Origin of the sequence: Pandoraea oxalativorans (assembly GCF_000972785.3) — a bacterium.
Taxonomy (GTDB): Bacteria; Pseudomonadota; Gammaproteobacteria; order Burkholderiales; family Burkholderiaceae; genus Pandoraea; species Pandoraea oxalativorans.
The window spans coordinates 1,259,887-1,317,557 of sequence record NZ_CP011253.3 but is presented as its reverse complement, the minus strand read 5'-3'; the positions used below and the strand labels follow the sequence as shown (position 1 = coordinate 1,317,557).

Here is a 57,671-nt window from a genome sequence, read left to right as displayed (position 1 = left end):
GGCCTGAAGAACCCGGTGATCACCGGCCCGGCGCGCGTGTTCGACGACGAGCAGAGCGCCATGGAGGCGATCCTGAGCGACAAGATTCAGGCGGGCGACATTCTGGTGCTGCGCTATCTCGGACCGAAAGGCGGGCCGGGCATGCCGGAGATGCTGGCACCGACCTCGGCGATCATCGGCAAGGGGCTCGGCGAGTCGGTCGGCTTCATCACCGACGGCCGGTTCTCGGGCGGCACCTGGGGCATGGTGGTCGGCCACGTGGCACCGGAGGCGTTCGTGGGCGGCACCATTGCGCTCGTGCACGAAGGCGATTCGATCACCATCGATGCGCACAAACTGCTACTCCAGCTGAACGTGGCCGAAGATGAACTCGCCAGACGCCGCGCCGCTTGGAAAGCCCCTGCGCCACGCTACACACGTGGCGTGCTTGCCAAGTACGCTGCGCTGGCGCAACCGGCAAACAAGGGCGGCGCGACGGGCTGATCCGCGCACATCGCGCGCTTCCGCTGAACGGGAAGCGGCGGGGCGAATTGGCGCCGGAATGCATCGTCCCAAAGAAACGGCACGTCTCGCGACACGGCGGGCGTGCCGTTTTTCACGCGTCGTTGCGCCGCGCGGAATGGCGCGATTGCCACCGTATAATGACGCGTCGATGCATCTGCCCAAAGTCGTCGCCTACAGACGTCGCCGTCATGCAGCCTCGCATCGGATTCCGTCAACACGGTCGGGGAGTATCGAATGAAGGGATTTGCCGGTGTACGCGCCGGGACGATGATGAGCCTGTGGCTGATGGCCGCCGCCACCGCCTATGCGCAGTCGGGTGCGAGCGTCACGCTGCAGGCCGATGCGCCCGATCACCGCGCGATGGAGAAGCTGGCCCGGGCACGCAACTGTATGACGTGCCACGCCACCGACCGCACGCTGCTCGCGCCTTCCTATCGCGACATCGCAAAACGTTACGCCGGGCAACCGGGTGCCACGGACGAACTAACGCGCTCCATCTCGGACGGAAGTCAGGGGAAGTGGGGCAAGATTCCAATGCCCGCAGGCTTGCAACTGGCACCGGGCGAGGCAAACGACCTCGCACGCTGGATTCTCGGGATGATGCCGGGGTCTCGCCCGTGATCGAAACGCGGACCGACCGAGCCAACTGCCTTGTCGATCCCCCTGCGATCACCCCTGCGATCACCCCTGCGAGCGCACCTGCTTCGCCACCTCTTCGATGACGGCCTGCCGGATACGATCCGGCAGTTGCGCCTGCAAGGCGTCCGCCACCTGCTTGCCGATCAGTTGCACCAGCCACGACGTCTGATCGATCAACGCGTCGTGACAGCGCCTCTCCACCATCGTCGTAATCTCGTCGGCCAGTTGCAGCGTGAGCCGCGCGCTCACACGCTCGGCAAACACCGCGACATCGGCCGGGACACCGAGCTCCGCCACCGCGGCGCCAGCCTGCGCACTACCCGCCGTCCCTTCAGGGACAGCTTCGCCCTCAGCAAGCACTTCGGTCAGCGTGGGAATGCCGGGGTCGTTGCGCTCGGGCTCGTTCGTCACGGTCAACCTCGCTGGTCGTAGTTGTTCAGGGTGTAGCCACGATCACGGTAGAAGCGATAACGTTCGCGCGCACCGGACAGGTCCTCGGGCGTGTCGCCAATGATTTCCACCACCCGCTCGAAGCGCGCGAAGTGCGTGGGCACGCGGTTCGCCAGATTGAGCATAACCTGATGGTGCTGCGCTTGCTCATCGGGTCCGGCCAGCACGACCGGCGTCTGGGCCGCGACCGGGTCGGCGGTGAAGCAATGCGGGACGAACTCCAGCGGCGAGAACGTCCACAAGGTCTGATCGAACGCGCGCAGCACGTCGGGCTCACCGACGACCACGAGCGTCTGCCCGGCCCCGTAGACCTTGCGCGCGAACCGGCACGCATATTCCAGCCGGTCCGCCACATGCGTGTGAAAGTCGACGCGGGTCACCGGGCTTCGCGATCAAGCAGGAACTGCGTGAGCAACGGCACCGGACGCCCCGTCGCCCCCTTCGCCGCGCCGCTCTTCCAGGCCGTACCGGCGATGTCCAGGTGCGCCCATTCGTACTTCTCGGTGAATCGAGCCAGGAAGCAAGCTGCCGTCACGCTACCGGCCGGACGCCCGCCGATGTTCGCCATGTCGGCGAAGTTCGACTTGAGCTGCTCCTGATACTCGTCTTCGACCGGCAGACGCCAGGCCGTGTCGCCCGTCGTGCGGCCGGCGGCCAGCAGTTCGTCGGCGAGCGCGTCGCTCTTCGAGAAGAGACCCGAATTCACATGACCCAGTGCAATAATGCAAGCGCCGGTGAGCGTGGCGACGTCGATCACCGCCCCCGGGTTGAAGCGCTCCGCGTAGGTGAGCGCATCGCACAGAATCAGACGGCCTTCGGCGTCGGTATTGAGCACTTCGATGGTCTGACCTGACATGCTGGTGACCACGTCGCCCGGCTTCGTCGCCTGACCGCTCGGCATATTCTCCGTGGCGGGCACGATAGCGATCACGTTGAGCTTGAGGCCCATCTCGGCGACTGCGCGGATCGTACCGAGCACGGAACCCGCGCCACACATGTCGTACTTCATCTCGTCCATGCCTTCGCCCGGCTTGAGCGAGATGCCGCCCGTGTCGAACGTCACGCCCTTGCCGACCAGTACGATCGGGGCCTGCTTGGCGCTGCCGCCCTCATACTTGAGAACGATGAACTGCGGCGGCTCGACCGAGCCACGGGCGACCGACAGGAACGACCCCATCTTGAGCGCCTCGATCTGCTTCGGTCCGAGGATTTCCGACTTGAGCTTGAACTCGCGTGCGAGCTTGCGTGCGGTATCGGCCAGATAGGTCGGCGTGCACACGTTGCCCGGCAGGTTGCCGAGGTCCTTGGTAAGCGCCATGCCGTTGGCAATGGCCTCGCCCTGCCTGGCGGCCAGCTTGGCGGGCTTCAGATCGTCCGGGGCGACCGAGAACACGACCTTGCGCAGCGCCGTGTTGGCGGGTTCGACCTTGCTCTTCATGCGCGTGAAGCGATAGGTCGCCTCGCGCAGGGCGAGCACCGAGGCGCGCACGGCCCAGGCGGTATCCTGACCCACGACCTTGGCTTGCGGCAGCGTCCAGAGGGCGTCCGTGGCGCGCGAGGCGAGCACGGCGCGCACGGCAGCACGCGTGGCTTCGTTGAAGCCCTTCTGCGAGAGCTGGTCTTCGCGACCCAGACCGACGAACAGCACACGTGCCGGGCTCCATCCGGCGACTTCGTGCAGCATCAGCGTGCTGCCGAGCTTGCCGTCGATTTCGCCACGCTTGACCATGCGGGCGAGCAAACCCTTGCTCGCGGCGTCGAGCGCCTTGGCCAGCCCTGTGAGCGGCTGCTGCTCGAACACGCCAACCACCAGACATTCGGTCTTTGCATTGGCGAGACCGGCTTGGCCCGCCTTGGTCGAATCGAAGGCTTTTGTGCTAAAGTCCATCGCGCTTTCCTCGGGTAAAATTCGTACGAGCCGCAATTATCCGCTTTTTTCCGCGCTCGCCCAACCGCGAGAGCACCCAACCGTCATCACATGATTTTTCAGCGTTCCCTGCAGCGCGAGCTGAACTACACCGCCGGGGCCGTCTTCATGGTGCTGATCACCGTCATGCTAACGACGATGATGATCCGCATCCTGGGCTTCGCCGCGTCCGGGAAAGCCGATCCGCGCGACGTTCTCGTGCTCATCGGTCTGGCCGTCATCGGCTACCTCGCCGTCATTCTGATCGTGACGCTCTTCGTCTCGATCCTGTTCGTCCTGACCCGGTGGTACCGCGACTCCGAAATGGTCGTGTGGTTTGCCTCCGGACTGTCCATCACCGACTTTATCAAGCCGGTGCTGCGCTTTGCCGCGCCCTATCTGGCCGTCATCACCTTTTGTGCGCTGGTCGCATGGCCCTGGGCCAACCAGCAGATTTCCCTGCTCGAAGCCCGCTTCGCCCAGCGCGACGACGTCTCCATGATCTCGCCGGGCCAGTTCCGCGAGAGCGCTGCGAGCCATCGCGTGTTCTTCGTCGAGACGGTCTCGCCGGACGCCACCAAAGTTCACAACGTCTTCGTTTCAGGCACGGAAAACGGCAAGGTAAACGTCGTGGTGTCGAAAGACGGTCACATCGAGACGGCCAAGGACGGCAACCGCTATATCGTGCTGGAAAAGGGCCGCCGCTACGACGGCATGCCGGGTCAGCCCGACTACCGCGTGATGGAGTTCGAGCGCTACGGCGTGAAGATCGACAACCCGACGAGCACGAGCGCCGACAACACGCCGACCAAGGGCGTGCCCACTGCGCGGCTGTTCCGTGAAATCCAGAATCCGATCTTCCGCGGCGAAATCGTCTGGCGCGTGGGCTTGCCGATGCTCGCGCTGGCGCTCGTGCTGCTCGCCGTGCCGCTGGCCTATCAGAACCCGCGTCATGGGCGCACCGTCAACCTCGTCATGGCCGTGCTGATCTATCTGGGCTACACGAACCTGTTGAGCCTGTCGCAGGCATGGGTCGCGCAGGAACGTCTGCCGCTGGCCATCGGCGTGTGGCTGCTGCATGCGCTTGCGTTGGCCGTCATCGTGCTGCTTTACGTGCGACGCGTGCGTTTTCGCGGGCTGTTTGGTCGGCGCCGCAACAACGGTGCCGGCGCGGTGCGTGCATCGGGAGGGGCTCGCTGATGCGCGTCTATGAGAAATACTTCGCGCGTCAGATTTATCTGGCGTTCCTGTTCGTCTTGCTGGCGTTCGTTGGCCTGTTCGTCTTCTTCGACCTGGTGAGCGAACTGGGCGACGTGGGCCGGGGCGGCTACCGCTTCCAGCACGCGCTGGCCTATGTGCTGCTGTTCGCGCCGCAGCGCATGTACGAAATCATTCCGGTCGCGTCCCTGATCGCGGCCATTTACGTGTGCGCCCAACTGGCCGGGAATTCGGAGTTCACGATCTTCCGCGTCTCGGGTCTGTCCACCGGACAAGCACTGCGCTCGCTGCTGAAGATCGGTTTTCCGATTGTGCTGATCACGTTCGTCATCGGGGAGTACATCGCCCCGAGCGCCGAACAGCTCGCGCAGAAGATCCGCCTCGAAGCCCTCGGCAGTTCGGTCTCGGCAGGCTTTCGGTCCGGCGTGTGGGTAAAGGACACCGTCGATCAGGACGGCACCCGCATCACCCGCTTCATCAACGTCGGCACGCTCAACCCGGATAACACCATTGCCGACGTTCGCATCTACGAGTTCGACGCGAAGCTGCACCTCGACAGCGTGCGGCTGGCCAAGCTGGGGGAGTTTGCCGCGCCCAACTTCTGGAAACTCACGAACGTGTCGGAAACGGTCTTCAGCGCCGTGAACGACAACCCGGCCGATAACGATCCGCTGCGTGCACTGGTGCAGAGCAAGCAGGTGCACATCGATTCGGTGCAGATGCGCTCGGAACTGACCCCGCAAATTCTGTCCGTGCTGATGGTCTCGCCCGACAACATGGCGATCGGCAGCCTGTACAAGTACATCGGCCACCTGAAGGAGAACCAGCAGAACACCGATCGCTACAACCTCGCGCTCTGGCAAAAGCTGCTGTATCCGTTCGCCGTCTTCGTCATGATGGCGCTGGCCCTGCCGTTCGCCTACTTGCATGCTCGCGCCGGGGCCATCGGTCTGAAAGTGTTCGGCGGCATCATGCTCGGCATGAGCTTCCAGTTGCTCAACAATCTGTTCTCGCATCTGGGCCTGCTCAATACGTGGCCCGCGTGGTTCACCGCGGCCTTACCGTCGTTGCTCTATCTGGTGCTCGCCATCGGGGCGTTGCGCTGGGTGGACAAGCACTGAGACCCGGTCGATGAACAGCAAACCGGGCGTCGTTCTCTTTGCTCACGGCTCGCGCGACCCGCGCTGGGCCGAACCGTTCGAGCGTCTGCGCGACAAGCTGATCGCGCAGCGCCCGAACGCCGACGTCCGGCTCGCGTTTCTCGAACTGATGACGCCGAATCTGGCCGACGCCGTCGCCGATCTCGTGTCGCAAGGCTGTCGGGACGTTACCGTCGTTCCGGTGTTTCTGGGCCAGGGCGGTCACGTGCGGCGCGATCTCCCCGTGCTCGCCGACGCCTGTCGCAGCGCTCACCCCGGCGTCACCTTACGTCTGAGCGCCGCCGTTGGCGAAGACGATACGGTCCTTCAGGCGCTTGCCGTTTACTGCGCCAACGAACTACCGCACGCCTGAGCGTCAGGCCTGCCCTTTCTCCCTTTCCCGCCTTTCCGCCTCGCCTCCCCCGCAGGCCATTTCCGTCCGCTTCCGACTTCGGGCCTTTGAACGCAATCTGCAAGTCGTTGCAGGTGCCGCGCCGCCACACTGATGTCTCGCGACCGGTGGACCTTGTCGATCTCCCCCAAGCCCTCACGCTTGGCGCCGGTTCCATGTCACTGCACGGTAGTCCCTTTTCGACGGGAGTCCTGGCATGTTTTCAAGAGCCGCCGACACATCGGGCGCATCGGTTGTCCTTCCATCCCGGGACCACACGATGGTCGACGCCGCGCATGCCAACGTCTTAAGGAGCGTCACCCGCTTCGACGGGCTGGCGACAGGTGCCCGGGCAATTCTGGACGAATCCCCGGAGGCACAACCGGCGCTCGGCTTCATGCTTCGGCTTGCAGAGGAAGGCGTCTGCCGGGCCGATCTGGCGGCGTTGACCGACGGACTCCTCGAGCGCTTTGCGCGCTCGTTCGACACGCGTCCCTGGCTGACGACCTATCTTCTGGAAACCTTGCCGGGTCGACTTGCGCGCCGCGCCCCGTGGGAAAGTGTCGAAGACGTTTGCCATTCGCTCCTCGGCTCGTCCGCCTTGCGCGATCTCGAACGGTCCGTCGCGCGCTCGGAGGGTTCACTGCCGGAAACATGCCGTTACGGCAGTGCATGGCGCCGGCACTTCTGCCAGTGGCGTCAGTGGATTGTCGACGCATGGCAGGACTTCCTGTTACTCGGCAGCGGTGTACGTGCGTCACACGACAGCGTTCAGATGACAATGACGCGCACCTCGTCGCCGCCCACCAACGCGCCGCTATTGGATTTTGGCCGCGCCGGGGCAACCGGATACGCGCTCGGGATGCTCTACGCCTCGTCGGTCTGCCATGCCGTGCGTCCCGACTTGCCGCACTCGCTGCCCCGATATCGCTCGCCGACGCGCGAACTCGACGTTGCACGTCCCACAGGACCGACATGCACGCTTGAACCCGACGTTTGTGCCACGCAACCGCCTCAACCGCATCATCCCATCCTCGGTCGTTTGGAACACATCGTCGGCCACGTCGAACACTTCGTCAAGGAGATGGCCGTCCCTGTCATCAGGCATCTTCCCTATGCGCTGGATCGGCTCCTGTTCCCCCCGCCGCTCATGCTCCCGACGACCGCCGCAGACTTGCCTCCAACGTCTGCGCAGGAACCCGTGAGAAGCGAACCCCTTGCGCTGCCATCGGCGCTCCCCGACATGTCCGTGTCCCCCGAACTGCAACGGCTGATCAATACAGCGCATTTCTGGCGACATCGCGCAGCGACACACAAGGCGCTTTATGGTGCATTTTCTCCATTGCTGACGTTTTCGCCCCCACCGAGCGAGGCCGAATTGCTCCACAGGCAATTTGCCAATGCCACTGAGTTCGTCGGCTTCGAATTGACCGATCTCAGGCTCAGACGCCACGCACCGACAGCGCAATCTCGCGTCAAGCAGGTGACACACTGGTCCCTCCAGGACGGTGCCCAGCGCATTCGAGATGGCCGACTGAACATCCGGCATGCGATGCGGGGGGAGAGTTTCGACATCAGTCCGGAGACCCGCCGCGGCGCGGTGTACGAAACTTCTGCCGTCATGACGGCAGACCGGTTCGACAGCATCGTCGCGCAATGGGACGCCGCATGCCGCGAGCGAGTCACCCGGACATGGCAGCCACCTCCCGAATTCGAGACCATCGCGACGTCCCACCTCTCGGACATCACTGTCACCACGCTGGCTCTCAGCGATCTGGCGCTGACATACATCAACGGGCAGCTCTCGAATGAGGCGTTTTATCTCGCGCACGCCGCACTCACCAACACAACGCGCTCGAAGGATCCATCGGAGCCCTCGTTTCTGGCGCACCGGCTCGAATTAACGACGCACAAGGACGGCCAGGATCATGTCGCCGCCCCCGCCGGGACGTGCGTTATCGGCGAGCCGTCCGGAGACGGCATCACATTGTTGTACCTCCAGGGCGACGCACCGGCATGGCGCGCTTACGCGTCGTACGAGGCCTTGTTCGACGCTATCGATGACGACACGCTGGCCCTGCGCACCACGCTCAGTAGAAGACTGCCGATCCCGATGCGCGACGAAGCCGCGAAAAGCGTAGCCCTAGTGACGTTGCGCGAAACAAGCGTTGATCTGCCGCTCCGAATCGCGTCCCGGGCGACCCTCGACGTCATCGAGGCAGACGGCCCACTCCAGGCAATACGGCCCGACACTGCGCCGCGCATCGCGCAATACGGCCGATGGTTAACGGGTGCAAGCACGCAGGCGATGGAACAGGGACTGCAGACCTTTCGGTACGACTGTGCCCGCGCGGGCATTGCGCTGCCCGGGCGTCCGATCGATATCTCGCTGGACGATGTCAGGAGAATTGCTCGTCTGGAAACGCTGCGATTCGACCTGTCGATGGCCGTCCCGCAGATCAGGCAGATCACGCGGCGATATCTCATGGAGCGACTCGGACTGGCAGGCTTTCACCCGCACGATCCCGATCAGATCTACGTCAAACTGGCCCATCGCGACGCCCTGACGCTCACCGACGCCGTATTGCGCTCGACATCGTTCGAGGCGCCCTGGTGGACGTTGCCGTTGCTTGTACGAGATGCCGGTGGCCAGTACAGAACGATGGTCCCTTTGGGCTCGTCTCGGGCGTTGCCGACAATGGCCAGCGACGTCATCGACAAGACCTGGGCAGCGGAGCTGCACCGCACGGTGCACGACGCCACCACTCAGTTCTGGGAAACGTCGCGTGCCAATGTGCGCAAGGTACTCAAGTCGGAGTTCATCGCGCAGGTGTGGCTATCGCGCTCGCAGCGCAAAATGCCCATCGATCAGGTGCATATTGCGGCGCGAGTCGCGGGGCCGATTGAGCTCGCTCGCTTCGATGGCGATGAACTGGCACGTGAGATCGGCGAGCCGAACGTCGAGCGGGAATGGCTGAGCATCGGGGGCATAACGACGAGCCTGATGCGAGTCTCCATCGCCGGGCGCGCTCCATGCCTGCTAATCGCGCCCTATGACGAAGGTTTGCGTGTCTATGGCTTCGAGGATCGCGACCGAATGGCATCCTGGTTTCGCGAACAACTGCGCGACGAGACCTCACGCGAGCGCATCGCCAGCACGTTCGTCGGGCGACGCCCTGCCTCGGCCTCATGGCGTGAGACGGTCAGGCTCGAGGCGCTGCGCGTGAGCGATGCGCGATCCGTGGACACGTTCACCGCCGTGGCGTCCGCGTACGAGGCACGCCAACAACGACCGGACGCCCCCCCCGACGCCCCCCCGATGGAACGCCCCTTGTTAGCCGTCATGGACATGTTCTCGAAAGTCGATATCGCTTTCGGTTTGGGCACGTGGTTTCTCCCATTTGCTCGCCCGGTAAGCAACCTCTACTCCATGATGGACGCCGGCTTCGGCCTGCTCGGCATCGGTGTCGGCGCAGCAACCCAAGACGAGGACCTGTTCCGGCAGGGGTGGCAATCCATTTTTTCCGCCATCGGCGCGCAGGGTCTGGCCGCTTCGAATTTCAGGGCCAAGCTTCTCATCACCGGAGACCCACGCTACAAGTACTTCATCTCGGAGGCACCGGACGCCGCCGAAGCGTCGATTACCGGGCTGCATCGGGTGGGTACACGATTCTATGCCGCTATCGACGCCGAGACCCGGGCCTATGTCACATTCGATGAGTCGACAGGCTTCTTCCGTATGACGCGGGACGCATCGTGGGACGTCGACGATACCGAGGCTCCACTCATGCGCATGTCGCCTTCGGGAAACTGGCATGTCGTCTCGCAATCCGACGCCGCCATTCCCGTCCTCGACGATCCCCATACCGCCTGGCGCATCGATCAGGGATTTCGCTCGCGCTACGCCACACTGCGCGACGCCCGCACTCCAGGCTTCGACATCGCCCGTCGCTCGGTGACGGCCGTAGACGCGTCGGCAACCACCATGCCGTTGTCGTGGCAATTGCGCTTGCTCAAGCTCGACTTCCTGAACCCTGCGCAATCCGACCCCGAAGCGCTGGGCAAGCTCGCCGGACGCATCGCCTGCCTGCAAAACGCCGTGGATGCCGCAGAGACGGTCGCGCTGAGCCCAATGGCCGACGAGGCGCGTCGTCTGGGCGCCACCTATCTCGGCGTCACACAAAGTCCGCGCATGTATGTGGGGAATATTCGCATGGGTCTGCTACGCGCCTGTGCGCTCACGCCCTACCGATATTCGGTGGAATCGATGGTGATGCTCTTCAATCAGCAGGCGCGGCTGGTTCCGGAGTTGTCCGCCTGGCTGGTGACGGACCTGAGCCAATTGGGGCGAATCGACATCCGATACCTGGATCCGTCGCCGCCCCATTCGGGCGTCAGGACGCTCGACACCCTCTTTGCAGGACAGCAGGATACCTCCCGCGCTTTCGAAGTGACGGCGGGCACGCGAACGCTATTGCTGGGCCGCCATATTGGCCGTGAAGGCGCCGCCGCCCACTACTTTTTCGATCCGGCAAATGCCATCGTCGTCCACCCCGATTCAGCCGTGGTGCTGGGCCTGATGCGCGACCACCTTGGCGCCATCTTCGAGGGCGTCACGCCGACCGTCACTGCGCGGGAAATCGATCTGGAATGGCTGAGTGATATTCGTGTCGTCCGCCCTTTCGCCGAGCCGGTCCCGATCCGCATCGCACTTCACATCTGAGGAGTGCATTTCAGAGGAGTCTGTTGCATGTTACCCACAGCGTTGACTGTCCCTCCGTCCGCCAATATGTGCAGTCCCATCGATGCGCCGCCACCGCATCCATCATGTCCTATGCGCACGGAAATCTCGCAGGATTTCACGGCGCTTCAACAGGTCGCGAGCGGCGCGCTGCAACCCCGGGAGTGGATCCACCCGTGCGAATGGTTCACTAACCGGATGGAGCAAATGCAGAAGAATATCGCCGCGTTCAACGCCGCACTCGGGGCACTAACGTACAGAGAGGACGCCAAGGCACTCAGAGTGCCTGATGTACAGAACCTCGTTCTGTCGCATCTCATCTCAATGTCGTCCGAGGCCGAGGTTGAGAGCGCACTTCGCGGACTCGTTCACAACATCAATCACCGCCCTTACGGCGAGTCGGTCGAGGACGTTTGCGAACGCCATTTCGGTCGTACGCTGTTACGCGACATTCAGAAGTGGTTCGCTCGGAACGAGCAGGTCTGTCAGGACCGTCTTAAGCACGAAACGCGGAAGCAATTTCTGGCGGGCCTGGTGGCGGTGGGCGTCCTTGGGCGTGAACGAGTCACCGCAGCGATCCAGGCCACCGTTCATGCACTTCAGGCACTCAGGTGGGCCGGAACCGGCCGCGAGCCGGGAAACGAGATTGGTCGGGACAACCGAGGCGCACCACTTCCGGGCGGCGGCGATTGAGTTGCTAGCGCAGTCGACACACGTAATCGCGCGGTCGCCGGAACCGATGACTGCGCCCTCGTCACCACCTTCGCCCACAGGCGTCACACGCGGGAGTACCAGACATATGTATTCGATCTCTGCGGGTCCGTCCTCCGTTGCGAGTACGACTGCGCATCCCGAGTCACCTGCCACGTCCAACCTCCCGCCGGACGCCGTCGCGCGCCACTCGGAGTTTCAGCAAATCGCCAACGTCACGCTCAACTGGCTTGACGAATCGCCGGAATCGGCGCCGGCGCTCGGACTGATCTTTTCGCTCGTGAACCAGCGTGTTTCGTTCGACGATCTCACGGCGCTCGACGACGACCTCGTCAACCGGATCGCCCGCCTCTTTGACGATCAGCCTCTGCTGGGGAGCTACGTGCTGGCCTGCCTGCCCGCGCAAATCCGACACCGGTCCCCTTGGGAGTCCGTCGAAGCCGTCGCCGAGCAAGCGCTAAGCGAATCGTCACTGCGCAGTCTGTCCCGGTCGCTGAAACGCGCCGACGCCACCGTTCCGGAAAGTGCAAAACACGGTAGCGCGTGGAGCAAGTACTTCACGCGATGGCGCGACCAGGTCATCGGCTGGGCACACGCGTTCCGGTGGGCGGGCTCGGGTCATACCTGCGCAGCACCGGGTGCGCGACCGGATGTGCGGGCGATGCAAGCGCGCGCAACGGCCCCCGCCCCCCGAACGCCCAACATGGACTTTCGACGAAGCGGCTGGACCGGCTACGCAATCGCTATGCTTTATGGCTCGGCCATTGGCCACTCGCTCAGTCGCATCCCGCACATCGGGCCATCGCCCACCCGCGACATTCCGAGCACGCCCGTCGTTCCGACAGAACGCTTCGACGCATGCGCCGGACTGGCTCCGGACGCGCCATCGACATGCGGCAATGCCGACGCACCTATCTCCAATGTCTTCGATGTCAGCGGCCTGAGCCGCGCCATTCACGAGGCATGGCAATGGCTGTCGCACACGACGACGGACCTCGCCGAGCGTTCGATCGAAGCGTTCGACGCCCGGCTGCCTCCCGATCCGCTCCGCTTGACCGGTGCCCTCGCAGAACCACTCGATCCGTCCGATGCTTCATTTTCGACAGATCCTTCGGCTCCGGCCGATCGCTTCGCTGAGTTCACCATTGCGACATGGCGCGCACCGGAGCCCGCCGCCTCGACCAACCATCGCGATTTCTTTTCCATGTCGCCGGGACTCGACCAGCTCACCATCGCGGCCAAGAGCTGGCACAACCGCAACGCCCAACATCGGGCGTTACACGTCAACGTCGAACGATTGATGAACTTCTCCCCGTCGCCGACCGAGGCGGAACTGTTTAACGCCACGATTTCGGCCGAAGCGGATTTCCCAAGCCTCGACCAGCCCGATATCGTGTTCAGGCGCCACAAGCCGGTGCCGGGAAGTACGCGTCTGATGGACGTAACCTACTGGAAGCTTTTCGACGCCGCACGCATCATACGTGCCGGGTCTCTTGACATCGATAACCCGCCCGAGGGCGTCTATTTCGATGTGTGTAAGCGCACCCCGCACGGCGCGACACAAGGAAATCCCACGCTCGTGAGCGCGGAACGCTTTCGGACCGTCGTGACTCACTGGATCGAAAAGTGCGAAACACAGGCAAAGCAGACGTGGTCGATTCCCGAAGCATTACCGCGTCAGCTCAACTCCACAGTGACCATCGAGTCGCAAATCGCGCTGGCATTGAGCGATCTGACCCTGGGGTATCGACAAGGACTGATCCCGCATCGCGCGCTAACTGTAGTGCGAGACGCCCTTTCCCAATCGAGCCAGTTCCACCTGCTCGGATCGCGTCCGACGTTGCGCCGAGTTATCGTCAAACTCACCCAGGGCAGCCGTAAACAGACATTCGTCCCCGCCGGGACTTTCGTTGTTCTCGAGCGTGCGCACGGCGGATTGACGCTGCTCTATCTCATGGGCGACGCCCAGGCGTGGCGTGCTTTTTCATCCCCGGAGAAGATGGCGGAAGCCATCGAAAAAAATGTCGGCGGTCTAAAAGACGTGCTTCTCGAACGGTTGCCACAATCCGTCATTGGTACAGGACTCGCCAATGCCCCGCCTGTCGCATTAAGCCCCGTCGCGCACGCCGATCCCATGCGGATGGCAAACCACGCCACGCTTGACGTCATGCGCGCCGAAGCCCCGCTCAAAGCCATGGCTGTCGCAACCGGCCATAGGATCAGGCAATACACAAACTGGTTGAGTGGCTCCGCCACGTCAGTCGTGGAAGACGCACTCGAAACGGCGCGACGCGAGCGAGTCGACGCGGGCCTTCCGGCATCGCGGCACAGTGCCGTGATCTCACTGGCGCAGATCGGCAGCATCAGCCGCATCCAGACGCGTCGCGCGCAATTGTCGACAGCGATGCCGGACATCCATCGTATGGCACAGGACTTTGCAAAAAACGTGCTGGATCGCGCCGGTCTGAGCAACACCGACCCGCACACGTTGTACGTGCGCATAGAGGGCTCCGCCGCCCCGATTTCCGTCACGGCGGCCACACTCTACAAACTACGGGTGCCCGACGCCGTCGCGACAGGCCCGCTGCTCAGACGCTCTCCTGAGGGAACGCTGCGCCCCGAGACGCAGGACTGGGCATCCGACAGCCCATTTCCCGATGCTGCCGCCATCGTCGGCAAACTGGCCGAGGGCCCACCGGAAAAGCGCATTTACGACGCGCTCGACCACTTTTGGTCGACATCGCGTAACACGGTTCGTCAGGTGCTCAAGAGCGAGTTCATTGCGCAGGTCTGGCTTCAACGCGCGAGCGGCGAACTTTCGGTCGAAGCGCGGCATCTGGCGGCGCGCATCGCGGGCCCGATCGACCTGAATCGCTTCTACGAGACGCAGCTGTCTCACGAAATGATCTCACCGAAAGTAAAACGCGAATGGCTGCGCGTGAAGGGGCGCAATTCCACACTGATGGCTGTCTGGGCTGAAGATCGGCCATCGGTGCTTCTGATTGCCGCATATCCTGACGGGCCGGAAGTTCACGGTTTTGAAAGCCGGGCGAAACTTGAAGACTGGTTTCAACAGCAAACCGCGGACGACGACGCTCGCCGTCAGCTTGCGAGCGGCTTTAGTCCACCATCGCTCGACGACGAATGGCTTGTCGATGCAAAGCTCGATGCGATGGGACAACCCGTGCCGAGCGAGCCCGACACCTTCACACTGCTCACTTCGGCATACGAAGCGCAATCGCCGCACGGTTCGTGGGCAAAAGAGCAGATCCCGCGTCGCCGGGCGTTTCTCAAGGCCATGGACTATCTGTCGAAACTGGATCTGGCGGTTGGCTTTGCATCGTGGGCGTTTCCCGCCGCCCAACCTGTCGGCACCGCCATTTCCATGGTCGACTTCAGCGTCGGTTTCGTAGGCGAAGGCGTGGCACTTCTGACCGGAGATAAGAAGCTGCACCGGCAGGCGTGGCAATCCTTGGCCTCGGCGGTCCTGGCGCAGGTTGCCGTGGCTTCGCGATTTCCCGCACTCGCCTTCATCACCGGCTCCCCCCGATTCAATTACTTCGTGTCGCAACCGCCCGTCATCGGTGAGGAACTCATTCTGGGTTTGCATCGCACCGACGGACGCCTGTACGCCGCGATCGATTCGTCGACGCGCGCTTATGTCGAGTTCGACAACACGGTCGGGCACTTTCGTCTGGTTCCCCCCGGCGGTACGGCTGCCACCGCTTCGGACGCCCCGTTCATGCGACTGGGATCCGACGGACGGTGGCACGTGGCGACGTCGGCCGATTTGCTCCAGCCGGTGCTGGAGGAGCCAACCGTCGCGTGGCGCATCGATCAGAATTTTTTGGAACGTTACGATGCCTGGCGCAATAGACACGACCCGGTGTTCGAGAACGCGATACGTGCGTATTCCGATACCGCATCGCTGCGCACAAGCCCCGTTGATGCTACCGTTTCCGAGCTCCGTCTGCTCAAGCTGCAATTCGTCGACCGTACGATACGAACCCCGGAAGCGTTGGGCACACTCGCCGGTCGGATCAACGAACTGCAGAACGCCGTCGATGCCGCGGCGACGATCTCCGTGGCCCGACTGCCCGCACAGGCAAGGGAGGTCGGCGCCCTCTATATGCCGATCACACAGCGCTTTCGCCACTATCTCAGCCATCTGCGCACCGGCTTGCTACGCGCATCCGCCGTCGCGGCGTATTACGGCCGTGCCGAATCCGTCGCAAATCAATTCAATGCGTATGCGCAACTGTCTCCGTCGGCCTCCGAAGTCTTTGCTCAGGATCTCGCCGTACTGGGCATCGGCGACATTCCCTACCTTCCCCGACCGCCCGATCTCGTCGCCGGGTCCCGCATCGAGACGCTGCTCGATGGGGCGCAGGACACGACGCGTCTGTTCGAGATTACGGCGGGAAGCCGCACGCTTTTGCTTGGTCGACGACTGTCGTCCACCGGCAATTCCGAATACGTATTTATGGACCCGGCCGTGGGAATCGTGACCCACTCAGACCGTGAGGAATTGACGAATCTGGTGAACACCCATCTGCAGGATGTGGTGTCGGAATACGGGATCCGGCTCAATGAGGCGGGCGACTATTCGATAGACGTTGCGGAGATCGACGCCCGGACGTTGGGCGACATGCCGTTATTCCGCGACATCGATAACTATGTCCCGGTGCGCGAGGCGTTCAGGATCTAGCGACAACAGCCGGTCGGTGCTCGCGCGGACTCAGGCGGCTTCGCGTGAAGCAGCCGCCGACGGTGACCGACGAACCACTTCGTAGAGAGATTCTGCGTTAGCGTCGGCAAACACCTCGCCGACGAGCAGCACACTAGGTTGGGAAGCGTCAAACCACGCCGCAGCGAGGCCCTGCGCCAATTCGTCGAGACGGAGTAACACCCGGCGCTCGCGCACCGTGGTTGCGGCTTCGACGATGGCCACCGGCGTGGTGGCCGCTTTACCTGCCGCGATCAGCTCTGCGGCAATGCGTTGAGCGGCGTCGCGGCCCATGTAATACACGAGCGAATCGGCCGATGCCTGTGTCGCGATCTCCGCCGAATCGGGCGCACGGCTTTGCGTGACGAATGCTACGCTGCGCGAGACGCCGCGCAACGTGAGCGAGCGGCCGAGCGTCGCGGCACTCGCCAGCGCCGCCGTGATACCCGGTACCACTTCCACTTCGATACCCGCCGCTTCGAGCGCGCGCAGTTCTTCGTCCGCGCGACCGAACAGCATCGGGTCGCCGCCCTTCAGGCGAACAACCACCCCATGCGTACGTGCGTGATCGATCAACTGCTTGTTGATGAATTGCTGGGCGCTGGAGAGTTTGCCGCAGCGCTTGCCCACCGCGACAAGCTTCGCCTGCGGGCACAGGGCGAGCATGTCAGGCTCGACCAGCGCGTCGTGAAGTACCACGTCGGCCTGTGCCAGCAGACGCGCGCCGCGCACGGTGATCAGGTCCGCAGCGCCGGGACCGGCACCCACCAGATACACCTTGCCTGGGTGCGGGGCGGATTGGGATTGCGTCGTCGTCATGATGCTGCCGTCGTTCAGTGGGCCTGCACCGGCGCGGTCTGCGCGCGCCATGTGCCTGCAATGCGAGAAAGAGTGTGTCGTCGAGGCGCTGCGCGTCAGGCTGTCAGGCCGCCAGTGCGCGAATCATGCCTGCCGCCACAGTGTGATGCGTCGCTTCGTCGATCAGCACGAACGCGCCCGTGGCCGGGTTGGTGTCGTACGTGTCGGCGGCGACCGGCTTTTGCAAGCTGAGTTGAACGCGGCCGATGTCGTTCATGGCAAGCGTCGTCTTGTCCGTGCCGTGCAAGAGCGTACTCACGTCGAGCACCGTGTCCACGCTGCCGACCTTCACATATACCGTGCTGGTCGCCTGCTTGAGCAAATATTTGCGCTGCGGGGCGAGTGCGTCTTCGTCGAACCAGCAGACGTCGGCCGCCAGCTTGCGCGACGGTTCCAGCACCGAATCGGCGCTCACGAAGGTATCGCCGCGCGACACGTCCACATCTTCCGTCAGACGAATGGTGACGCACTGACCGGCAAACGCTTCTTCGAGCAGCCCGCGCGGGCCGACGATCTCGGCGACCGTCGCGCTACGGCCTGCGGGCAATACGCGCAGCGTCTGCCCCAGACGCACCGAGCCCGATTCCACACGGCCCATATAGCCACGGAAGTCGTCCGCATGCGAACCATCCTGACGCGCTACCAGTTGCACCGGGAAGCGCAGTTCGCCCCCCGTTTGCGCGACCGGCAGCGATTCGAGCACGTCGAGCAGCGGCTCGTCCTGATACCACGGCATACGATCGCTCGCGTAGACGATGTTGTCGCCCTTGAGCGCGGAGACCGGCACGAAGCGTACGTCCTGCAATCCCAGACGCTGTGCGAGTTCCAGATAAGCCGCACGAATTGCGTTGAACGCCGTCTCGCTGTAGTCGATCAGGTCCATCTTGTTGATGGCGACGATCACGTGCTGCAAGCCCAGCAGCTTCACGATGGCGCTGTGACGCTTGGTTTGCGCGAGCAATTCGGTCTTGCCCTCGACTTCGCTCACACGCGTGGCGTCGACCAGAATGATGGCGGCGTGCGCGGTCGATGCACCCGTGACCATATTGCGGGTGTACTGCTCGTGGCCCGGCGTGTCGGCGATGATGAACTTGCGGCGCGCGGTCGTGAAATAGCGATAGGCGACATCGATGGTGATGCCCTGCTCACGTTCGGCTTCGAGGCCGTCGGTCAGCAGCGAAAAATCGATGTCTTCGCCGGCGGTGCGCTTGTGCTTGGCGCGTGCGAGCGCGGACAGCTGGTCGGTCAGCACCGATTTGCTGTCGTAGAGCAGGCGGCCGATCAGCGTGCTCTTGCCGTCGTCGACGCTGCCAGCGGTGATGAAACGCAGCACGCCGAGGTCTTCCTGATGCGGGGTGAGGCTCATGATCTCTTCAACTCGATTGCGTGGCCCCTGAGCGACAGCGTAGGTCGTGGGTCGCTCGGGCGGGCCGGTGTTCTTTCGATAAGGTCTGATAAGGTCTGTCGCGAAAACGAATGCGCGCGCCTTAGAAATAACCCTGCTTCTTGCGCTGCTCCATGGCCGCTTCCGACGCCTGATCGTCCATGCGCGTGGCGCCACGCTCGGTAATGTCGGTCACGGCCGTCTCGGCGATGATCTCCACCGGGCTCGACGCGACGCTCGCCACCGGGCACGTGCAGCTGATGTCGCCAACCGTACGGAAACGCACCGACGCCAGTTCGCTCGACTCGCCATCCTGCTTCGGCGTGAGCGGCGTGACCGGGACGAGCAGGCCGTTGCGGCGCACGATCTCGCGCTCGTGCGCGTAGTAGATCGACGGCAGATCGAGGTTTTCGCGGGCGATGTATTGCCACACGTCCAGTTCCGTCCAGTTCGAGATCGGGAACACGCGCAGATGCTCGCCCTTGTGCAGACGGGCATTGAACAGATGCCACAGTTCCGGGCGCTGGGCCTTCGGGTCCCACTGACCGAACTCGTCGCGGAACGAGAAGATGCGCTCCTTCGCACGGGCCTTCTCTTCGTCGCGGCGTGCGCCGCCGATCATGGCGTCGTAACCGTACTCGTCGATGGTCTCGAGCAGCGTGACCGCCTGTGCGGCGTTGCGCGAATCCGTTTCGCGACGCAGACGCACCGTGCCACGCGCAATCGAATCTTCCACATGCCCGACGACCAGCTCAGCGCCGAGCGCCTTGGCGTGGCGATCACGGAATTCGATCACTTCCGGATAGTTATGACCGGTATCGATGTGCACGAGCGGGAACGGCAGTTGCGTCTTGCGCCCCGGGCCGAGGCCGAAGGCCTTGAGAGCGAGGTGCAGCACCACGACCGAATCCTTGCCGCCCGAGAACAGCAGCGCGGGCTTGCGGCACTCCGCCACGACCTCACGCAGGATGTACATCGATTCGGCTTCGAGCCAGTCCAGATGATCCATTCGCGAGCCATTGGCCTGCGCGACTTCGTGCATCGCACCCATAGTGTTCCCTTCCTTGACGATTCCGAGTTTTCCGAGATTCGGTCTGTTCCGGTGTGCCGCGGCGCCCGTAGGCGTTTTGACCTGAGCGCGTCACACCGTCTTAAATCTTGTTGCCCGATGGCCCTGTCGATCAGTTCGACTGCACCGACACCGGGATCTTGCTCAGGTTGCCCGCGTGCAGCCCGCATTCCTTGCTGTCGCGCGACTCCCACCACCAGCGCCCTGCCCGGCTGTCTTCACCCGGGCGGATGGCGCGCGTACACGGCTCGCAACCGATGCTCGGGTAGCCGCGTGCGTGCAGCGGGTTGACCGGCACGTCGCGCGCGGTGAGGTAGGCCCACACCTGCGCTTCCGTCCAGTCGAACAGCGGGTTGTACTTGGCGATGCCGCGCGCGTCGTCCTGTTCAGCGAAAGCCAGTTCGCCACGCGTCACCGACTGCTCGCGACGCTGACCGGTGAGCCATGCGTCGGCGTCGGCGAGCGCACGGCCCAGCGGTTCGACCTTGCGGATCTGGCAGCAGGCTTTGCGCAGGTCCACGCTTTCGTAGAAGGCGTTCGCACCGTGATCGGCGACGTACTTTTCGACCGCGTCGGCTTGCGGCGCGTACTGCGCAACGTCATAGCCGTAACGCGCCTTGATCTTGTCGAGCATGCCGACGGTCTCGTCGTGCAGACGTCCGGTATTGAGCGTGAAAACGGTGATCGGCAGTTGCTGGCGCAGAATCACGTGCGTGATGAGCATGTCTTCGGCCGCAAGGCTGCTCGCGAATTTCACGTTGCGATGCGCGCTTGCGATGCGGGCGAGGCGCTCGGCCAGCACGGCTTCCATTTCGTCGAGCAGCGCCGTGTCCTGATACCCGGCATCGGCCACGGTCGACGCCGTGCTCGACGATGCTGCAGCCGGGGCGGGTTCCCAGCGGGATTCGTTTCGCATATCGCGAACTCCTTGTTTTGTGTGGGGTGTCAGCCGACCAGCTTCACTGCCGCGAGCGTGAGCGTCGCCGCCAGCGCCCCGCGCACGATGCGCTCGGGCAGATGACGGGTCAGCTTCGCGCCGAGCCAGATCCCGGGCAGGGAGCCGATCAACAGACTGCCGAGCAGTGCCCAGTGCACCGTCTCGAGCCAGATATGGCCCAGCGCCGCGATGGCCGTGAGCGGCACCGCGTAGGCGATATCCGTGCCGGCGACTTCGGCCGGTTTCAACTGCGGGTACAGCATCAGGATCAGCGTCGCGCCCACCGCGCCGGCGCCAATCGAGGAAATCGTCACGAGCGCGCCGATGAGCGCGCCCACCACGACAGTGGCAATCGCTTGCGCACGGCCCGTCAGTTGCCAATTGGGATGCGCGCGCAACGCGGCCAGCAATCTGGCGCGGAACAGCAGCGAGAGCACCGTCAGCAGTACGGAGGCAGCAATCGTCAGTTTGATGACGTGCAGCGTCGACTCATCGATACCGCCAAGGCGCTTGAGGAACAGGATGGTGACCAGCGCCGCCGGTAGCGCGCCCAGCGTGAGCCTGCGCACGATGTGCCACTGCACATGCCCGTGCGACCGATGCGCCACCGTCCCGAAACTCTTGGTGATGGCGGCAAACGCGAGGTCCGTGCCCACGGCGACGGGGGCCGCGTAACCCAGGAGCAACGTCAGCAACGGCGTCATCAGCGAACCGCCGCCTACACCGGTCAGGCCGACCAGCAGGCCGACGCCAAATCCGGAAAGGGGTTCGAGCCACAGCGACATGAATGACGTTCCTGGTGGGTCCTAAATGCCTGTAAGGAATAACGTTATCGAAACAGTGGCACCCACTGTAATGAAAAGGCTATATACTTCAAACGAATTAAAAATTGTTTGTATATTTTCTAAAGTTATACAAATGAACCTGCACCAGTTCCGTTTCGTGCGCGAAGCCGTCCGCCAGAATTTCAACCTGACGGAAGCCGCCAAAGCGCTATTTACCTCCCAGCCGGGCGTCTCCAAAGCCATCATCGAGCTTGAAGAAGAGCTTGGCGTGGACATCTTTGCCCGTCATGGGAAGCGTATCCGCAACCTGAGCGAGCCCGGTCGGATCATCTTCGAGTCCGTCGAACGGATCCTGATGGAGGTGGAAAGCCTCAAGCGGATCGGCAAGGACTACGCCGCCCAGGATCAGGGCAGCCTGACCATTGCCACCACCCACACGCAGGCGCGCTACTCGCTGCCCCACGCCGTGGCCGAGTTCAAGAAGCGCTATCCGAAGGTGCGTCTGTCGATTCTGCAAGGCAGCCCGACGCAGATCGCCGAGATGGTGCTGCACGATCAGGCCGATCTGGCGATCGCGACGGAAGCCATCGCAGGCTATAAGGATCTGGTGTCGCTGCCGTGCTATCAATGGCAGCACGTGGCCGTCGTGCCGCCCGATCACCCGCTGTTGCAACTGCCGTCGGTGGGCATCGAGGATCTGGCGAAGTACTCGCTGATTACTTATGACCCCCAATTTGCCGGACGCGCCAAGATCGACCAGGCGTTTGCGCTGCGGCACATGCAGCCCGACATCGTGCTCGAAGCCATCGACGCCGACGTCATCAAGACGTACGTCGAACTGGGACTCGGCGTGGGGATTCTGGCGGGTGTGGCGTTCGACCCGGAGCGCGACCGCAATCTCCGGGCGATTCAGGTGGGGCACCTGTTCGGGACGAACGTGACGCGCGTCGCCCTCAAGCAAGGCGCTTATCTGCGCGGATATGTTTTCACGATGGTTGAGCTACTTTCACCGATCCTGACCCGCAAGCTGGTCGAGCAAGCCCTGCGCGGCGAGCACGAAAGCTACGAGCTTTGAGGGATCAGAAGGCTTCGTTGATCTGAAAGTAGACGCCGCGCGTCTGGCGGCCGAAGCCCACGTCGAAGCGCACGTTCACGCGCGGCTTGAATTCGAAGCGATAGCCGACCCCGCCATTGGGCAGCCAGTGCGCCGAGGCCAGATCGCCCGGCCGCTCGGCAATCGCCCCCGCCCCGACCCACGCGACCACGCCGTGCCGCCCGACAAGATGCATCCGGTACTCGACCTGTGCCGTGAGCATGTTCCTGTCGCGGTACTGCCCCAGAAAGTAGCCGCGCATGTGCTTGCCGTCGCCAAACGTCGGCATCATGCTCCACGGCACATCGCCCCAACTGAACTTCCCATAGACATCGAACGCCAGCACATCGCGCTGGCGAAACTTCGTGTAGTGGTCATAGGCCCATTCGAGCGATTCGAACGATGTGCTGCTCCCGAAGGCGCGCCGGTAGACTGTGGTCGTGAGCGATAGCGCCTGCCCCTTGTAAGGGTTGGGGATGAAGTCGCGCGTGTCGTAGGAAAAGTTGGCGCTCAGACCGATGCTGCGCACGTACGGCCCGACGGGGTCCGTGACGAAAGCACTCGCGTCGCCCTTGTCGCGATTCACAGCGGAATCGAAGTGGGCATCGACACCGAAACCGCCGTAGGCACTCGGCCACAGCCGCCACAGAAATGTCGGACGCACGAAGGCGCTGCGTTTCGTGTACTTCTCGCGGTTGTCGTCGTTACTCGCGCGGTCGTAGCCGATGCCCCAATACTGCGTGGGCATGTTCACCACCGCGCCCGTGATGACGAAGCGAAAGCTGTCGTCGGTGAAGAACGTCGTGTTGTCGACGCCGATGCCGAACGCACCGGTCGTGGTGCCGAAGCCGTGGAGTGTCAGCGTGGAGAGTTGAGTGGTCGGCAACGCGTCGCGCGTCTTATATAGACCGACCGCCGCTGCGCCGATGCCGAAACCCATCTCCGGGTTGTAGAACGGCCCCGGCATGACACCCCAGTCCATCCCGTGACTGACATCCACCTTATCTGCCGCCCCGAGCTTCGCGAGCAGGCGATCTAGCCAGCCTTGTTCGGCAGGCGACGTTTCTGCGGTCGTCGGCGTCGTCGTCGTCGGCGTCGTCGTCGGCGGCGTCTGGGCGAACGCGATGCTACTGTGCGCGGCCGTGACCAGCACACACCCTATCAGGACGGCGCTCAGCGCCGGTCGTCGTCTCACGCTCACTGTCGGGGCGCGCATCAGAATCTCAGGAAGGCCGTGAGGATGACGTCGTTACGGTTGTAGCCGTAGCCGAACTCCGCGAGCAGACCGAAGCGCTTGCTCGCGGCCCAGCTCAGCCCTGCCACCCCGCTCCAGCTGCCCGTGACCGACTGATCGATCTGATAGTCGAGTCGCTGCGTCTGACCGCCGGCGGCTTCGATCGGCACGTCGAAATGACCGGTGATCACGGCGCGCGTGCGAAACCATGTTGCGCCGACGTAGGGGGTGAGAATGCCTGCCGATCCGAGATGGAGGTTCCAGCCGATGCGCGGCGAGATATTCCATGAATGGATGAGCGAGTCGGACATGGAGATGTCCGAGACCGTGTACGTCACTGGCAGCGAGAAAAACAGATCGCCATAGGTGCCGACCAGCGTGAATCCGCCGCCGTACGTGTGGCCGCTGTAGTCGGCGTGCGCCGTCGGCAGCTTGATCGGGTTCGCGCAGTTCGGTGGCGGACGCCGTCCCGCACATCCGATGTTCAGTCCGAAAAACTGTTCAAGCGCGGTAAGCGACGAGAAGCCGATATTGATGTCGCCACCGCCACGCACATTGCCGACGATGCCGTACACGTTCATGAACGGGAACAACCACGCGCCGAGTTGAAACTGATTCGACTCGCTGCGAATGCGCGATTGATCGAACTGCACGAAGTCGGCCGAGCGCAGGCCGTTGCCATTCGCGCCGACCATCAGGTTGCTGAGCTGATACCGCTGCGCGCCGTTGAAATACGAGTAACCGACGTCGTACGGATTCGGCAGGTCGTATCCCCGATCGACGACGCGCTGCGCAAAAAACGGCAGCGCACGGTCCCAATGTTTCGGTGCGGTCGCTGACGACGGCGTGGCGTCCGGCGAGGCGGCGCCACTCGACGATGCCGAGGCGTTTGTGGCCGCCCTGTCCTCGGGCGTGCCTGCGACACCCGACGATGGCGATGTACCCTCGCCCGAGGGCGTGGCCGTCGGCCCGATCACGCCGCGATACCATCCGCGCCGCGCCGTCACGTCGCCACCGGCGTCGTACGTTGGCGCAACCATCGTCGCCCCCGTGGCCCCTGCACCCCAGGCGGCGGCATCGCGCGTCACGCCGACAAGGCAAGCGAACGCGCCTGCCACGACCCACCAATGCCTCGCGCTACGCCACGTTCCCATGAGTTTGCCCTGCTCTCGAAAGCCGGTTGTATGGATGATCCGTCGTCAATGCCACGCGGTGCCGACCTGAATGTAGAAGGCGTTCTCCCCTTTGCTGTGGGCGACGTCGATGCCGACGGCCAGACCCAGCTTGGCGGCGACGAGGTAGCGGAACCCTGCGCCCACGCTCACGACGGCATCGGACTCGGAGAAGGACTTCCACTTGCCCCACGCACGTCCCGCACCGCCAAATCCCAACACCGACCAGCGCGGCGTGACGTTCCAACGAACTTCGGCTTCGACCATCGCCGCGTTCTGGTCCTGATATCGCCCTTGCTGCACGCCGCGCAGCTTCACATAGGGCTGCGCGTAGAACGGCGTATCGCCCGCCGAGAAACGGCCGTCGAGGCGCAAGCCGAGCACCCAGTCGCGTGCGAGCGGCAGCCATGTGTAACCGCGTCCGTTGTACGTCTCGAACGATTGCGAGCTGCCAGCCCACGGGCGCGCGGCCTGAAGCTCCAGTTCCAGATAGCTGCCGCGATTTGGGAAGAACATGTTGTCGCGCGAGTCGTAGTCGATCACCAGACCGACCTTGCCGATACGACGCTGCGCATCGGGCAAACCGACTTCCTGAGCTATCTGCCCCGTAAAGTGCGTGTTCGAATCGAAGTAGGTGTAACGCGGCCCGACATACCAATGCGAATGTCCGATGCGAAACAGCACCTGTTGCACGAGCAGCCAGCCGTTGAGCTGATAGGTGCGCGGCGAGTTCGACAGACCGTAGTAGTCCGTCTTCATATTCACTTTGGCGAGGCCGCCGAGGTAACGGATGGCGTCGCCCCCCCACGTGTGAAAGTGCATGAGGCCCGCGCCCCATGTCCCGTTCTCCGTGTACATGCCGCCGACGGCGGTGATATTCGGTGGCGTCATCACCCCGGTTTCTTTGGCGTTTCGCGCGGCGTCGGCCATCGACTCGGAAAAGAACATCAGTGCGACACCGCCGCCGTAACCGATGGCCGGCTCCGTGATGATCGTCGGAACGGGTAAAGCGCCACGATGATTCAGCAAGAAATCGCTGGCGTCGAAATCACCGTCGTCCTTTGAATGCCAGGACACCTTTTCCTTAGCCGGTCCAGTGGATGTGTCGGGTTTCTCGGGGGTAACCGCCTGATTGGCCTGACTGGGTGCGGCTGTGCCATCCGCTGTCTGCGCTCTCACCGAAGTCGTTGCAATGGCGGCACACAGCACTATTACGGCTGGCAGGCTTCGTAGAAGCGCGTCACACGTCGCGTAGCCGCTCATCGGAAGATGCGTTGCGCTCGTCAGCGCACGCTGTGCCTGCGGTGAGCATTCGCCGGGCATCGTCCTGCGCCTCCTCTCCCACGACAGTCTCGGCATTGGCTGTTCGCTCTCCGGAAACGGAATGAAATTAAGCAATAATTAATTTCCACAAACCTCAAAAATACTCAGCGAAGTAATTTTAATTACCAATTAATTACTCAACCAAATCTATTTTCAATAAAACACTAAAACAATTAACAAGCTTTAGTCAAAATTAATTTTTAAATCCCCGATAGCCGCCGGTGGTTGAACGATTGACTGGGTTCGAGGAACGACTGAGGCACGGCGACGAGTCGCTCACGACACGAATCGGGGAGTATTTTTCCTTGCTGGTATGACGCGGACGGTGCGGTATGCTTACGCGATTCGACCAAAAGGAAAACTCATGCGCTCACTTCTTCGCGGCATCCGCCTGTCGGGTGTTTTGCTTGCTCTGACGTTGTCCGGCGTGGTGACGGCGGCCCGTGCCGACCTGACCGTTGGCATCGACCTGTCCTCGACGGGGCCGGCCGCCGCTATCGGTATTGCCAGCAAGAACGCCATGCAGCTTTGGCCCGACCAGATTGGCGGTCAGAAGGTGCATTACATCTTTCTGGACGACGCCTCCGATCCCGGCACAGCGGTGAAAAACGCGCGCAAGCTCATCAGCGAGAATAAGGTGGACGTGATCGTCGGCCCGAACATCACGCCGAGCGCGCTGGCCATGCTCGACCCGATCTCCGAAGCGGAGACGCCGATGATCACGCTGATCGGTTCGGCGGTGGCGGTAGAGCCGCAGGACGCCAAGCGCCGCTGGGCCTTCAAGATGGCCGCCAACGATTCGGCCATGGCAGACGTGATGACGCGTTACATGGCCAACCACGGCGTGAAGACGGTTGGGTTCATCGGCTTTGCGGACGCCTATGGCGATAGCTGGCTCAAGGAATTCTCGAAATTCGCCGCACTGCGCAAGTTGCAGATCGTGGCGCAGGAACGCTTTAACCGGACCGACACGAGCGTGACCGGGCAGGCGCTGAAGCTGATGTCGGCGAAGCCGGACGCCATTCTGGTGGCGGGTTCGGGCACACCGGCTGCACTACCGCAGCGCACGCTCCAGGAGCGCGGTTACACCGGCAAGATTTATCAGACGCACGGCATTGCGACGTACGACTTCGTGCGTGTCGGCGGTAAGGACGTCGAGGGCACTCTGTTCCCGACGCAACCAGGCGTCGTCGCCAAGACGCTGCCGGACGGACATCCCGCCCGCAAGGCAGCGCTCGCGTTCACGAAGAAGTACGAAGCGAAGTACGGCGCGGACACCGTGACCCAGTTCGCGGCGGACGCTTACGGCGTATGGGATCTGCTCAACGACGCCGTGCCGCGCGCCGCCAAGGTTGCGGCGCCGGGTACGCCCGCATTCCGTGTGGCATTGCGCGACGCACTTGAGTCGACGCATAACCTCGCGATCCCCAACGGCATCATGAATCTGAGCCCGCAGGACCACGTCGGTCTGGATCAGCGCGCCGGGGTGATGGGACAGATCAAGAGCGGCAAGTTCGTCTACGTCTCCGACTGATATCGGACAACGGCACGATTGGCGGCGGTGCCGAGCCTGAGGTCAGGCACCGCCGGACACAAAGCTTCCGAAGCGGGGTTGTGGCGGGAGAAAATTTCGGTCATAATCTCGCCTTCGTCCGGTGAGCCATCAGGTTTATCGAACGACTCACACTGCGACACCGCTCGGTGCCCGCACACCCGCCCAGGTGGTGAAATTGGTAGACGCAGGGGACTCAAAATCCCCCGCCGCAAGGCGTGCCGGTTCGATTCCGGCCCTGGGCACCACAAAAAATTCCCTCAGCATTTTCAAGTAGTTCTGGAGCACGAAGTAATTTCCGGCTCAAGACTATTAGCTCGCGAGATTTTTACTGTGTACAGAACCGTACACAGAATCGCCGGGGATTGAAATCGATGAGAGGATAGTTGGCATTTTCGACGCGAGTGAAAAGCTCAAGCCGAATCTCTATCGAATTATCTCAATCGATAGATAAATGTCATCGCAATTCACCCAATCATCCCCCTCCAATCTCGCTATGCGACATCAGACGTAAAAGTACGTCACCGGACCTCGATGGAGCCACCCACTTCGTCGAACGAGGCATATTGAGACATTGAGGACACATTTCCGGATTTGCTCCCTCGGGGAAATGGAAATGCGTGATGAACACTGCAGACTCGCTGCTGCGACTGCCCGAAGTACTCGCCATCATCCCCGTTTCGCGTGCGACATGGTACGAAGGCATCAAGTCTGGCCGCTTCCCAGCCCAAGTGAAACTCGGCCCCCGCATCGCTGCCTGGCGCCGTAGCGATATCGACCGCCTGCTCGCATTCCTCGCCAGCGGAGATGCCGCATGAGCAAGCATGCTCCGACGTACGCGAAGCTCGCGCATGCGATTGTGCACATTCCCGGGCTATTCCGCAGCCTGGCACCCGGTGAGCGACAACGCCACCAAGCTCGACGTCTTACATCAGCTTGGCGAGGTGTCAGTCAGGTGCATCGGCTTTGAGCCCCTCGACGCTGTCGACCTACGAGTCTTGCAGGGCGTAGTTTCGATTGTCCCGTCTGAACTGGCGAGCGTTCGCCCTCTTCTTCGTGATGGCCGGACCCATAAGTCGTCGCTGATGCTAGCGGGCACCCAAATGACCGAGCGAGTGCTAGGTGCTCGCTTCAACCTTGCGGCACTGGCCCGTTCGTCAGGGTTCGACCAAGGAGGAAGTGCTTACCAAAAGATTCGAGCCTCACTCCAACGCCTTTCAAATGTCTCTGTTGTTCTGAAACGCGAGAACCAGCAGTGCTCGTGTCATCTGGTCGGCAGTTACGTGTTGGACCAACACACTGGCGAGCTCGTCATGTCGCTAAGTCCGCTACTCTCAGCGGCCGTCCTCGCAAGGCGAGGGTATTTGCGAATCAACATGAGTGAGGTGCGTCTGCTGAAGAAGGAGGTTGCGCTCCTGCTCCACAACCGCCTTCACTGGATAAACCAAGGCACTGCGCGCCACGCAACACTGGACACGCTCATTTTGTATGCGTACCCGGATGCCCAAACCGGCACGGCACTACGAAAGCGCAGGAAGGCGGTGCGCGATTCCCTCGGAGAACTTCGACGCATCGGCTGGTCTGTAACCGAGACATCGACTGGAAAATTTCGCATCAGCGGCCCCCTCCGCTCCGTAGCCGACCGCCCGCAAACTGCACCGGTCAGTACGTCAAATTGGTAACGGCCGCACGTCAAATTGGTAACGCCTCGCTTTCGGGCACAGGCAAAAATCCCAGTGAATTGAGACCGGTTTTCGACGATGCGGCCCTCCGCCGGAATGCAGTCAAGGTTGTTTATCTGAAGTGTTTTTTTTATTAATCAATAGCCCCGCGCAACAACGCCCGAACAGTTGCGCGGCATCTCGCTCACCAAAGCACTCCGCCACTGCACGAGATAGTCGGAGTCGTGGATTTTGCCTGCGGCGCGACAGCCAGGGTGAGCTGCACTTAAGGCTCGCACTTCCCCTCGCAAGAGAGAATCGGGGCACGCAGGTCGCCATGGCGCGACTTAAAACACAGCACCGTCGCAGCATTGACTGCCGTCCCGCCTGGTTGCCGACAAACCTTCGCCCACCATGTTTCTCCCCCACCGCAGCTACTAGGTAGCTGCGAAAACAAGGTTCCTTGGTTCGGCATTTCGATGTTTCGAAAGCCAGCAGACGACGTTTGGGAGCAGGCTCAACAAGAAATGGGATTTATCTCATTGACCTTGAGGAGGGGCAATAAAAAAATTGAAGGTTTATTCCTGCCGGCGGCGTCCAATGGAAAGCCAACAAGCTCTCGATGTCAAAGATACTAAACGCTTCCTCTCGCAAGACCCGGAGCTCTATCTCACAGTCAGCAACACGCCGACGGAAGAATGTCAGGACCGAATCGTAGTGCGGTGCTCAACCGCACCATTTGGTAAGTGCATCGACGCGTACCTGACGCCTGTGGACGCTGCAATTAGTGCCTGGTGGTCAAGCAGTCAGGATATTGAATATCAGGTACTGCCCTCCTCCCGCTTTGACCCCTCCGAGTTCGTTGCGGATTTCGGGCGTTTGGTGCGTCTGGCCGCAGCAGGAAAAGTCTTTACCGCGCTGACCACAATCTTGGTATTGACGGAAGTTTTCAATGCCAAAGACAAAGTTCAGGAAATTAACCGTCAAGGCTCAATTTTGGGAGGGTCATTGATGGGGGGCGTTGCGGGTAGTGCGCTCGTGTCCCCCGTTTGCGGCCCAGGGGCTCCGATTTGTGCGTTCGTTTTGATTCTCGTGGGAGGAATGGCGGGCGGAACAGTCGCGAAGAAGGTCAACGACCTTTACCAAGAAGAATTGCGGCATTTTCAAGAGTTAAAGTCAAATCTGGTGTACGGGGCGTGAGCAAGATTAGGCGGCCAGGGGCTGCTGAGCCGGTGTGCTGTCGGTCACCGGCTCTCCATCCTTGAACGTCATCCCGTCAAGCATCGTCGCGATCTTTTCGGGGGCGCGGATGCGCCGCCACGAGTCTTCGGCCGACTCGATCAGCTTGAATGCCAGGCCGAGGAACGTCGCGCGCGAGACGCAGTTGCGCGTGCGCTTGGTGCGGTGACGCACCGTCGCGAAGGTCGATTCAATCGGATTCGTCGTGCGCAGATGCTGCCAGTGTTCGGCCGGGAAATCGTAAAATGCCAGCAGCTCGTCGCGATCTTGCGTCAGCTTTTCGACCACCTTCGGATACTTTGCCGAGTGGGTATCAACGAAGTGATCGAAGGCAACCAGCGCTTCGGCACGCGTGGCGGCCATCCAAATGTCCTGCATCGCCTTTTTGGCGCGGGCCTGCTGCGATTTCGGCAGCGCGTTGAGCACGTTGCCCATCTTGTGGAACCAGCAGCGCTGATGCTCGGTCTGCGGGAACACTTCTTCCATCGCTGCCCAGAATCCCATCGCACCATCTCCGCAAGCCAGCAGCGGCCCTGACTGCAGACCGCGCTTTTTCAGATCGAGCAGCAGTTCGGCCCACGACGCCTTCGATTCCCGATACCCGTCACTGATCGCCACACGCTCTTTCGTTCCGTCCGGTTTGACACCAATGATCACCAACAGGCACTGGCCGTCGGAATCGTCGCTGCGCACGCCGGTGTGAATGCCGTCAGCCCACCAGTACACCCAGCGCGCCAACGACAACTCACGCTGATTCCACTGAGCATGCTCATCGGCCCATTGCGCCTTCAGACGACTCACCACATTTGGCGACAGGCCGCTGACCTGGCCGCCCAGCATGATGCCCATGGCTTCGCTCATGTCGCCCGTCGAGATGCCTCGCAGGTACAGCCACGGTAGTGCGGCCGACACGCGTGCGGATTTGCGAACGTACGGCGGCACGACCGCCGAATTGAAGCGGATGCCCGAACCCGAGCGATCACGCACCTTCGGTACCCGAACCGGCACCGGACCGATGGCCGTGACGACTTCGCGCTCTGGTAGGTAGCCGTTGCGCACCACGGCACGCCGACCGTCGATCGACCTCACGTTGCTGTACTGTTCAAGCATGCTCGCCAGTTCCGCTTCGACTGCCTGCTCGATGATCTGCCGCGCGCCTTGCTGGATCAGTTCATCGAGCGCGCTCTTCGTTTGTGCTTTACTGCCGTTCGTTTCTTTCGTAATCTTCTTCATGGTGGTCGGGGCCGGCTCGCGCCGGCTTTGCTCGGTGTGCCTTCGACAAGCAACATTCTCAGCTAAACCGCCACCGCCTTCTCATATTTCCCAAAGCACCCCGTACACCAGATTCGACAATAGCTCCATTTTCAAGGTTGGAGAATCAAATGACCGACTCGGCACGCAGAAACTGCTGGATTACGCTTTCAGACCTTTTCGTTGACAACGTGGTGGATGTCCGAAGGGTAGCGTTTCAGTTGGTACGGCATTGCCAGCCAATGACCGATGAGGACATCCGACGAGCATTCTTTTACGAGGTGGCGCCCGTTCTTGGAGCTCAAACGCTCTCCCCTGCACCATTGGTATGGACCGAGTTTGATTCGGATGGGGTAATCGAAGATGTGACAGCGCGAATCCAGCGTCGTGCTTTGAGCCCGTTCTTCCATATGCGTTGCCTGATTGGCGATTTCGCTTGCCGACTGTGGTTTGCATCCATTTGGAAGGACGTGGCCAAGGCCGTTGCCGAGGAACGTAGCTCGAGCCAAACTGGAGCTATGAATGCGCCGTAATTTCTTACTCAAAGGGGACCAATCTACGAACGGTGGCACTGTTCTAGAAGGAGACCCGACGTTTACGTGTGACGGCATCCCCGTGGCATTTCACGGTGCAAGAGTCTATTGCCCTGCATGCAAGTCGACAGGGGCAATTGTTGGGGCCGGGCCAACGCTGAGCATGACAAACGAGAAAGGTCAGCAGCAAGCCTTGGAGGGAGACTTGTGCGTTTGCAAATGCGAACCACCGCCAAGAATGCTGGCGTCTCGCCGAGACACGTTCCTAGACTTATCGGTTGAGCAGTTGACGGAGCAAGGATACGACGCAAGCGGTCGCAGACAACCGCCGGCCGCTCCCACCCAACGCGGGCGTCTTGTGTTCAAGTCGCGCGACGGGTTCTCGGTTGCTGGCCTGCGATGCCGGGCGTATTTTTCCGACGGCTCGTCTGTTGACGGCGTGTTCGACGGGCAGAATCGCCTTGTCTTCGACGATGTTTCGGCGCTTGACTGTCGCCACCTAAGAGTGATGGCTGCGGCCCCCGTGCATGGCTCCATGTGCGACTCCTTCCTGGATGCGATTGCACGATAGAGGCGAGCGCGAACGGAAACCAACGCCCATCAAAGCTGGATAGGGGTAGAAAGGGATACGACAACGGTTGCGCAGTTACTCACTCCAGTCATACCTACCCCAGCGCGTACTTCACAGCATCAGTTGCTGCTTTTCGTGCGCTGGGGCGACGGCCACTAGCCCCGAATCAGTCACTTAGATCCACTTGTGGCCCGCATTTGAGAAACTCAGCATGAGCGTCTCGCATAGCCCGAATAGCGCCGTCAACCGCTCCCGCAGTCATTCAGCCCGTCTGACGGCTCAGTCCTGTTCCCGCGCTACATTCACCGCCCCCGACATCTCGTCGACCACGACAATCTTCTCCAGCGCATGCCGGTCCTGGGTCATGTGGTAGTACCGCTTCATCCTGCCGTGAATGTCGCGAGCCAACAGAACGTGCGTTGCGTCGACGGTGACGTCCTTCGCTTTGCGGACGTCCGGCGCTTTCGCATAGAAGTCCCGCCTCACCCCATCGATGACCGGCATGGCATTTGTGAGTGCGCGACGCGTTTCCGGCGTCATCGCCGATTGCAACGTCGCATCCATTTCACGGGGAGAAGGTCCGAGCGCGTGAGATGGCAATTGGCCCGCCATCGGACGCGCACGCATCAGCCCGCTTGCCATTCCCAAGGTTGCGCGTCGCGCTGAAGGCAGCACCAGATTCAGCTTGTTTAGCGTACCAATCCATTTTTGCCCTTCGCCTGAATTCCCTGCCGGGTTCAAGTCGGCGTGATGTGTCGCCACGACGAGGTTCGCATGCCGGTAAAGACTGCCGAAAATACCTCCGTCGACGCCCGTCTTTCCGCCAAACGCGTTTTTCCTTAACTGCGCCTCCGACTCCTCGTAACTGCCGCCGATGTCGTTCGAGCATCGAACATAGTCCGCAATCAAGGCAGGCAGGACTTGCCTGTGTGTCCCGTCCTTCGCCTCGACCTGCATGCCACCGCTGCGAAACACCGCAGCAACATTCGCCATGTCCTGCGTGTTTACCATCACGGCGCAAGCTCGGCAATACAACGTCATCCACGGAAATACGTGGGGGAAAAGACAGAATTTTCATGATGCGACGACTTTTTTGAACTCGGAGATATCTGGTCTCAACCTGTTCGATGACCCTATTTCTCTCCGAGCTTCGCCTTGCGGCGAGATCGCCATGTGTCCCCGCCGTCATTGCAACGGCATCGGCATTTCGAGAAGAGCCCCGCTGAACGATGTTTTATGTCCTTAGGCTATACGCACAACGAGGAATGCCGATTCTATGGTTCGCTCATTGCATATCCCACGTGACAACCTCATCGGGTCCGTTCGCTACGGCTGGGCAATCGAGTAGCCGTCGCCTCGACACCACGTAATTTCCGAATCGGTTGATAGCGCGGAGACCTCGCGTCGAATGCCGCACAGTCCGGGTCAAATGTCTCGTGACGCGCGGAACACCGCGTAGCACATGGATCGACGCGCTCACAGGGTTTTCGTATTCAATTGGGAAAAGCGCTGAAGCGTTACGCGTGACAGCGATCAGGTGGAACGATTCGGACGATGCTGAAACTCACGTCACTTCACGCCTGCGATCATGAAAACACCCTAACCGTACATTTATGGGAGACCTTCATGAACGCTTCTAAGGACGCGAAGACCGAGAAGCGCAGCGACGTCGTTAAGAAGAATCGCAAGCGCTGCAAAACACTGACCGTGCCGAAATCGCTAGCCCGACAAGGTTACGTAGTTTGGTTTTATGAGCACGGGAAATATCTGGGATTGGCGTGGAACGAAACGGCTTCGGAAATTGAAAAAGCGCACGTCACCGACGACGATCACGCGATCTATTTCGAAACGTTCGCGCAAGCCGCAGTGGCGTGCGACAAGTTCGTCAGTCCGTGCCGCGTACTTCATTCGCCAGGCCCCGGCGAGCGGCCCAAACTCATGGGCTAGTCGCGGCGGACGACCCGCCGTTTGTGGCGGGCCGTCCGTGTCGGCAGACGATCTGAAAAGGTTGCACGAGCAGCAGCCCCAGCGCGTGGCTAGCAAACCGTGTCGGCGATCCCGCCCTTTGGGTGCGCGCCACGTCGGCGTCGCCACGACGTGGCAATCCTGGCGATTACGGCGGGTTGATCTTCGAGAGAAAGTGCGTCGCGGCGACGAGCGCCGTGCCGACCGTCACGATCGTGCCGACCAGCCGCCAAGTGAGCGCATGTAGTTCGCGATGTAACCCGATACCCAGCGCATGCACATCCGATCTTACCGACGCGATCTCGCCTGCTATTTCGCTGCGCACTTTGCCGAACTTCTGATGCATCTCGATTCTGAGGCCGCCAGCTTCGCGGTGTATCTCGGCACGAACCGTGCCGATCTCCCTCGCGAGATCTTCCTTGGTCGCCAAGGTCGGAAGCATTGCCTCGACCGACGCGATTCTTTCATGCAACCGCATCTCGTCGTGCTTGTGCCGGGCATCCGCGTGCCCTGCTTTGAACCGTGTAATACGTGAATCAATTTTCCGGAGTGTTCCCATCTTCATCTGCACCTTCTGTCGCATCGTCGCCCTCACCTCGCAGGCGTCGACGCGTTGGATAAACGATGTGCAGTGACGGCGCTTTCGTGCGAAAAAATGCGGCTTTTTTGCGATCGTCCGGCTCCGCTACGCTCGCGTCCGTCACTGCATGAGAACCACTCTATCCCGCAGCGCTGTGCTTTCGGTTCTACGTAGTCGCGGACGCAGGCGCAGCGAGGTGGGTGACGATCTCTTGGGCCGTCGCCCGCGCGCTTCGCATCACGCCGATCAGGGTCGCCGACGCATACCCCGTCCACTCGCCGTAGCCAACGAGCCACAGTCTGGGTTCATCGACGCTCCTCGTTCCAGCGACGCGAATCCGCCCATCGGTCTGCGCGATGCCCAGACCGCGCAGATGCCCCAGCGAAGGCCGGAATCCGGTGCACCAGATGACGACATCGACCGGCGTATGCGTCCCGTCTTCCCAGACGACACCGTCCCCGACGAATCGCGCGAATGGACGCACTGTGTGCAGCACCCCACGCGAGCGCGCCTCACACACCGACGGGACCATGACGATGTGTCCCAGCCCGCTGTCGGGATACGGGTCGGGCATGCCGTGCTGCGAGGCCTGCCAGCGTGCCGTTGCACGTTCGAACAGCACGCGCCCGTCGACGTCGTCCGGCAAGTAAGACGGCGGACTCAGCGTGACCCAGGTCGCCTCGCTCACCCGCGACACTTCGGCATAGATCTGCGCCCCTGAATTGCCACCACCGACGACCAGCACACGCCGCCCGTGCAGCCCCTGTGCGTCGGCGTATTGCGCCGAATGCATCTGAAGTCCGCCGAACGCCTCCTGCCCCGGATAGGACGGCACGTACGGCGAACGCCACGACCCCGTCGCGCTGACGACCGTGCGGGCCAGCCAGTCGCCGCGATCGGTACTCACGTGCAACCCGTCTGCCTGTGCAACAACGTTCGTCACGCTCACGGGACGCAACACCGGCACTTCATAACGCGCTTCGTACTCACGCAAATACGTCACCACCTCATCTCTCGACGGGTAATGCGTCTCGCCACCGCGCATGGGCCGCCCTGGCAGCGACGACCATTGCGCGGGCGAAAAAAGTTGCAACGACGCCCACGCGCGTTGCCATGCGCCGCCCGCAGCCGGCTGATCGTCGAGCACCTGATAGTTCACCTGCCATCGGCGCAGGAAGTACGCCGTCGCCAGCGCGGATTGTCCGCCACCGATCACAAGCGTATCGACGCGCCTTGCTGAGGGCGACGAGGGCGACGAGGACGGCGAGGGAGAAGATGACCAAGGCGGCGACGCCACCTCTTGCGGGCTCATGCCCCCTCCTCGTCACCCGCCTGTACACGCGGCCCCACCTGACGGAAATAGCGGCCCGGCGATTCACCGAAGGCACGGCGGAACATGGCGATGAAATTGCTGGGGGTCGAGTACCCGAGCGAGTCGGCAATCGTGCCGACCGGCTCGCCGTTTGCCAGCCGCTCCAGCGCACTCACCAGACGCGCCTGTTGCCGCCACTGCGTGAATCCCATCCCCGTCTCGGCCACAAACAAGCGCCGCGCCGTGCGCGACGACATCCCGGCATGCTGCGCCAGCGCCTCCAGCGAGGCCTGTCCGCCAAGATCGTCGAGCACGGCACGCGCCACGCGCACCACGCGTGCGTCGGTCGGCATCGGCAGCCCGAGCGGTTCGGCGGGCGCCCGCGCGATCTCGTCGACCAGCACCTGCGCCAGGCGCGTTTCCTCCTCCGTCAGCACCTCGCGTGTCGCCCACGACGCCGCCCGTTTGACAAGGGCCGCCAGCAACTCCGACACGCCCACGACACAGGGGGTGGACGGCAACGCCGTGGCGGCCGACGGCGCGACCAGCACGATCCACCCGCTCACCACACCGGATAACGACACACGGTGCGTCAGGCCGGGTGGAATCCATCCCGCACGGTAGGGCGGCAACACCCACGCGCCGAAAGGCGTATGCGCCTGAACGAGTCCCGAGTGAATGCAGAACAATTGGCCCCGGACATGCGAATGCCAGTCCAGCTCCCGCGTGCCGATCCTGAACAGACTTGGATCATGATCGCTCCCGCCGAAGGCCCATACCGGCGGGCCGTCGGGCCGGTCGTTCGGCTTGTAGCGGGCGAACGGCGAGTCGTCGAGCCGCAGCAGTCCCTCTTCGGGCCTCGCGCGAGATAGGTCGGAATAATGGCTGCCCATACGTTTGTCCGATTTGCATTGTTTAATGACCAAACGATGTTATCAGGTCACGGCGCAGCGCACAGACAATGAGCGAAGTGCCACTGCCGGCCGCCTCGGGACGGCCCATCGAAATCATGTCTGTCTTGCACGTCAACATCATCGGCGCGGGTCTGGGCGGCCTGTGCCTGGCGCAGGGCCTGCGCCGCGCGGGAATTTCGTTCGATGTCTACGAGCGGGACCCCGCGCCCGACGCCCGCTTCCAGGGCTATCGCCTGCGCATCGACGCCAACGGACTCGACGCCCTGACCGAATGCCTGCCCGACGGCGGCATCGACCGCGTTCGCGAGCGCGCGGCCGTCGCGCGGACCGGTGGGCGATTCGTCACTCCGCAACTCGAAGACGCCAAGGTCGTCTTGCCGCCCAGCTGGCACGACGCACATACCGATTCGGCCGTCACCGACCATCGCCAGCGCACGACGACCGGCGCCGCGCGCCCGACGCCGCATGCGCCCGACATCCCGGGCGACGTCAGCGTCCATCGCCAGACGCTTCGTGAAATTCTGCTCGACGGCATTCTCGATCGCGTGCATTTCGGCAAATCGTTCTCGCGCACGACCACGATTGCCGACGGCCGCCGCGTCGCCCATTTCGACGACGGCACGCACAGTTTGCCGGGACTCGTGATTGCGGCAGACGGCACTCAGTCCCGCGTTCGCGAATATGTGTTGCCGGGCATGGCCCCTCGCGAGACGGGCGACGTCTGCATCTACGGCCTCACGCCGCTGTCGACCGCCCTGCTCGTGCTGATGGACGCCCACGGCGAGGCCACCACGATGGAAGGCAGCACCGTCGTGTTTGCCGACGGGTTCGCCGTCATCGTCGAGGCGATGCTGTTTCGTCGCGCGCAGCGTGGCGATACCGTACCGCCGACGCCGTCGACAGTGCGCACGCCCGGCGAAATGCCGCTCACCCCGGTCTCCGATTACCTGTACTGGGCGTTCATCGGTCCGTCGCGAACGCTGCTCGGCCCTGCATACACCTGTGCGGAAATGCCGGACACTATGCCGCTCGCGCGCATCGAATCGATGGCCCAGTCGTGGCACCCGCATCTAGGCTCGCTGTTCTCGCACGCGGTGCCCGAAACGGTCCGCGTGTCGCCCGTGCGCAGCACCGCCAGCCCGCTGCCCTGGCAAATCGACGGTGTGGTCGGGCTGGGCGATGCGGTCCACGCGATGAGCCCCGCCGGGGGGCTTGGCGCAAACACGGCGTTGCGCGACGCCGCGCAACTGACCCGGCATCTGCGCACGGTCGCCGATGGCCATGTGCCGCTCTGGCAAGCCATCACCGCCTATGAGCGCGACATGTGCGAGCGCGCGAGAGAGGCCGTGCGTCTGGCTGACGCCGGCGCGGCACTGCTCAATGCACGGCGCGGCCCGTCCGCAGCGACGCAGCCATCCGCCGACCTGATGCATTTGTGAGACGACCGCGATACCGTGTTACTTTTACGGCAACGTTACTGCGCGTGAGGAGTGACTATGTACACCGTAATGGGTATCACGGGTCGCGTTGGCGGCGTGATCGGACACGATCTGCTCACGGCCGGGCTGCCACTGCGGGCCATCGTTCAGGACCCCGTCAAGTCGAGCCGATGGGCCACACTTGGCGGCGAGATTGCCGTTGCCGAGAACGGCGACGCCGATGCGCTGACCAACGCCTTTCGCGGCAGCGAGGTCGTCTTCGTCATGCTCCCGCCGAACGCCGACCCGGAACCCGACTTCTCCCACGCGCGGCACCTGATCGACGCCATCGTCAAAGCACTCGACGCCACGAACCCCGGGCGCGTCGTGTGCCTGTCGAGCATCGGCGCAGATTGCGAGACGCCCAGCCTGATTACCGCGCTGCGTCTGTTCGAAGAGGCGGTGCGTGACGTCCGCTCACCCGTGACCTTCCTGCGGCCTGCATGGTTGATGGAGAACTTCGCGTGGGACATCGCGCCCGCCCGGGAGCGTGGCGAGCTTCCCAGTTATCTCGCGCCGGTGGACCGCGCCGTTCCGATGGTGTCGACGAACGACGCCGGCCATTTCGCCGCGCGTGCGATGCAGGAAGATTTCGACGGCGAACGTATCTGGGAAATCGAAGGCCCGGAGCGTTACTCACCGGACGACATCGCCGCTGCGTTGGCACGCGCCCTCGTGCGAGACGTGCGCGCCGAGGCCGTACCGCGCGCGGGTTGGGACCCGCTGTTCCGGGCGCAAGGCATGCGCAACCCGCTGCCGCGCATCCAGATGCTCGACGGGTTCAACGACGGCACTTTCAAGTTTCGCGACAATGGTCAGCATGTCATGCGCGGAGACGTCACGCTGCTCGACGCGATTACCGCACTGGTTCGCGAAACGTAATGGCATGCGAATCGGCGTGGCAGCGTAGGACCGACGTGCTCCGCTCGGACGCCGCGCCATCGCGAACCTAACGTGAACCTAACGCGATGCGGTACAGACCGGCGTCTGTCCGAGTAACGCCGCCCAGCGCGAAGCCCATTCGCCATCATGAGCCAGCCCCGTCACAACGGATGTCGAAACACACGTCCCACCCACCGCCGTGGCAAAGCGCGCCGCCACTTCCGGGGGCACGACCGTGTCCTGAGCACTGCTGAAATGAATCTGCGCGATGTCGGCGACCTGCCGGGCAATTTCCATGGGATTGCGCGACGCGGGCATGCTCGATACGCGGTGCAGTCGATTGACGTATTCGACATCCAGATTGCCCGCGACCGTGCGCAATGACATCACGTCGCGCCGACGTGCCGCGATCAGCACAGCAATGGCCCCACCACCGGAGTAGCCGACCAACTCCAGCGGCTGTCGGGGGACGCGTGCGGCTAACCGACCGACAGCCGCATCCATCGCATCGATCACTTCAGGTGCGAATCGCTTGCCCGTCCAGTAAGTGACGCCACAACGCGGCTCTTCCTGCATCGGCGTGAACTGGCAAGGCCGCGCCAGATACGCGACGTTGGCGGACGCGTCCGCCGCCGCCAGCGCTAACCCGGTGGCCGCCACAGGCGTCGGGTCGAGCGACGGCTCCGAGCGGGACACCCACGCCAGGCCGTCGCCCTCGATGTAGATCCGTAACGGCTTGTCCGCACGTGTGATACGCGAAAACACAGTCAGGTGAAAATCGCCACCGGCGACAACCTCTCGCTTGAGTCCCGCCGCAGACGCCATCGCGTCGGCATGGGCGTTGCGATCGAGACTTGCGCAGCCGGCGCTCAGCAAGGCGATACCGCAGATGCCCGGCACCATAACCCGGCGCGCCCAGCGGGAGAGGCGCGCCGAGCGGTTACGCTTCGGGTTGTGCGCCATCATGTCTTTCGTGCCTCTCGTGCCTCTGGTGCCGCCACGCGGCAACAAACTGCTTCAGGGCCACGGCCATCCGGTCGATGACGGGCGACCATTGTGAGCGTGTCTGCTGACGGAACAATCGCATCCCCGGATACCAGGGCGAATCGTCGCGACCGAGCAACCAGCGCCAGTCGGGGACAAACGGCAGCAGCACCCAGACCGGCCGCCCCATCCCGCCGGCCAGATGCACCGGGGACGAATCGACCGAAATCAGCAAATCGGCGAGATGCAGAATCGCTGCGGTGTCCTCGAAGTCGCGGATCTCGTCGCTCAACGACACCATCTTCATACCTTCCGGCGGCGTTTGCGCCTGCGACGACGCCGGTCCCTTCTGGATCGAGAGGAACGTTGCGCCACTGGCCCCGAGCGGCGCCAACTGATCGAGCGATACGGACCGATTGCTGTCGTTCACATGCTCCGGGCGTCCGGCCCAGACTGTCGCGACCCACGGCCGGGGAACGTCAGTCAGGCGGGCACGCCAGTGGGCGATGCGCTCGGGATCCGCACTGAGATAACCGACATCGCCCGGCAAATCGGTGAGTTTGAGACCCATCGCCATCGGCAGGCTCATCAGTTCGCAATGCTGGTCGAAGGTGACCGGCAGCGTGCCGCGTCCGACGATGTCCGCCTCGCCCCACATCCGGCGGGCAATCGACAACGTTTCGGGATTCACTTCGAAGATCACTCGCGCCTGACTGCGCTCGCGTGCCCACCGCGCCATGCGCATGAACTGGAACGTATCGCCGTATCCCTGCTCGTCGTGGATAAGCAACGTCTGTCCCGGAATCGGCTGGCCGTTCCAACGCGGACGCTGGACTTTGCGCTCAATCGACTGCGTGTGTTCGAGGCTGTAGCGATAGCGGTACTCTTGCCAGCCTCGCTCGAAATCGCCCAGCAGAAGCAGCGATTCGGCCAGATCGAATCGGTTGGACAAGTCGCCGGGGACCTGACGCGCGAGCATCGCCAGCACGTCACGACCAGCCTCGGCTTTACCTTGCGCGCGCAAGGCCATCGCGAGCAGACGCCACATCGACATGGGCGCAGCGCCTGCCGCCACGACATCGCGCAGCAACGCCTCCGCGCCTTCGAAATCCTGCGCCGCGATGCGCTCTGAAGCCGCTTGATGAACGGATGCGCGATCGTGCGACGTACCCGCTTGCGACATCTGCGATACCTGCGAGATCTGCGACGCCTGCGCGTCGGGTGCCTCGCAGGCATCACGTCTCGCGATATCCGCTTCGACCGCCGCCAGCGCCGCCTGCACGTTGGTGCTTTGAGGCAGCAACCCGGCGGCGGCTCGCGCACTGACGAGCGCTTCGTCGAGGCGTCCGACCAGACGCAGCACGCCGGCGCGTGCCGTCAACGTCGATGGGTGCTGCGCGGCGAATGCCGACATCACCTCAACGACTTGCAACGCCGCCGCGACATTGCCGCGCGAGAGTTCGATATCGGCCAGATTCCGATAGGCGTCGACAAAATTGGGAGATATTTCAATGGCCCGGCACGCCAGTTCCGCTGCCTCGTCGAACCGTTTCTGCAAGCTCAACAGCGACGCCAGATTGCTATGCGTATCGGCACGCTGGGGATCACGTTCCAACGCGCGCCGATAATGCGCTTCGGACACGTCGAAATGCCCCAGCAGTCGCGCGGTATTCCCCAGGTTGTTCTGCGCATCCGCCGACCCCGGCTGAAGGTCCCCCACGCGCGTCAAACACGCCATGCTCTGTTCGAGCTGACCGGATTCCTGCAATGCGATGCCCAGGTTGTTCCATCCGGGCGCGAACGCGGGATCGATTTCGACGGCGCGACGCCCCGCCGCCACGGCGTCCGTCAGACGCCCCGCCTGGCGATACATCTCCGCGAGATCGGACCAGCATGCCGCATGCACACCGGGTGCCCGACAAGTGGCTTGCAGATGCTCGATCGCCATGTCGCGCTTGCCGTAGGCATGCGCCATCAGGCCCAACAGATAGTGCGCGTCGGGGTGTTCGGGAGCGGCATCCAGTACACGTCGGCACAGCGTTTCGGCCTGTGCCGCCTGTCCGGCTTGCCAATGCGAATTCGCCAGCGCAATCGCCTGCGCAAAAGTGAGCGTCCCGGCGGCATCGGGCGACGACGACGCACCGTTGGGCGACGCGGAGGAAGAAGCGGAGGACATCGGATGACGTTCGGGAAGTTCGGGAAGCCGTGGGCACTGCACGATACTTCCACGGCGGTCGCCGCCATGTCAATGACTGCGACCGCCAATGTGATGCCGCCATCATTCCATGCATTAGCTTCGCACGCCGATTCAACGTACATGTAGCTTACATTTTCCCTGGAATAAACTGATTCGTATAAAGCGACTCTATCGGCTGTGCGGCGCGCACTACCTTTTTATCGACGTACGAGTTGTGAACGTGGGATACGATTGCCAGATCGAACTCGCCCGGACGCAATCGACTGGGGAACACATACTTGGCGTAGTAAGTCAGCACCTTCGTCACGAAATCGAGCTTATCCGCATACGACGGTACAGCCGCCACATACGCTTTGGAGGCGGCCACCGGATCGGCTTCGATCTCCGTCATCGCCTTCATCGTCGCTCTGACGAACTTGGCAATCGTCTTCGGATCCGACGCGATCTTCTTGTCCGATGCGATGATCGCCTGTCCCATCCCCGGCGTCAGTTGATCCGTCGGCCGATAATGCACCTTGACACCCGCCGCCTCGACGCGAGCCCCCCACTCGGGCGTTCCGACAAGCCCGTCGGATCTGCCGTTGGCAACGTCCTGCCAGACACCGTTCGGCCCCCCGGCGTAAATCGTCACATCGCTCTTCGTCAACTTTCCCGCCGCGAGAATGCCGAGCGTGACGTAATACGACGTATCCTCATACGACATGACGGACAGCGTCTTGCCCTTGAGATCGCTGGCCTGCGCGATATTGCGGTCGGCGCGCGTGATGAACTGATGGAGCGGGTGACCGCCAAGCAAGGCAACCGCCTTGACGTTCACGCCGTTGTTGCGCAACAGGATGGGCGTGTCCCCGAGCGCATCGCCCAAGTCGCCATTGCCTGCTGCCAGTTGTTTGCCAACCGCCGCACCGCCGTGCACCGCAATCCAGCGGATCTTCAACCCCTCCTGCGCGTAATATCCCTTGCTCTGCGCAAGCATGAACGGCGCAAAGGCCAGCTCGCCCGGCGGTGCGGCCAGCAAGAATGTCACCTCTTTCTCCGGCGCACCGGCCTGCGCCTGAGCCGAACACACCGTCCCCGCAACGATCCCCGCCGCCAATATGTTGCGCAGTGCCCGAAAGCCCCAGGCCGTCCAAACGTTCCGTTTCAGGTTCACTTTGTCCTCACGTTATTGAAGTCTTGTTTCGGATGCACCACATCAGTCACATCGTTCGCAGCTCTGTCGGCGCGCACCGTGCATGCCGCGCGCGTCTGCTTCGCCGCTACTACGCCTGTGCGAGGCGCCGACTACGCCTCGGGTTCACCGGCCCCGTGGACCGTAAAGAACTTCGCTCCGCGCATCTTCTGGCCGACGGCTTGCTCATACGCTTCGCGAACCTCGTCGGGCTGCCCTGCCTGTCCGAAGAAGTCATGCAGGTAAGGGCCGAGTAGCGGATGCGCGGCGAGCGCCTCACGCGTCAAGCCTGTGAGCATTTCCTCTCGGCAGGCCGAGGGCAGGAACACACGTTCGTTCCTGGCAGGATCGGTAATCAGTCCCTTCGGGACGGCGCCACCGGCGACGGCTTCGAGTTCTTCGAAGAACTTCCGGCGCATCATCACGATGCCGCGATCGCTCGCCCCCAGTGTCTCTTTCGAGCGGTCCGTAATGCGGCCTTGTCCGACCCACGCGGCAAAGTCCTGATTCGCGACGTGCGACGTAATCCAGTCACCGTTCTCGTCGTATAACGGGCCGTACCACGTCGGGATACGGGACTGGACATACGGCTCCTGCTCCTTCGGTACACGGTTGAAGACCCAGAACACCGACAGCGTGTTTTCGTCGTCAATGGGCACGCGCCACTCGAAGTGGTGTCCGAGATAGAACGCGTTCGGCCACAACGTGACACGTCCGACCGTCCACATCACGTTCTCCTCGGTCTCCGCCGCGCGCAAACGCTTGTAGACGAAGCCATGCTCGAACTCTTCGTACGCCGCTTTCAAATGCGTGGGCACATAGGCGGCCCCGGCGTCTTGCTGACGCGCCGTCCAGTTGTTATGCGTCCACTCGAAATGCACCGGGTCGATGGAGTTCTCCTGGCACTGGAACCAGTTGCAGGGAATCTCGGCCATGACCACCTGAGCAAAACCGTGCTCGTAGCTGAACGGCTCCCAATCGGGCAACTGCGGGGCGGGGAGCGGCCCCATGTAGGCCCACAACAGTCCGGCCTTCGCGCGCACTTCGTAAGCGGTGATTCGCGTCTTCTGACGCAGACGGGCCTGCGGATCGACGATTTCTTCAAAGGGTTGATGCGTGCACGCGCCGTCACGTCCGAACTCCCAGCCGTGGTACGCGCAGCGCAAGCCGCATTGCTCCACGATGCCGAAGGCCAGATCGGCGTTGCGGTGCGGGCAGCGTCGCTGCACCAGTCCGTAGTGGCCGGACAAGTCCTTGTAGAGGACCAGGTCTTCGCCGAACAGGCGAATCGGGCGCACGGCCTTGTCGTCGAATTCCGAGACACCGGCGACCGGATGCCAGTAACGGCGCAGATAGTCGCCCATCGCGGTACCGGGGCCGACTTCGGTGAGAAGTTTGTTCTTTTCTGGACTAAGCATGATCGAGTCGCAAGTGGCGGGAGATGCAACGATTTTTGATCGCAAGACGCGCGCAAGGAACTACCGCAAAATCCAATTGAGTTGCCGTTCGTCTCAACCGTACGAATTCCTGTCGATTCAGTACCGACACGCATGGCCGCCCCACAAAAACAAACGAGACGTCATGGATCAACTGAGCGAAGTTCTGGCAGATTTGCACGCCACCGCCGTCGTGACCGGCCATTTCACATTGCATGCACCCTGGGCGTTCGATAAGGAACCTGTGCAGGGCATCCCCTTCCGGATCTGCAGGGGAGCGTCGTGCTGGCTGCACGTCGACGGAGAAAGCCCGGTGCTGGTTCGCGAGGGCGACGTCGTGTTGCTGCCGCATGGCAGCGCGCATCGCATGTCGAGTACGCCGGACGTCCCCGCCGTGCCGTTCAACGATCTGCTTGCCGAGCGTGGCATCACGCCACGCTCCGATACGCCGCTGGCAATGATCGTGGGTGCCGAAGGTCCCGCCTGCGAGTTGCACACGGCCATCGTCGGATTCGCCTCCGCGCACCGGCATCCGATCTTCGCCATCCTTCCGCCCGTCATTCATATCCGGCACGACGACCCGGCCGTCGCCCCATGGTTGAAAGCGACGCTACAGAACTTCATCGAAGAGTCGATGGCGTGCAAACCGGGCTGGATGATCGCGGCGGCACGCCTGTCCGACGTGCTGTGCGTGCAGATGGTGCGCGCGCATGTCTTGCAGAATGAACGCGTGGGTGCCCACTGGCTCAAGGGGCTGCTGGACAAGCAGGTCGGCCGCGCGGTGCTGGCCATTCACCGTGAGCCGTCGCTGCACTGGGATGTGCGCAAGCTGGCCGAACTGGCCGGGATGTCGCGCTCACGCTTCGTTGCGCGCTTTACTGCCCTTGTCGGCACGGCCCCTATGGCGCACCTGACCGGCGTGCGTATGCACCTCGCAGCCGAGGCGCTCGCCACGCGCACGCTGCGCGTGGCCGAGGTTGCCGACAAGGTCGGCTACGTCTCCGAGAAAGCCTTCTCACGCGCGTTCAAGCGCTGGGCGGGCGATACTCCGCGCGCGTTCGGTCAACGCACACGAGACCTGCTCGATAACCAGATTCATTGACGTCCAGCCGACACTCAGCGCGCCGACCGGCCTTACGCTACACTCGGCGAATTGCCCCGACAGCCATTCACGGGCCGCATGTGCACCACTCAAAGGACAGGAAATTTTCATGAGCACGAATATTGAAACCATCGCCGTCAATCGCAACGACGGCGCCGCCGCCTCGCTGGGCGATTACGCAGGCAAGGTGCGTCTCGTTGTGAACGTCGCATCGAAGTGCGGTCTGACGCCGCAATATGAAGGACTGGAGCGTCTGTACGAAGACAAGCGCGCCGCAGGTCTGGAAGTACTGGCGTTCCCCGCCAATAACTTCAAGGGACAGGAACCGGGCACCGATGCCGAGATCCTCGACTTCTGCACCACGCAATACAACGTCACGTTCCCGCTGTTCGCGAAGATCTCGGTGCTGGGCGACGACCGCCACCCGCTGTACAGCGCACTGGTCGACGCCAAACCGGAAGCCACCGGCGAAGGTCCGTTCCGCGAGCGTCTGAAGGGCTTCGGTGTCGAGCGCGACAACCCCGCCGACGTGCTGTGGAACTTCGAGAAGTTCCTGATCGGCCGCAACGGTCAGGTCGTGGCCCGCTTCTCGCCGGACGTCAAGGCCGACGACCCGCGTCTGGTCGCCGCCATCGACGCCGAACTCGCGAAGTAACGCCGCATCGCCTGAAAACGCAAAAGGGGGCGATGCGTTGCGCATGCCCCCTCGTGCCGCGTCGTTTCCCCCCGGATTCGACGCGCTGCTACAACGCTGTGCCAGTACTCAGCGCTTGGCCGTATCGGTCATGAACTTGCCGGTCGGCGCTTCACCGCCTTTCTTCTGACGGCGTGTATTGCCGTCCAGCCCGCCGTCCACGGCCCACTCCGCGAACACCGTCGGTCCCGGCTCGAAGTCGCGCGGCTGCCATTCCGGTGTGAGGATGTCCTCGTCGGCGTAATACTCGATAAGCGCACCGCACGGATTCTTGAAGTACCAGAAATACGCCGATGAAATCGGGTGACGGCCCGGCCCCAACTGCGTTTCCCAACCGCACCGGTCGATATGCATGCCTCCGCCGAATACCTCGTGGATGTCACGCACCGTGAACGCCACGTGATTCAGGCCGCACTTGCCGTTAGGCAGCGCCAGCAGGAACAGGTCGTGGTGGCCACCGTGCGGCGCGCAACGCATGAACGCGCCGCGATCCGGATACCGGTCCGACAGCTCGAAACCGAGCTTGTCCTCGTAGAACTTCTGCGTGGCGGCGAGCGCATTCGTGAAGAAGACCACGTGGCCGACCTCGATCGGCTGCGCACGTTCGTACACCGGACTCGGCGTATTCACGCGCTGCGCGGGGAGTCCCCACGGATTCGTCGGCGCGCCCTGCACGTCCAGCGCACGCTTGGCGCTCACTTCGACGCGCACGGCCAGACCGTTCGGGTCGATGCAACCCGCTGCACCGTCCTCGAAGAAATAGCCCGGCTGATCGGCGAGACGCTCGGCGATAGCCGCCACTTCGTCTGCGCGGGTCACCCCCCACGTCACTTCGCGCAGCGTCGGCCCGTCTTCCATGGCGGGCGGCAGCGACGGATCGTCGTGACGCACGGCGAGCACGCGGCCACCGTTGAGCGTTTCGAAGCGCACGCCATTGGCATCGGCGGCGATCTCCGTCAGGCCCCAGTCGGCCAGAAACCGGCGGCAGGTGTCGAGGTCGGTGACCCCGTAAGTGATTTGTTCGATGCCCAGAATCGTCATGGCAGTCTCGGGAAAATCGGAAGTCTCGAATAAATGAAGAGGCGCTCAGAGATCGAGCGTCAGACGCTCGCCCTTGCAACCGGACACGCAGATCATCATGACCTTGTTCCCGGCGCGCTCCGACGCGCTCAGCACGGAGTCGCGGTGATCGGGGCAACCTTCGAGCACGCGCGTCTCGCATGCCCCGCAAACGCCTTCCATGCAGCTGTGCTCTGCGTCGATACCTGCGGCGAGCAAGGTATCGAGCAAGGTCGCGCCCGCAGGCACGGCAATCTCCTTGCCCGACTTCGCCAGCGTGACGACGTAGCCCTCCGACGTCGCGGGCGGCGGCGCGTCCGGCGCGGCCGCGAAGCGCTCGGTGTGAACGTTCGCAATGCCCGCATCGGCACACGCGACTTCGAAGGCGTCGAGCATCACACCCGGGCCGCAGCAATAAGCGTGCGTACCCGCGGGCTGATTGGCCAGAAATGCTGCGAGCGACGCGGGCTTGCCGTCGTGCTGATCGTCGAAGTGATAGGTGACGTCGCCACCCAGCCCATTCAGTTCTTCGACGAACGCCGCTTGCGGTGCGGTGCGCGCGCAGTACATCAGCTTGACGCTGCGACCCAGCGAACGCAGACGACGATACATGCAGAGAATCGGCGTCACGCCGATGCCGCCTGCGACCAGCACCGAATGCGCTGCGGTCTCGTCCAGTGCGAAGTGATTGCGCGGGGCCGAGATGTCGAGCGTCATGCCGACACGGAAGTTCTCGTGTATGAAACGCGAGCCGCCACGACTCTTGGGGTCGGCCAGAATGCCCAGCACGTAGCGGTTTTCGTCGTCCGGCGTATTGACCAGCGAGTAGCTGCGCACCAGTCCGCTCGGCAGGTGCAGATCGATGTGCGCGCCGGGCGTGAACGCCGGGAACGGTGTGCTGCTGCCCGCCGCAGGCACGAGTTCGATGCTCATGATGCCCGCCGCCTCATAACGAAGCGTGCGCACCATTGCCGACAGGGTTGACTTGCTCATAACGCCGCTCTCTGATGTTGCTGATTGACTTGACGTCCGCCCGGCTTAACTTGCGATGGCCGCGACAGACAAATCGATGTCGAGACGTGCAAACGCCTCGATCTCCACACGCAGTTCCGGAAAGACCAGACCGCTGACCGCCACGAGCGTCGAACACGGATAAGCGCCGCCGTTTGCCGCGACGTCCGCGAAAAACTCGCGGCGTGCGCGGCCGACATCATCCTTGTCGGCGATATCGGTCACGTACACGACAAGCTTGTAGACGTTGGCAAGACGGCCACCGCCAGCCTCGACCAGCGCGCGGATTTTGCCGAGCACCACCATCGTCTGCTCGTAAGTCGTCAGCGGCTTCTCGGCGTCGCGCGTAGCGGGATGCGCAGTCATCCCCGACATCAGGATTTCGTTACCGAATCGGATGCCATTGCTCCATGTGGCCGTCGCGAGATCGGGCACGGCTTGCGCACGAATGCGTTCGGCTTTGATGGCGGAAGGGTTTTGCATGGTCGCGTCCATTAGGTTGCCGACGGCTTACGCCTTGCCCGGTTGCATGCGCTCGAGTTCCGCCTTCGCCAGATTCTTCAGATGGCGGCGCAGGCGCACGATGCCCATATCGTGCTGATACAGATGTTCGTTCTGGTTGGCGTCCGGCTCCATGTCTTCGAGCATCACGCGGTCCTGCTCCAGCACGTTCCAGTGACGCGCTTCCAGACGATTGCGATACAGGAAACGCCACGTATCGCGCTGCCATCCGTCGAGCTTGCGGCAGCGCCAGTGGAATACGGCGGCCAGCGTCGGCGAGATCGGCGTATAGCTGCCCACGATCACGAAGTTGCCGCCGGGGCCGCCCGTCTTCGGGTACGGAATTTCCAGACGCATCCAGTGCGTGCCCGTGTCGGCCCATTCGGTCCAGTCGAAGTTCACATCGCGCTGGCCTTCCTTCTCGAACACGAAGCCACGGTCGGTGTCGCGAATGCGGAACGCCGCCGTGTTGTCGCCCTCGGCCATCGAGTGCGACTGCTTGTGCAGATACGTGCCGTGCATCGGATCCATGACGTTATCGAGCACATAGCGGTAATCGCCCTTCCATTCCGTGTAGCAGAGGAACGACGAAAATGCGCCATCGGCGTCGAGTTCTTCCGGCAGCACGAGCGGCGGCGGCGTCTCGATGTTTTCGGTCGCGTTGTACAACCAGATCGCGTCGTTTCGCTCAACGATGTGATACGCCTGCGTCGGACGCGAGCCTTCGAGCTTGCAGCCCGGGCTGCCCGGCACACGCATGACCGTGCCGTCGCAGCGCACCTGCACGCCGTGATAGCCGCAGGCAATGCGGTCGCCCATCACGATGCCCTTGGAGAGCGGCGCGCCACGATGCGGACAATGATCGTCGAGGGCATGCACCTTGTTGTCCTGATCGCGCCAGAACACGAGCTTCTTGCCCAGACGTCGCAGCGAGACCGGCTCGCGGCCGACCATGTGCGACGGACAAATCGGGTACCAGAGGTTCTTCAGGCCGCGCTCAAGCACGGCGTCGGCGGTGAGGATGGGTTGTTGCGTAGTCATGGGGGACCTCCATCGCGAGCGCCGCCCGAGCGGCCATCGCGCTATATGATGTTTTACTCTTCGGCCAGTCGTGCGATCTGCGCTTTGTAGACGTCTTCCGTCCACACATCGCCTTCCTGCGGGCCGGGGCCGGTGCGATTCAGGTAGGCCACGAGGCCCGCCAGATCGTGCGTGCCCGATGCGTAGGCGCGCTCGATGGCGTCGCCCAAGAGGCTTTCGTATTGCGTCGGCTCATGACGACGCGCTTGATGCGGTTCCAGATAACGGTCCATCACTTCCCTCCATTGCGCACCCGCTCGCGAATACGCGCGTGCACGGGTACAAAGTCGTACGTCGGATAGCATTCGGTGCGAAACACGCCCCAGGCCGAGCGCTCCAGTTCCACGTTCACAACCGGCAGCAAATGCGGTGGCAGCGCCAGCGTGACGATCTGGCCGGAGCCCATCGCCACTGTCCACGACACCACCCTGACCCCGGCGGGCGGGAATCGCTCCCACCATTCGGCGGCCTTCAAGCGCTCCTGAAAATCGTCGAGATTGTTCGACTGATCGTGACGCAGGAACACCGTCAGCATCATGGTCTCGGATTGGGCGGCGCCCGGTGCGGTTTCGCTCATTGCTCTGTCGCCCTCTCGCTTACTGCACGAACTGGTTGGTGAACAGGTCTTCCGGCTTGGACTTCTCACGAATGACCTTCTCTTGTGCGTAGAAGTCCTGCAACTTCGTCACACGCGCCGGATCGAACGCGCCCAGACGTTGCTGGCCCGGATACACATTGCGGGCGTAGTACGTGAGGATCTTCTCGATCTCGGCTTCCTTGCCCTTGTATGCCGGCACGGCGGCGCAGTATTCCTTCGCAGCGCCCGCCGGGTCGCGCATGATTTCTGCGACCGACTTGACCGTCGCGCGCACGAACTTGCGGATCATCTCCGGCTTCTCGGCGATGGTCTTGTCCGAGGCCAGGATCGCCTGTGCCATGCCAGGGAAGTACTTGTCGGTCGACGTCATCGTGATCTTCACGCCAGCGTCTTCGATGTTCTGCGCCCACTCGGGCGTGCCGACCATCACTTCCGCCTTGCCCGTCGCCACCTGTTGCCAGACGCCCGCCGGGCCTGCGCCCTGAATGCGTGCGTCGTTGCGCGTGAGGCCGGCCGAGGCGAGCAGACCGAGCGTCGCGTAGAAGCCGGTGTCCTGATAGGCCAGTACGGTGATCGTCTTGCCCTTCAGATCGGCGGGCGACTTGATGTTGGCGTCATCACGCACGACCAGCTGGTGCAGCGTGCGTCCGCCGAGCAGCGCCACGCCCTTGATGGGAACGCCGTTCGGACGCAGCACGATCGGCGTGTCGCCCAGACCGCCGCCCAGATCGCCGTTACCGGAGGCGAGCTGCTTGCCCACGTCGGCGCCGCCCTGAACGGTCAGCCAGCGCACCGACAGACCTTCTGCCGCGTAGTAGCCCTTCTTCTCGGCCAGCATCAGCGGCGCGAAGGCCGGCAGATTCGCCGGGGCCGGGAGCAGATAGGTGATCTGCTGCGTTGCAGGCTGCTGCGCCATCACCGGTGCGGCCACGCCGCTGAGTCCCGCCACGGCACACAGACCCGCCGTCAGAAAGGCGCGACGCGCCAACGATGCACGGAAAATCGACAACATATCTTTGCCTCGCTCAAGTTTCGGATATCCGCGATGCCCCGTGCATCGCGGCTTGCCACTGTCATTGCCCACTTCTGCCGCCAACGTCAGACCCGGCCCGCCCAGGCGAGCGGGTTTTCGTTCAGGCCCCAGTAGAGGCTCTTCTGATTCGTGTACTCCAGCAGTCCCAGACGGCCCTTCTCGCGCCCCATGCCGCTCTCTTTCCAGCCACCGAACGGCGTCGAGATGGAGAACTGCTTGTAGGTATTGATCCAGACGGTGCCCGTCTCCAGCGCTCGGCCCACGCGCCAGGCACGCTTGAAGTCGCGCGTCCAGATACCGGCCGCCAGCCCGTAGACGCTGTCGTTGGCCTCGGCCAGCAGATCGGCTTCGTTCTCGAACGGCAGCACCGCCAGCACCGGCCCGAAGATCTCTTCCTGCACCATGCGCGCCTGATTGGTCAGGCCCGCGATGATCGTCGGCTGATAGAAGTAGCCGTTCTCGCGGCCGTCGCCCGCCGGACGCTCGCCGCCGCACAACAGTCGACCGCCCTCTTCCAGCCCGATAGCGACATAGCGCTCGATGGAGTCCCGATGCGACGACGTCACGAGCGGCCCCATCTGCGTGTCCTCGCGCAGCGGATCGCCCACGCGCAATTGCTTCGCACCGGCGACCAGACGCTCGACGAACGTGTCGAAGATCGCCTTGTGGACGAACAGGCGCGAGCCTGCGATGCACGACTCGCCCGACGAGCTGAAGATGCCATAGAGCACACCGGCCACGGCGTGATCGATGTCCGCGTCTTCGAACACGATGGTCGGCGACTTGCCTCCGAGTTCGAGCGACACCGGCATCAGCTTCTCTGCGGCGAGACGCGCGATGCCGCGACCGACTTCCGTGCCGCCGGTGAACGCCACCTTCCTGACCTTCGGATGACGCACGAGAATGTCGCCGATGACCGAGCCCTTGCCCGGCAGCACCGACAGCACGCCGCGCGGCACACCGGCGGCTTCGCAGATGCGGCCGAGTTCGAGCGATGCGAGCGGCGTGACTTCCGCCGGTTTGAGCACTACGGCATTGCCTGCGGCGAGCGCCGGGGCGAGCTTCTGGGCGTCAGAGGCAATCGGCGAATTCCACGGCGTGATGGCCGCCACCACCCCCAACGGCTCGTGCACGCTCATGGTCAGATAGTCGCCACGCGACGGCGTGAGCGTCTCTTCCAGCGTCTCCAGGCACGAGGCAAAGTAGCGGAACGTGCCCGCAGCACTCGCGACAAGCGCACGCGTCTCGCTGATCGGCTTGCCGTTGTCGCGTCGTTGCAGATGCGCGAGTGCTTCGGCGCGTTGCGTGATGCCATCGGCTACACGATGGAGCACGGCCGCACGCTGATGCGGCTTCAGGCCCGCCCAGTCCGCGCGACGCCATGCGGCGTCTGCGGCTTCGACCGCTTCGACGGCATCGTCCGCACCCGCAGCGGCGATCTCCGCGTTCACGCTTTCGTCCGCCGGATACAGGCTTTGATAGCGCTTACCGGTGCCGGCACGCCATTCGCCGCCGACCAGAATGTCGCTCGAAAACCCTTGCAGCAAATCTTGATGGCTCATGAGTCTGTTCCTGCTAGATCACACAGTTCGCGACGCGATTGCGCAGCGCGCGAATGGCCGAGTACGCGGTAAGCGCCGACGTCTTGGGGTTGTCCGGCAACGGCTTGCCGCACATTTCCAGCGACATTTCGCCGAACGCACCGCGCGCCACGATGTGATGCACGTTGCGGGTGCTGGTCGGGTCGGCGATCAGACGCACACGCGTCGCATCGAGCCCCAACCCGGCAATGGCCACAGTCGCCGCGACATTGGCGTTCTTCGGGTACAGACGCGCCGCATCCCGGGCGCTGCCCTCGAAGATCACGGTCGCCGTGGTGAGCGTGGCGAGATCGCAGACCTGCTCGGCGGGCGTGCCCTGCCAGCCCGTCGGCGGCTTGCGGCCCGTGTACAGCACCTCGTCCAGTCCGCCTTCACGGGCGGCGGCGATGGCGTCGATACCGCCAATCGCGCCTGAGAGCAACGTGACGGTCGACGCCCCCTCCTTCGCGGCCTGTTCGAGCGCGGCCAGCAGGTCGGTATCCGAGAGCGCGCCAATCGAGGCCACCGCACAGTCCACGCCCGACTTGAGCAGCGGTACGACGTGGCCCGACAGGGCGCTGTGTCCGGCGCATTCCAGAACGAAGTCCGGACGGCTCGAGAGCGCCTGCGCCGACGACACCACTTCGGTGCCCGCACGCACGCTGCCGCGTACGCGCTCGGCGGCGTCTTCGGGCACGATCACATGGCCCACGCGCAGATACGGGTCGCTCGCGCACGCTTCGTACACTTTCGAGCCGATCGCGCCGAAACCGATGAGCGCCACGTCAACCGGACGATGATTCAATTCATGCATTCGCAGGCTCCCGGACCGGCGGACCGGCGAAATGCGACGCAAAGTTGCCGACCGACAGCATGTCGACTTCGAGCAGCACCGGACCGTCGTAAGCGACGGCGCGGGCCACGGCCCCTTCCGCCTGATCGATGGACGTAATGCGCTCGTGCTTGAGTTGCAGGCTCGCGCAGAACGCGGCGAAGTCCGGCTGATGCAGTTGCACGTAGTGACGACGGCCGCCGTACTGCGCATCCTGAATATTGCGGATCACGCCGTAGCACTGATCGTTCATCAGCAGAATCACGACAGGGGCCTTTTCCTGAACGGCGGTCGCGAGTTCGCCCACGTTCACCATCAGGCCGCCGTCGCCGCACAGCGCGACCGTCTTCTTCGCATTGCCCGCGAGCGCGGCGCCAATGCCCATCTGCATGCCCTGACCGATGCCGCCACCGAGCGCGTGCACACCGGCCCGCGGCGAGAAGATCTTCAGCAGACGGTTGCCCCACGTGCTGTTCGAGATCGTGACGTCGCGCACCCAGTTGAAGTCGCGACCGAGCGCGCCTTGCAGCGCTGCCACGAGTTGACGATATGGGCCGAGGCCTTCGGCGACCTGCTTCACGGCGGCGTCGCGCGCGGCAGCGAGGTCGGCATGGAACGCCGGGTCGACCGACAGACGGCCTTGCAGACGGTCAGCCAGCGCATTGAGCACGCTGGCGGCGTCGCCCTGAATGAACAGGTCGTTGCGATAGCCACGGTTGTCGGCCAGTCCGTCGGCATCGATGCGATACAGCGGACGCGGCAGCGCCAGCTTGTACTTGAGCGTTTCGTTGCCACGCAGACGCGAACCGACGACGAGCACCGCGTCACACGTCTTGTAGAACTTCTCGACCGTCGGGTGAATGTTGAATGCGCCCAGCGTCGCGGCGTGGTCTTCCGGCACGATGCCGCGACCCTGCACGCTCGTCACCACGCCGAAGCCCATATCGACCAGACGCTTCACGGCAGCTTCCGCACCGCGCGCGCCGCCGCCCAGCCACAGCAGCGGACGATGCACCGATGCGAGCTTATCGGCCAGCGCAGCGACGCGCGCGTCGTCGTGCGTCGGCACGGGGATGTGCGGGGCGGACAGGTCGGTCGGCCATTCGATTTCAGCCGCCTGAATGTCGATGGGGATCTCGACGCTCACCGGTCCGGTCGGCGCGCTCAGCGCAGCGCGCACCGCTTCGCGCACCGTCGCGAGCGCCGTATCGACGCAGCGCACGCGATAGGCGGCCTTCGAGATCGAGTTGAGCATGCTCAACTGATCCGGGGCTTCGTGGATGTACGCGAGATCGCGGTCGAGGAATTCGGTTTCGATCTGGCCGGTGATATGCAACACCGGCGTGCCAGCCGTGAGGGCTTCGACCATCGCACCGGCCGCGTTACCGGCGGCCGTGCCCGTGCTGGTGAACGCCACACCCAGTCCGCCGGACACACGCGACAGGCCATCGGCCATGTTCAGCGCACCAGCTTCGCCGCGTGCGCCGACGTAACGGATCTTTTCGCGACGCGCGATGGCGTCGAGGATGGGCATGTTGTGAATCGAGATCACGCCAAATGCGGTCTGCACGCCGCACTGTTCGAGAAACGCCGCGATGACTTCGCCGACGGTGGTTTTGTTAGACATGTCTTGCCAAGCCTCCGGAAACATCGATGTGGCTGCCCGTCGTATAGGACGACTGCGGGCTAGCCAGGAAAAAGATCGCTGCGGCCGCCTCTTCAGGCTTGCCCAGACGTTGCAACTGGATTTGCTTCTTGCGCGCGAGTTCGCCGGTCCACTCCGGCCACGTCTTGCTATCGCCCGCTTCCTGCGCGGCGGCGTAGCGCCGACGCCACTGTCCCGACTCGACCAGTCCGATCAGAATCGAATTGACGCGTACGCCGTCGGGCGCGAATTCGCCCGCCATCGACCGCACGAGGTTCTGCACGCCCGCACGCGCCGACGACGTCGCGACCATGTGCGGCTCCGGTTGCAGCGCGAGCAGCGAGTTCACGCAGACGATGGCGGCGTCGCCCGTCTCGCGTGCAGCGTCGCGCAGCATCGGCAGGCAGGCGCGCGTGGTACGAATCACGCTGAAGTACTTCAGTTCGAGTTCTTCGCGCCAGGCGTCGTCGGTCGTGTCGGCAAACGTCGACACACGGCCCTGGCCCGCGTTGTTCACGAGCATGTCGAGA

At 63.0% G+C, this 57,671-nt stretch carries 51 protein-coding genes, 1 tRNA gene and 1 pseudogene (2 of these 53 only partly in view); 21 read left to right on the top strand and 32 right to left on the bottom strand.

From position 1 onward, the window contains the following. Both ilvD and MB84_RS06035 read left to right on the top strand, forming a co-directional pair. A protein-coding gene (ilvD, locus tag MB84_RS06040) for a dihydroxy-acid dehydratase (protein ID WP_046291118.1) crosses the window boundary here: on the top strand, positions 1-483 show its 3' portion. 1,191 nt of this gene lie to the left of the window's left edge; the window shows 483 of its 1,674 coding nt (coding positions 1,192-1,674); its start codon lies off the left edge, out of view; its stop codon occupies positions 481-483. A gap of 255 nt (positions 484-738) precedes the next feature. After that, entirely contained in the window at positions 739-1,125 is a 387-nt protein-coding gene (locus MB84_RS06035) for a c-type cytochrome (RefSeq protein ID WP_052653009.1), read from the top strand. Positions 1,126-1,185: 60 nt separating this feature from the next. On the opposite strand, the gene MB84_RS06030 is transcribed toward MB84_RS06035, so the two are convergent. From MB84_RS06030 to MB84_RS06020, 3 genes are read right to left on the bottom strand one after another with little or no spacing between them, the layout of a single operon-like run. Then, positions 1,186-1,554: a DUF2486 family protein gene (locus MB84_RS06030; protein ID WP_065225758.1), complete on the bottom strand. Its 369-nt coding sequence runs from the start codon at positions 1,552-1,554 to the stop codon at positions 1,186-1,188. A 2-nt stretch (positions 1,555-1,556) separates the two neighbouring features. After that, positions 1,557-1,973 carry a DNA polymerase III subunit chi gene (locus tag MB84_RS06025; protein ID WP_046291117.1) on the bottom strand — a complete coding sequence of 139 codons (417 nt, stop codon included), beginning with the start codon at positions 1,971-1,973 and terminating at the stop codon, positions 1,557-1,559. Next, positions 1,970-3,481 carry a leucyl aminopeptidase gene (locus MB84_RS06020; RefSeq protein WP_046291116.1) on the bottom strand — a complete coding sequence of 504 codons (1,512 nt, stop codon included), beginning with the start codon at positions 3,479-3,481 and terminating at the stop codon, positions 1,970-1,972. The genes MB84_RS06025 and MB84_RS06020 overlap by 4 nt, the downstream gene beginning before the upstream one ends. 90 nt (positions 3,482-3,571) lie before the next feature. On the opposite strand from MB84_RS06020, the gene lptF reads away from it, so the two are divergent. From lptF to MB84_RS30890, 6 genes are all read left to right on the top strand, one after another. Next, positions 3,572-4,699, top strand: a complete 1,128-nt coding sequence (gene lptF / locus MB84_RS06015; RefSeq protein ID WP_046291115.1) for an LPS export ABC transporter permease LptF — start codon at positions 3,572-3,574, stop codon at positions 4,697-4,699. Continuing rightward, entirely contained in the window at positions 4,699-5,838 is a 1,140-nt protein-coding gene (lptG, locus tag MB84_RS06010; protein WP_046291114.1) for an LPS export ABC transporter permease LptG, read from the top strand. The genes lptF and lptG overlap by 1 nt, the downstream gene beginning before the upstream one ends. A 10-nt stretch (positions 5,839-5,848) precedes the next feature. Then, on the top strand, positions 5,849-6,229 hold the full coding sequence (locus tag MB84_RS06005; RefSeq protein WP_046291113.1) for a sirohydrochlorin chelatase: 381 nt from the start codon (positions 5,849-5,851) through the stop codon (positions 6,227-6,229). Positions 6,230-6,464: 235 nt separating this feature from the next. Continuing rightward, complete coding sequence (locus MB84_RS06000) at positions 6,465-10,970, top strand: dermonecrotic toxin domain-containing protein (protein WP_157122646.1); 4,506 nt, start codon at positions 6,465-6,467, stop codon at positions 10,968-10,970. Between the two features lie 225 nt (positions 10,971-11,195). Then, positions 11,196-11,681 carry a hypothetical protein gene (locus MB84_RS05995; RefSeq protein WP_157122645.1) on the top strand — a complete coding sequence of 162 codons (486 nt, stop codon included), beginning with the start codon at positions 11,196-11,198 and terminating at the stop codon, positions 11,679-11,681. A gap of 106 nt (positions 11,682-11,787) precedes the next feature. Continuing rightward, complete coding sequence (locus tag MB84_RS30890) at positions 11,788-16,407, top strand: dermonecrotic toxin domain-containing protein (protein ID WP_046291110.1); 4,620 nt, start codon at positions 11,788-11,790, stop codon at positions 16,405-16,407. 30 nt (positions 16,408-16,437) lie between these two features. On the opposite strand, the gene cobA is transcribed toward MB84_RS30890, so the two are convergent. From cobA to MB84_RS05965, 5 genes are all read right to left on the bottom strand, one after another. Beyond that, a complete protein-coding gene (gene cobA / locus MB84_RS05985; protein WP_046293467.1) occupies positions 16,438-17,244 on the bottom strand; it encodes a uroporphyrinogen-III C-methyltransferase in 807 nt (268 codons plus the stop codon). Between the two features lie 103 nt (positions 17,245-17,347). Next, complete coding sequence (locus MB84_RS05980) at positions 17,348-18,649, bottom strand: sulfate adenylyltransferase subunit 1 (RefSeq protein ID WP_046291109.1); 1,302 nt, start codon at positions 18,647-18,649, stop codon at positions 17,348-17,350. Positions 18,650-18,770: 121 nt separating this feature from the next. Beyond that, positions 18,771-19,718 (bottom strand): sulfate adenylyltransferase subunit CysD, encoded by a 948-nt coding sequence (gene cysD / locus MB84_RS05975; RefSeq protein WP_046291108.1) that lies wholly within the window; start codon positions 19,716-19,718, stop codon positions 18,771-18,773. Positions 19,719-19,848: 130 nt separating this feature from the next. Beyond that, positions 19,849-20,547, bottom strand: coding sequence for a phosphoadenylyl-sulfate reductase (locus MB84_RS05970; RefSeq protein WP_157122871.1), 699 nt, complete (start codon positions 20,545-20,547; stop codon positions 19,849-19,851). Positions 20,548-20,681: 134 nt separating this feature from the next. Then, complete coding sequence (locus tag MB84_RS05965) at positions 20,682-21,458, bottom strand: sulfite exporter TauE/SafE family protein (protein WP_046291106.1); 777 nt, start codon at positions 21,456-21,458, stop codon at positions 20,682-20,684. Between the two features lie 133 nt (positions 21,459-21,591). On the opposite strand from MB84_RS05965, the gene MB84_RS05960 reads away from it, so the two are divergent. Next, positions 21,592-22,533, top strand: a complete 942-nt coding sequence (locus MB84_RS05960; RefSeq protein ID WP_046291105.1) for a CysB family HTH-type transcriptional regulator — start codon at positions 21,592-21,594, stop codon at positions 22,531-22,533. A gap of 4 nt (positions 22,534-22,537) precedes the next feature. Here the strand turns inward: MB84_RS05960 and MB84_RS05955 are convergent, their stop codons facing one another. From MB84_RS05955 to MB84_RS05945, 3 genes are read right to left on the bottom strand one after another with little or no spacing between them, the layout of a single operon-like run. After that, a complete protein-coding gene (locus MB84_RS05955) occupies positions 22,538-23,746 on the bottom strand; it encodes a BamA/TamA family outer membrane protein (RefSeq protein ID WP_211279351.1) in 1,209 nt (402 codons plus the stop codon). A gap of 20 nt (positions 23,747-23,766) precedes the next feature. Further along, complete coding sequence (locus MB84_RS05950; protein ID WP_245725491.1) at positions 23,767-24,939, bottom strand: hypothetical protein; 1,173 nt, start codon at positions 24,937-24,939, stop codon at positions 23,767-23,769. A gap of 45 nt (positions 24,940-24,984) precedes the next feature. Then, on the bottom strand, positions 24,985-26,034 hold the full coding sequence (locus MB84_RS05945) for a BamA/TamA family outer membrane protein (RefSeq protein ID WP_342672640.1): 1,050 nt from the start codon (positions 26,032-26,034) through the stop codon (positions 24,985-24,987). Positions 26,035-26,644: 610 nt separating this feature from the next. Here MB84_RS05945 and MB84_RS05940 point away from each other — a divergent pair. The 5 genes from MB84_RS05940 to MB84_RS28845 all read left to right on the top strand — a co-directional run bounded on the left by MB84_RS05940 (position 26,645) and on the right by MB84_RS28845 (position 30,693). After that, positions 26,645-27,814 carry an ABC transporter substrate-binding protein gene (locus MB84_RS05940; RefSeq protein WP_046291104.1) on the top strand — a complete coding sequence of 390 codons (1,170 nt, stop codon included), beginning with the start codon at positions 26,645-26,647 and terminating at the stop codon, positions 27,812-27,814. Positions 27,815-27,995: 181 nt separating this feature from the next. After that, a tRNA-Leu gene (locus MB84_RS05935) sits at positions 27,996-28,080 on the top strand. A 375-nt stretch (positions 28,081-28,455) separates the two neighbouring features. Further along, the gene (locus tag MB84_RS05930; RefSeq protein ID WP_046291103.1) at positions 28,456-28,650 is read left to right on the top strand and encodes a helix-turn-helix transcriptional regulator; all 195 of its coding nucleotides are present in this window, start codon (positions 28,456-28,458) and stop codon (positions 28,648-28,650) included. A 6-nt stretch (positions 28,651-28,656) separates the two neighbouring features. Continuing rightward, the gene (gene repC, locus MB84_RS31695; protein ID WP_157122644.1) at positions 28,657-29,514 is read left to right on the top strand and encodes a replication protein C, IncQ-type; all 858 of its coding nucleotides are present in this window, start codon (positions 28,657-28,659) and stop codon (positions 29,512-29,514) included. Positions 29,515-30,093: 579 nt separating this feature from the next. Then, positions 30,094-30,693: a hypothetical protein gene (locus MB84_RS28845; protein ID WP_052653005.1), complete on the top strand. Its 600-nt coding sequence runs from the start codon at positions 30,094-30,096 to the stop codon at positions 30,691-30,693. A gap of 6 nt (positions 30,694-30,699) precedes the next feature. Here the strand turns inward: MB84_RS28845 and MB84_RS05915 are convergent, their stop codons facing one another. Continuing rightward, complete coding sequence (locus MB84_RS05915) at positions 30,700-31,965, bottom strand: IS256 family transposase (RefSeq protein ID WP_046290067.1); 1,266 nt, start codon at positions 31,963-31,965, stop codon at positions 30,700-30,702. Between the two features lie 149 nt (positions 31,966-32,114). Between MB84_RS05915 and MB84_RS05910 the strand changes: the two genes are divergently transcribed. Both MB84_RS05910 and MB84_RS31690 read left to right on the top strand, forming a co-directional pair. Continuing rightward, on the top strand, positions 32,115-32,516 hold the full coding sequence (locus tag MB84_RS05910; RefSeq protein ID WP_052653003.1) for a DUF7079 family protein: 402 nt from the start codon (positions 32,115-32,117) through the stop codon (positions 32,514-32,516). After that, on the top strand, positions 32,506-33,087 hold the full coding sequence (locus tag MB84_RS31690) for a PAAR domain-containing protein (protein ID WP_084009628.1): 582 nt from the start codon (positions 32,506-32,508) through the stop codon (positions 33,085-33,087). Before MB84_RS05910 ends, MB84_RS31690 begins: the two co-directional genes overlap by 11 nt. A 279-nt stretch (positions 33,088-33,366) precedes the next feature. Here the strand turns inward: MB84_RS31690 and MB84_RS05900 are convergent, their stop codons facing one another. Further along, positions 33,367-34,080 carry a hypothetical protein gene (locus tag MB84_RS05900; RefSeq protein ID WP_245725490.1) on the bottom strand — a complete coding sequence of 238 codons (714 nt, stop codon included), beginning with the start codon at positions 34,078-34,080 and terminating at the stop codon, positions 33,367-33,369. Between the two features lie 561 nt (positions 34,081-34,641). Between MB84_RS05900 and MB84_RS30715 the strand changes: the two genes are divergently transcribed. Then, positions 34,642-35,034: a hypothetical protein gene (locus MB84_RS30715; protein WP_211279349.1), complete on the top strand. Its 393-nt coding sequence runs from the start codon at positions 34,642-34,644 to the stop codon at positions 35,032-35,034. A gap of 166 nt (positions 35,035-35,200) precedes the next feature. On the opposite strand, the gene MB84_RS05890 is transcribed toward MB84_RS30715, so the two are convergent. From MB84_RS05890 to MB84_RS05880, 3 genes are all read right to left on the bottom strand, one after another. Continuing rightward, a complete protein-coding gene (locus MB84_RS05890; RefSeq protein ID WP_065225757.1) occupies positions 35,201-35,635 on the bottom strand; it encodes a hypothetical protein in 435 nt (144 codons plus the stop codon). A 163-nt stretch (positions 35,636-35,798) separates the two neighbouring features. Next, entirely contained in the window at positions 35,799-36,944 is a 1,146-nt protein-coding gene (locus MB84_RS05885; RefSeq protein WP_084009627.1) for an ArsO family NAD(P)H-dependent flavin-containing monooxygenase, read from the bottom strand. Then, a complete protein-coding gene (locus MB84_RS05880) occupies positions 36,941-37,837 on the bottom strand; it encodes an AraC family transcriptional regulator (protein ID WP_084009626.1) in 897 nt (298 codons plus the stop codon). Before MB84_RS05880 ends, MB84_RS05885 begins: the two co-directional genes overlap by 4 nt. A gap of 116 nt (positions 37,838-37,953) precedes the next feature. Between MB84_RS05880 and MB84_RS05875 the strand changes: the two genes are divergently transcribed. Both MB84_RS05875 and MB84_RS05870 read left to right on the top strand, forming a co-directional pair. Continuing rightward, a complete protein-coding gene (locus MB84_RS05875) occupies positions 37,954-39,297 on the top strand; it encodes an FAD-dependent oxidoreductase (RefSeq protein WP_046293459.1) in 1,344 nt (447 codons plus the stop codon). Positions 39,298-39,354: 57 nt separating this feature from the next. Further along, on the top strand, positions 39,355-40,218 hold the full coding sequence (locus tag MB84_RS05870) for an NmrA family NAD(P)-binding protein (RefSeq protein ID WP_046291097.1): 864 nt from the start codon (positions 39,355-39,357) through the stop codon (positions 40,216-40,218). Positions 40,219-40,296: 78 nt separating this feature from the next. Here MB84_RS05870 and MB84_RS05865 read toward each other — a convergent pair whose 3' ends face one another. From MB84_RS05865 to MB84_RS05850, 5 genes and pseudogenes are all read right to left on the bottom strand, one after another. Continuing rightward, a complete protein-coding gene (locus MB84_RS05865) occupies positions 40,297-41,184 on the bottom strand; it encodes an alpha/beta fold hydrolase (protein ID WP_425415887.1) in 888 nt (295 codons plus the stop codon). Then, positions 41,159-42,385 (bottom strand): glycosyl transferase family 8, encoded by a 1,227-nt coding sequence (locus MB84_RS31580; RefSeq protein ID WP_046293457.1) that lies wholly within the window; start codon positions 42,383-42,385, stop codon positions 41,159-41,161. Before MB84_RS31580 ends, MB84_RS05865 begins: the two co-directional genes overlap by 26 nt. 264 nt (positions 42,386-42,649) lie before the next feature. Beyond that, positions 42,650-43,378 (bottom strand): annotated as a pseudogene (locus MB84_RS31575) (tetratricopeptide repeat protein); the annotation flags it as partial. A 148-nt stretch (positions 43,379-43,526) separates the two neighbouring features. Then, the gene (locus tag MB84_RS05855) at positions 43,527-44,552 is read right to left on the bottom strand and encodes an ABC transporter substrate-binding protein (RefSeq protein ID WP_157122643.1); all 1,026 of its coding nucleotides are present in this window, start codon (positions 44,550-44,552) and stop codon (positions 43,527-43,529) included. Between the two features lie 131 nt (positions 44,553-44,683). Beyond that, a complete protein-coding gene (locus tag MB84_RS05850; protein ID WP_046291095.1) occupies positions 44,684-45,988 on the bottom strand; it encodes an aromatic ring-hydroxylating oxygenase subunit alpha in 1,305 nt (434 codons plus the stop codon). 163 nt (positions 45,989-46,151) lie between these two features. Between MB84_RS05850 and MB84_RS05845 the strand changes: the two genes are divergently transcribed. Together MB84_RS05845 and MB84_RS05840 are read left to right on the top strand one after the other, a co-directional pair. Continuing rightward, positions 46,152-47,108: an AraC family transcriptional regulator gene (locus MB84_RS05845; RefSeq protein ID WP_046293456.1), complete on the top strand. Its 957-nt coding sequence runs from the start codon at positions 46,152-46,154 to the stop codon at positions 47,106-47,108. Positions 47,109-47,217: 109 nt separating this feature from the next. After that, the gene (locus MB84_RS05840; RefSeq protein ID WP_046291094.1) at positions 47,218-47,763 is read left to right on the top strand and encodes a glutathione peroxidase; all 546 of its coding nucleotides are present in this window, start codon (positions 47,218-47,220) and stop codon (positions 47,761-47,763) included. Positions 47,764-47,871: 108 nt separating this feature from the next. Here MB84_RS05840 and MB84_RS05835 read toward each other — a convergent pair whose 3' ends face one another. The 11 genes from MB84_RS05835 to MB84_RS05785 form a co-directional block, all read right to left on the bottom strand. After that, a complete protein-coding gene (locus MB84_RS05835; protein WP_046291093.1) occupies positions 47,872-48,843 on the bottom strand; it encodes a VOC family protein in 972 nt (323 codons plus the stop codon). Between the two features lie 45 nt (positions 48,844-48,888). After that, on the bottom strand, positions 48,889-49,854 hold the full coding sequence (locus MB84_RS05830; protein ID WP_046291092.1) for a PDR/VanB family oxidoreductase: 966 nt from the start codon (positions 49,852-49,854) through the stop codon (positions 48,889-48,891). Positions 49,855-49,899: 45 nt separating this feature from the next. Beyond that, positions 49,900-50,355 carry a Rid family hydrolase gene (locus MB84_RS05825; RefSeq protein ID WP_046293455.1) on the bottom strand — a complete coding sequence of 152 codons (456 nt, stop codon included), beginning with the start codon at positions 50,353-50,355 and terminating at the stop codon, positions 49,900-49,902. A gap of 27 nt (positions 50,356-50,382) precedes the next feature. After that, a complete protein-coding gene (locus MB84_RS05820) occupies positions 50,383-51,414 on the bottom strand; it encodes an aromatic ring-hydroxylating oxygenase subunit alpha (RefSeq protein WP_046291091.1) in 1,032 nt (343 codons plus the stop codon). A 53-nt stretch (positions 51,415-51,467) separates the two neighbouring features. Then, positions 51,468-51,686 (bottom strand): recombinase-like helix-turn-helix domain-containing protein, encoded by a 219-nt coding sequence (locus MB84_RS05815; protein WP_039400222.1) that lies wholly within the window; start codon positions 51,684-51,686, stop codon positions 51,468-51,470. Continuing rightward, entirely contained in the window at positions 51,686-52,030 is a 345-nt protein-coding gene (locus tag MB84_RS05810) for a hypothetical protein (protein ID WP_046291090.1), read from the bottom strand. The genes MB84_RS05815 and MB84_RS05810 overlap by 1 nt, the downstream gene beginning before the upstream one ends. A 19-nt stretch (positions 52,031-52,049) precedes the next feature. Further along, positions 52,050-53,063: an ABC transporter substrate-binding protein gene (locus MB84_RS05805; protein WP_052652993.1), complete on the bottom strand. Its 1,014-nt coding sequence runs from the start codon at positions 53,061-53,063 to the stop codon at positions 52,050-52,052. 86 nt (positions 53,064-53,149) lie between these two features. Next, a complete protein-coding gene (locus MB84_RS05800) occupies positions 53,150-54,646 on the bottom strand; it encodes an aldehyde dehydrogenase (protein WP_046291089.1) in 1,497 nt (498 codons plus the stop codon). A 13-nt stretch (positions 54,647-54,659) separates the two neighbouring features. Beyond that, positions 54,660-55,478 carry an aspartate dehydrogenase gene (locus tag MB84_RS05795; RefSeq protein ID WP_046291088.1) on the bottom strand — a complete coding sequence of 273 codons (819 nt, stop codon included), beginning with the start codon at positions 55,476-55,478 and terminating at the stop codon, positions 54,660-54,662. After that, complete coding sequence (locus tag MB84_RS05790) at positions 55,471-57,123, bottom strand: thiamine pyrophosphate-binding protein (protein ID WP_046291087.1); 1,653 nt, start codon at positions 57,121-57,123, stop codon at positions 55,471-55,473. The genes MB84_RS05795 and MB84_RS05790 overlap by 8 nt, the downstream gene beginning before the upstream one ends. Next, a protein-coding gene (locus MB84_RS05785; protein WP_046291086.1) for an SDR family oxidoreductase crosses the window boundary here: on the bottom strand, positions 57,116-57,671 show its 3' portion. The gene runs 260 nt beyond the window's last position; the window shows 556 of its 816 coding nt (coding positions 261-816); its start codon lies beyond the right edge, outside the window; the stop codon is at positions 57,116-57,118. The genes MB84_RS05790 and MB84_RS05785 overlap by 8 nt, the downstream gene beginning before the upstream one ends.

Bases quoted from the DNA above. Each gene is read 5' to 3' on its own strand.
- MB84_RS06035 (WP_052653009.1), top strand. From the start codon at position 739: ATGAAGGGATTTGCCGGTGTACGCGCCGGGACGATGATGAGCCTGTGG.
- MB84_RS06020 (WP_046291116.1), bottom strand. From the start codon at position 3,481: ATGGACTTTAGCACAAAAGCCTTCGATTCGACCAAGGCGGGCCAAGCC.
- lptF (WP_046291115.1), top strand. From the start codon at position 3,572: ATGATTTTTCAGCGTTCCCTGCAGCGCGAGCTGAACTACACCGCCGGG.
- lptG (WP_046291114.1), top strand. From the start codon at position 4,699: ATGCGCGTCTATGAGAAATACTTCGCGCGTCAGATTTATCTGGCGTTC.
- MB84_RS06005 (WP_046291113.1), top strand. From the start codon at position 5,849: ATGAACAGCAAACCGGGCGTCGTTCTCTTTGCTCACGGCTCGCGCGAC.
- MB84_RS06000 (WP_157122646.1), top strand. From the start codon at position 6,465: ATGTTTTCAAGAGCCGCCGACACATCGGGCGCATCGGTTGTCCTTCCA.
- MB84_RS05995 (WP_157122645.1), top strand. From the start codon at position 11,196: ATGCAGAAGAATATCGCCGCGTTCAACGCCGCACTCGGGGCACTAACG.
- MB84_RS30890 (WP_046291110.1), top strand. From the start codon at position 11,788: ATGTATTCGATCTCTGCGGGTCCGTCCTCCGTTGCGAGTACGACTGCG.
- cobA (WP_046293467.1), bottom strand. From the start codon at position 17,244: ATGACGACGACGCAATCCCAATCCGCCCCGCACCCAGGCAAGGTGTAT.
- MB84_RS05980 (WP_046291109.1), bottom strand. From the start codon at position 18,649: ATGAGCCTCACCCCGCATCAGGAAGACCTCGGCGTGCTGCGTTTCATC.
- cysD (WP_046291108.1), bottom strand. From the start codon at position 19,718: ATGGGTGCGATGCACGAAGTCGCGCAGGCCAATGGCTCGCGAATGGAT.
- MB84_RS05970 (WP_157122871.1), bottom strand. From the start codon at position 20,547: ATGGAAGCCGTGCTGGCCGAGCGCCTCGCCCGCATCGCAAGCGCGCAT.
- MB84_RS05965 (WP_046291106.1), bottom strand. From the start codon at position 21,458: ATGTCGCTGTGGCTCGAACCCCTTTCCGGATTTGGCGTCGGCCTGCTG.
- MB84_RS05960 (WP_046291105.1), top strand. From the start codon at position 21,592: ATGAACCTGCACCAGTTCCGTTTCGTGCGCGAAGCCGTCCGCCAGAAT.
- MB84_RS05950 (WP_245725491.1), bottom strand. From the start codon at position 24,939: ATGGGAACGTGGCGTAGCGCGAGGCATTGGTGGGTCGTGGCAGGCGCG.
- MB84_RS05940 (WP_046291104.1), top strand. From the start codon at position 26,645: ATGCGCTCACTTCTTCGCGGCATCCGCCTGTCGGGTGTTTTGCTTGCT.
- MB84_RS05930 (WP_046291103.1), top strand. From the start codon at position 28,456: ATGAACACTGCAGACTCGCTGCTGCGACTGCCCGAAGTACTCGCCATC.
- repC (WP_157122644.1), top strand. From the start codon at position 28,657: ATGCTCCGACGTACGCGAAGCTCGCGCATGCGATTGTGCACATTCCCG.
- MB84_RS28845 (WP_052653005.1), top strand. From the start codon at position 30,094: ATGGAAAGCCAACAAGCTCTCGATGTCAAAGATACTAAACGCTTCCTC.
- MB84_RS05915 (WP_046290067.1), bottom strand. From the start codon at position 31,965: ATGAAGAAGATTACGAAAGAAACGAACGGCAGTAAAGCACAAACGAAG.
- MB84_RS05910 (WP_052653003.1), top strand. From the start codon at position 32,115: ATGACCGACTCGGCACGCAGAAACTGCTGGATTACGCTTTCAGACCTT.
- MB84_RS31690 (WP_084009628.1), top strand. From the start codon at position 32,506: ATGCGCCGTAATTTCTTACTCAAAGGGGACCAATCTACGAACGGTGGC.
- MB84_RS05900 (WP_245725490.1), bottom strand. From the start codon at position 34,080: ATGGCGAATGTTGCTGCGGTGTTTCGCAGCGGTGGCATGCAGGTCGAG.
- MB84_RS30715 (WP_211279349.1), top strand. From the start codon at position 34,642: ATGCTGAAACTCACGTCACTTCACGCCTGCGATCATGAAAACACCCTA.
- MB84_RS05890 (WP_065225757.1), bottom strand. From the start codon at position 35,635: ATGCGACAGAAGGTGCAGATGAAGATGGGAACACTCCGGAAAATTGAT.
- MB84_RS05885 (WP_084009627.1), bottom strand. From the start codon at position 36,944: ATGAGCCCGCAAGAGGTGGCGTCGCCGCCTTGGTCATCTTCTCCCTCG.
- MB84_RS05880 (WP_084009626.1), bottom strand. From the start codon at position 37,837: ATGGGCAGCCATTATTCCGACCTATCTCGCGCGAGGCCCGAAGAGGGA.
- MB84_RS05875 (WP_046293459.1), top strand. From the start codon at position 37,954: ATGTCTGTCTTGCACGTCAACATCATCGGCGCGGGTCTGGGCGGCCTG.
- MB84_RS05870 (WP_046291097.1), top strand. From the start codon at position 39,355: ATGTACACCGTAATGGGTATCACGGGTCGCGTTGGCGGCGTGATCGGA.
- MB84_RS05865 (WP_425415887.1), bottom strand. From the start codon at position 41,184: ATGATGGCGCACAACCCGAAGCGTAACCGCTCGGCGCGCCTCTCCCGC.
- MB84_RS31580 (WP_046293457.1), bottom strand. From the start codon at position 42,385: ATGTCGCAAGCGGGTACGTCGCACGATCGCGCATCCGTTCATCAAGCG.
- MB84_RS05850 (WP_046291095.1), bottom strand. From the start codon at position 45,988: ATGCTTAGTCCAGAAAAGAACAAACTTCTCACCGAAGTCGGCCCCGGT.
- MB84_RS05845 (WP_046293456.1), top strand. From the start codon at position 46,152: ATGGATCAACTGAGCGAAGTTCTGGCAGATTTGCACGCCACCGCCGTC.
- MB84_RS05840 (WP_046291094.1), top strand. From the start codon at position 47,218: ATGAGCACGAATATTGAAACCATCGCCGTCAATCGCAACGACGGCGCC.
- MB84_RS05835 (WP_046291093.1), bottom strand. From the start codon at position 48,843: ATGACGATTCTGGGCATCGAACAAATCACTTACGGGGTCACCGACCTC.
- MB84_RS05830 (WP_046291092.1), bottom strand. From the start codon at position 49,854: ATGAGCAAGTCAACCCTGTCGGCAATGGTGCGCACGCTTCGTTATGAG.
- MB84_RS05825 (WP_046293455.1), bottom strand. From the start codon at position 50,355: ATGCAAAACCCTTCCGCCATCAAAGCCGAACGCATTCGTGCGCAAGCC.
- MB84_RS05820 (WP_046291091.1), bottom strand. From the start codon at position 51,414: ATGACTACGCAACAACCCATCCTCACCGCCGACGCCGTGCTTGAGCGC.
- MB84_RS05815 (WP_039400222.1), bottom strand. From the start codon at position 51,686: ATGGACCGTTATCTGGAACCGCATCAAGCGCGTCGTCATGAGCCGACG.
- MB84_RS05810 (WP_046291090.1), bottom strand. From the start codon at position 52,030: ATGAGCGAAACCGCACCGGGCGCCGCCCAATCCGAGACCATGATGCTG.
- MB84_RS05805 (WP_052652993.1), bottom strand. From the start codon at position 53,063: ATGTTGTCGATTTTCCGTGCATCGTTGGCGCGTCGCGCCTTTCTGACG.
- MB84_RS05800 (WP_046291089.1), bottom strand. From the start codon at position 54,646: ATGAGCCATCAAGATTTGCTGCAAGGGTTTTCGAGCGACATTCTGGTC.
- MB84_RS05795 (WP_046291088.1), bottom strand. From the start codon at position 55,478: ATGCATGAATTGAATCATCGTCCGGTTGACGTGGCGCTCATCGGTTTC.
- MB84_RS05790 (WP_046291087.1), bottom strand. From the start codon at position 57,123: ATGTCTAACAAAACCACCGTCGGCGAAGTCATCGCGGCGTTTCTCGAA.